Raw genomic sequence first — 54945 nt, 5'->3', positions numbered from 1 at the left:
GGCCATGGAGCGCGCCACGGCGGTAGCGCTGGAAGTCGACCCTGCCGCCGATCCGGCCAGGTCGATGGCCATCATGCGCGAACATGGCCTGTACGCGCCGGGCTCCGGCAGCGCCATGACCGACATCCGTCCCGAATACCGCCCGCGCCTGGAAGGCATGCTGAAGAAACACGGCATCGCGCCGGAAATGGTGGCCTCGATGAAGCCATGGCTGATCGTCATGATGATCACCATCGGCGAATACCGCGCCCTGGGCTACCGTCCGGAACTGGGCATCGACCTGCAACTGGCGCGTACCGCGCATGGCCGCAAGCAGCGCGTGGTGGAGCTGGAATCGGTCGGCGGCCAGGCCGCGCTGTTCGGGCGCATGACGCCGCAGGATCAGGCCCGCTTCCTGGAAGACAGCCTGGATACCTTTGAAGACAGCAAGCAGGGCGTGCAGCCGCGCGACCTGGTCGAGGCCTGGGCGTCCGCCGATGCGGCCAAGTTCGAGGTACTGGCGCGCGAAGTGGAAGAAGACAAGACCTTTTCCGGCAAATTCATGAAACAGGTGTTGCTGGACGAGCGCAATCCCGTGCTGGCCGACGGCATCGTGGAAATGATGAAAAAAGAACAGCACAGTTTTGCCGCTATTGGCACTCTGCATCTGGTCGGCACGGGGAATGTTGCGGAACTGCTGCGCCAGCGTGGCGTGAAAGTAGAGCGTATCTACTAAGGAGAATGGTGCCCTTGACGTGGATTGAACACGTGGCCTCTCCCTTACCAAGGGAGTGCTCTACCACTGAGCTACAAGGGCATTCACGTTTTCGGCGGCTGTTGAATGCCGCCAAAAATTTTAGTGAGACCGGATCATAGTGCCAAAAGCCTGTTCGGTCAAGACTTCCAGCAACAGGCTGTGTTCAATTCGCCCGTCAATGATGTGTACCGTGTTCACGCCCGACTTGGCGGCGTCCAGTGCGGACGAGATTTTCGGCAGCATGCCGCCCGAAATCGTACCGTCCGCGAACATTTCGTCGATTTCGCGCGCCGACAGGTCGGTCACCAGGTTGCCGTTCTTGTCCTGCACGCCGGCGATGTTGGTCATCATGATCAGCTTTTCAGCTTTCAGGATCTCGGCGATCTTGCCGGCGACAACGTCGGCGTTGATGTTGTAAGCCTGGCCATCCTTGCCGAAGCCGATCGGGGAAATAATTGGGATAAAGGCATCATCCTGCAGGGCTTTCACCACGGCCGGGTTGATTGCCTCGATCTCGCCGACGAAGCCGATGTCCAGGAATTCGCCTGGTTTTTCCTTGTCCGGCATGGCCATCTTGCGGGCGCGGATCAGGCCACCGTCCTTGCCGGTCAGGCCAACCGCCTGGCCGCCGTAGTGGTTGATCAACATGACGATGTCCTGCTGCACTTCGCCGCCCAGCACCCATTCCACCACTTCCATGGTTTCCTCGTCGGTGATGCGCATGCCCTGCACGAAGGTACCTTGCTTGCCGATCTTCTTCAGCGCATTGTCGATCTGCGGGCCGCCACCGTGCACCACGACCGGGTTCATGCCCACCAGTTTCAGCAGGATCAGGTCGCGCGCGAAGCCGTGCTTCAGGCGCTCTTCGGTCATGGCATTGCCACCGTATTTGATGACGATGGTTTTGCCGTGGTAATTGCGGATATACGGCAGCGCCTCGGCCAGGATCTGGGCCTTGACTTGGGGCGTTACGCCGCTCAGGTCAGTGGACATATCCGGGTCGTGGACAGGCAGGTTGGTCATGGCGGGGGTTCCAGAAAATAAGATTTAAGGTCAATGCTGCGCATTATAGGGCCAATCGAGTTGTAATTTACGGTTTGATCCGCTAGTCTGGCCATCTCCCATACGCATGATTGCATTGATGATATGAGCACCTGTGAGCGCTGCGGCGCCGCGTTCCACTGCGCGATGGCCGATGCGCCAGCCGGGCAGAAACCGACCGGAGCGCCGGGCGAGACACCGTGCTGGTGCACCTTCCTGCCGCCGGCGATTCCGGTGCCCGGAACCGAGGCGGTGGGATGCTGGTGCCCGGCATGCCTGCGAGCCCATATCGCCACCCTGGAAACGCCACCCGATGTTGCTTGAACCTGACCTGCTCGGCTTTATCGCCGCCTTCTGCACCACTTTCGCTTTTGTACCCCAAGTCCTGCTGGTCTGGCGCCAGCGTCACGCCGACGGCATTTCCACCGGCATGTACCTGATCTTCAGCTTCGGCGTGCTTCTGTGGCTGTTGTATGGCCTGCAAACCAATGCCTGGCCGATCATCATCGCCAACGGCATCACCCTGGTGCTGGCCCTGTGCGTGCTGGCGATGAAACTGCACTTTTCGCGGCGCTGAAAAAGCGCATCATCTCGCGGCTGGCATCCGGCCCGCGCGGATCGGTGTAGCTGCCTGCCGCGCTGCCGCCCGACCAGGCATGGCCGGCGCCATGGATCACCCAATGTTCGCCCAGCGGCGAGCCGTCTTCCAGCCAGTGTGCTTTCAGCGTGAAGGCGTGGCCGTCGGGTACCTGGCCCGCCAGCGTGGCAGGACTGGCCTGTTCGCCCCGCGGATGGCTGCGCAAGCCCTGCGCCAGTACCGCCTCGCCATTTGCCGGGTGCACGGTGCGGTCCTGGTCCCCATGGAACACGATGACCGGCTGGCCCGCCGTCAGGGCCGCCTGCGCGCGGGCCGCGCCGCGCCGCATCGCCAGCAGCGCCGACGGCAGGTCGCGCGCGGCGGCGAACGGCAGGCCGGAATGCACGCCGACGGCGGCAAACAGGTCCGGATAAAGGGTGCCGACGATGACCGCCATGGCGCCGCCCGCCGACAGCCCGGCGACGTACACCTCGCTTTGCAGTACCGGGTAGCGTGCCATGACGTCGCGCGCCATGGCCGCGATGATGGCGGGTTCGCCCTGGCCACGCTCCTGGTCCAGGGCACTGAACCAGTTCCAACATCGGGTGTGATTGGCGTCCGGCGTTTGCGCCGGATATAGCACCAGGCAGCCGCGCTCCTCGGCCACCGCGTTCATTTGCGTGCCGGCGGCGAAATCGTCGGGGTCTTGCAGGCAGCCGTGCAGCATCACCAGCAAGGGCATGGGCTGGCCGTCGTAACAGGATGGCACGTACAGCTTGTAACTGCGGCTGCCGGCGCGGCAATCGAAATCGCCGCCGATGAACTGCGCTTGCCCAGGGTCGGGACGCCCAGGCCGGCGCCGCGCGAATTGGTCCAGCGCGCGGGAAAACCAATGGCGATCGAGCTTCATCAGCACCTCGGAGGCTGGTTGGTCAGGTGGTCTCCTCGCATTCTTTATTGTTCTGGTGCCCCATCAGTATATGGCCATTCCGGGCTTTTTTGCCGCACTGCGGTAAAATGTCGGCCATGAGTACTGAACTGCCGCCAGGCGCGCCGGAACTGGCCACGCCCGTGCCATCCCCCTGCATCAGCCTGTGCAAGATGAACCAGGACACCGGTTTCTGCGAAGGCTGCCTGCGCACCATCGACGAAATCGTCGCCTGGTCGCGTGCCGACGACGCTTACAAGCGCGCCGTGTGGGCTGAGCTGCGCCGCCGTGAGCAACTGATCGACTTTGACTGACGCAATGAAGCTACACCCATCCATCCACGTTTTCGAACGCGGCTGGCTTTCCTCCAATAATGTCCTGCTGTTGGGCCGCCACGACGCGGCCATGATCGACAGCGGCTACGTCGCGCACAAGCAGCAGACGCTGGACCTGGTGCGGCACGCCTTGCACGGGCGCCGCCTGGACCGCCTGTACACCACCCACCTGCACTCCGACCACTGCGGCGGCAACGCTGCGCTGCAGGCGCATTTCGGCTGCGACACATATATCCCCGAGCCGGAAGCGGAGAAAGTGCGGCACTGGGACGAGGATGCGCTCAGTTTCAAGGCCACCGGCCAGCAATGCGAACGCTTTTCCATCGACGGCGTGATCAGCGCCGGCGAAACGCTGACGCTGGGCGACCTGGAATGGCAAGTGCTCGGCGCACCGGGCCACCACGCCCATTCCGTGATCTTCTACTGCCCATCGGAGAAGGTGCTGGTATCGGCCGACGCACTGTGGCAGAACGGTTTCGGCGTGATCTTCCCCGAGCTGGAAGGCGATGAAGGATTTGCCGAAGCAGCGGCCACCCTGGACGTGATCGCCGGACTGGATGCAAAGCTTGTCATCCCCGGCCATGGCGCCGTATTCGAGGACGTCGACGCCGCACTGTCGCGCGCCCGCCGCCGCCTGGACTTCCTGTCGGCCGATCCCAAGCGCAATGCGGAATACGCTGTCAAAGTCCTGCTCAAATTCCTGCTGCTGGAACGCCAAAGCATGCCGGTAGCCGAGGTCGTGCCGCTGTTCGCCTCCATCCCGCTGATGCAAGCCATCGCCAGCCGCCACCTCGGCATGAGCACCGAGCAACTGGCCGCCTGGGCCATCAAGCAACTGGTACGCGCCTGCAGCGCCCGCGTCGAAAACGAGCTCCTCCTGAACGACGGCTGACCCCGTGTCCCACCATGGGGTCACACCCGAATCGGGACACGAGCCCATCTGCTACTTGTAGAGGCCGTGTCTCATTTCGGGTGTGACCCCAGGGTGGGACACGGGCTCGGCTATACTGGCTGCATGAGCGCCCACTCCCCGCATGTCCAGCATGTACGGCAGGTTCTTTTATGGCCATTGCGGTTGATGCCGCCGGATGGGGCGGAGCGTGCGCATGCGCGGCCTTGGGAATTGCTCGGGGCTGATTCGCCGTGGCGCGAGGTCACTTCGGCGCGCGATGCCAGCGCTGCTTTCCAGGAACGCTATTACACCGAGTTCGTCAGCTTCTTGCCGTATGTGCAGCGCTTCCTGTTTGGCGCCGGTCAGCGCCGTATCTTTCGCCGCAAGGATATTGCCGGGGTTCGCGTGACGGCCTGTCCCGGCGCCGCGCCGCGCGTGCTGGATGTGCACAATCTCTGCCTGCATTTCTTCTTCGACGTCGATATCGTGCTGCTGGTGATGGAGGTCGGCGCCAGCGACCTGCCGTTTGATGAGGCGCAGGATCTGCTGTACCGCTTCGGGCGAGCCTATCCGGCCGGCTGGGATGATGCGGGCAACGCGCTGCATTGCATGCATGGTGTCGAATGGCTCGACGCCGGCGGGCGCTTGCTGGTGCAATCCGATGCGCAGGAGCGGCAGGCCTTCATCGACCAGGTGGTGCGCCACCTGGCGCCGCGCATCGCCTCGCATTGGCGCTACCTGCTGGAGCCGATGGAGCCCGATGCGCCTGGCGCCACGGCCGCGCTGCGTTACCGCCAGGTCGAGTATTACCGCATGCCGATGATGGCTTACCTCGCCGTCGACCGGCCAAGCGCGCTGTCGCCGGCCGATTTCGCGGCCTTGGGCACGATGGCGGGCACCTCCTCCGCGCCTGCCGATGCGCAGCGCACGCAGTCGGACGGCGTCGACCGCCGCTATTTCTACGACCGCTTCTGGTGCAATGGCGGGGCCGCACCCTACACACGCTACGTCTGCAGCGGCTACGCGCTGGTTGTCGTCGGCGACGCTGCTTCGCAATTCTTCTGTTGCAAGGAGCGCGGCGTCCTGTCGCAGTTCCGCCACCAGCACTTCCTGCTGTTCATGATCGCACACCTGCAGAAGTCATCGCTGCTGATGTTCTCCGACCGGCTGGCGGAAGCGCTGACGGAGCTGCAGGTGGCCGATGCCGACAGCGTGCGTTCCTTCAAACGCCGCATTCGTTACGCCTTCGAGAGCTTCCTGCGTTTCACGCACCGCTATTGGTTCACCGAAATCTCGGACCAGCAACAGATCCGCGCCCTGTTCCGGATGTGCGGCCAGCATCTCGACATCGAACGCGCCTACGCCGAAGTGAAAACCCGCGTGGCCGATATGAACGGCTACCTGGAAGCGGATAGCTTGCGGCGCCAGGCCAATACTGTCGTGCGCCTGACGGTGGTCACCATCTTCGGCATGATCGGCACCATTACTACCGGCTTCCTCGGCATGAATCTGCTGGCGGAAGCCGATGCGCCAACGTCGCGCCGGGTGTGGATCTTCGGCTCGGTATTCGTCATCACCACCGCACTGACGGTGTACACCATGGCGAAATCCAAGCGCCTGTCCGATTTCCTTGATGCGCTGTCGGACGAGCGCCTCTCCGTCTGGACCAAGATGAAGGCCTTGGCCGCCGTGTGGCGTTCCTAAATTGACAATATTTGGCGGGCGCTGCAAGATCAGGTTTTCCTTCGCCTGTGACACCCTCATGAAGCCAAGCCGCATCGCTACCGCAGTAGCCCTTTGTTTCTCCGTGCAGGGTTTTGCCTGCGCCGCCAATGCGCCGATCACGCGCGTGACCCTGTATTCGGGGATCGCCACCGTGGAGCGCAGCGCCCAGGTTTCCCCTGGCATGAGGGAACTCGAAATTACCGGCCTGCCGGCGAATTTCGATGCGCAGACCCTGCGCATCCAGGCTTCACCAGGGGTGCAGGTGGGCCAGGTGGTGACGCGCGATGTGGGGCAGGCGGAAGCGGTCAGCCCGCGCGAGGCGGAGCTGGAGGCGAAGTTGCAGGCGTTGGAAGACAGCCGCGAATTGCTGAACGTGGAAATCGAATCGTCCGTCCTGGTGAAAAACTACCTGTCCAAACTGAATGGCGGCGAGGGCGTCCCGAGCCAGGTTGATGGCAAGTCGCTTGCTGCTGCTGTCGACACGATCAAGCGCGGCGGCCGCGAGGCGCTGGCGCAGATCCAGCGCACCCAGGTTCAATTGCGCGAGATCGACAAGAAAATCAAGACGGTGCAGCGCGAATTGGAAAAGACGCGCAGCGGGGCGCGCGACCAGCGCAGCATTACCATTGCCGTCGCGGCGCAGCAGGCTGGCAGTATCCAGTTGTCCTACCAGGTGAACCGAGCGGGCTGGAAGCCTGCTTACCGCGCGTCGCTGAACTCCACCACGTCGACCATTGAGCTGGAGCGCATGGCGGTGGTGGCGCAGAAGTCGGGCGAGGATTGGAATGGTGTCGACATGCGCTTGTCCACCGGTCAACCGCGCCTGTCACCGCAGGCACCGGAACCCGTGCCGCAGCGTCTGACCTACCACCCGCCAAGGCCGCCGCAGCAATACGATTATGCGGCAGCGGCCGCACCCGTGCCGGTAGCGGCGCCCGCCGCGCCGGCGCCGATGGCGTCGCGCGGCGTGGCCGACAATTTCATCCCGCCCGTGCTGGAGACGCAAGGCACCTTCGATTCGGAATTCGCGGTGCCGAACCGGGTCACACTGGCCTCCGATGGGCGCGAGATTACGCTGCCGCTGGCGACCTTGAAGCTCGCTGCCAAGCAGCGCGTGCGCGTGGTTCCCCGCCAGGAGAAATTCGCCGTGATCACCGCGGAAGCGGAGCGTCCCTCCGGCGTCTGGTTGAGCGGGAACATCCAGCTGTTCCGCGATGGCGGCTATGTTGGCGCGACTTACTGGAATACCCAGGGCTCGGACAAGCTGGCGCTGTCCTTCGGCCGCGATGAATTGGTGCGCGTGACGGTTGACCGTGCGGACCAGCAGTCGGGCAGCCGCGGCTTCCTGTCGCAGCGCGGCGAGCAACAGGTGGCCGATGTGTTTACGATCAGCAGCTTCCACAAGGCGCCGGTCGAACTGCTGGTGCTGGAATCCACGCCGGTCAGCGCGTCGGAAGAGATCAAGGTGAAGCAGGCGTTCTCGCCGCAGCCGGGCATAGCGGCGTGGGAGCAGCGCCAGGGCATCGTCGGTTGGGAGAAAATCCTGGCGCCGAATGAGACCATGAAGATCAACGTCGGCTACACCATCAGCTATCCCAAAGAAGGTACAGTAAGCGGCATGCAAAATTTCTAAGGACAGGTCCATGACATTACCCGCCGTATTGCAGAATCTGACGCTTCCGGTCATTGCTTCGCCAATGTTCATCGCCAGCGGTCCCGCGCTGGTGGCAGCCCAGTGCAAGGCGGGCATTGTCGGTTCTTTCCCGGCGCTGAACGCGCGGCCGAAGGAACTGCTCGATACCTGGCTGACCGACCTGCAGAAGGAACTTGCGGACTACCAGGACGGGAATCCCGGCGTGCGCGTGGGCCCGATTGCGGTCAACCAGATCGTCCACCATTCGAACGAGCGGCTGGAGCACGACGTGGACGTGTGCGTCCGTCACAAGGTTCCGATCATCATCTCCTCGCTGCGCGCGCCGCCTGTGGAAATGTTGGATGCTATCCACAGCTACGGCGGCATTGTGCTGCATGACGTGGTCAATATCCGCCATGCGCAAAAGGCGCTGGAGGCGGGCGTCGATGGCTTGATCCTGGTTGCCAGCGGCGCTGGCGGCCATGCCGGCACCTTGTCGCCATTCGCGCTGGTGGGCGAGGTGCGGCGCTTCTTCGACGGGCCGCTGGCGCTGTCCGGATCGATCGCCACCGGCGATGCGGTGCTGGCCGCGCAAGCGATGGGCGCCGACTTTGCCTATATCGGCTCGCGTTTCCTGGCGACGCGGGAATCCAACGTCACGGAAGACTACCGCGAGGCCATCATCGAATCGTCGGCTGCCGACGTGGTCTACACCAACCTGTTCACGGGGGTGCATGGCAACTACCTGAAGAAGTCCATCGTGGCGGCCGGCCTCGATCCGGAGAACCTGCCGGAATCGGACAAGACGAAAATGAGCTTCAACAGCGGCACGGCCAAGGCCTGGCGCGATATCTGGGGCGCGGGCCAGGGCGTCGGTTTGATGCATGACGTGCCGACAACCGCCGAACTGGTGGAGCGACTGCAGACGGAATACAACGCTGCGCGCGCTCGCCTGCAGCTTCGCACGTAATAAATGCGCGCGTTTCGTAATGTTTTGTAAGCGCTGATTGCGAGGCGTGAACGCAACCGCCGGGCTGCGGCCGCTGCTCTGTAAAGTTTTGTAAGCGCCGCTACAGTCCTTCTGCAAAATCCTCATAAGAATCAACGATTTGCGCTGGCGCTTCGCACGCCAGGGCGGCGCTGGTGTCACATTTTTCACGGTGTTAGCATGAATTTACTGATCGACAACACCCCGTGGAGAAGCCGCCGTGCCAACCAGCCGTATCCTGCGAGCCGCAATCATCCTGGCGCTGACCTGCACCAGCGCCGCACGGGCAGGCACCCTGGTGCTGGAGAGCTGGCGGGTTGACGACAAGGCCCTGTGGGAGACCGTGCTGCTGCCTGCGTTCGAACGCAAATACCCCGGCATCTCGGTAAAGTTTTCGCCTACCGCCCCCACCGAATACGACACCAGCCTGGCCGCACGCCTTGGCAACGGCACCGCGGGCGATATGCTGGCCTGCCGTCCCTTCGATACTTCGCTGCTGCTGTATCGCCGCGGCTACTTCGAGAAGCTGAATGGCAAGGCAGGCATGGAAAACTTCGCGCCTGGCGCGCTGGTCGCCTGGCAGACCGACGATGGCAAGGATATCTTCTGCATGCCGGTCGCCTCGGTGATCCACGGCTTCCTGTACAACAAGAAGATCTTCCGCAAGCTTGGCCTGCAGCCGCCGGCGACGGAAGCGGAGTTCTTCGGCGTGCTGGATGCGGTCCGTAAAAGCCAGTACGCGCCGCTGGCGCTGGGCACAGCTGACGAATGGCTGTCCAGCCAGACCGTCTTTACCAATATCGGCCCGAATTACTGGGGCGGGGAGCAAGGCCGGCGCGCGCTGATTGCCGGCAAAGCGAAATTCACCGATGCGCCTTTCGTCGCCGCTTTCGATTTCGAGGCACGCCTGGCCGCGTACCTGCCGAAGTCGGCCCCGGTGCAGACCTACCGCGATACGCAGCTGCTTTTCGCCCAGGGCGGGGCGGCGATCTACCCGGCCGGTTCCTGGGACATCTCTTACTTCAACCAGTTCCCTGAGCTTGAGCTGGGCGTCTTCGCGCCGCCGCTGCAGCAGGCGGGTGACCGCTGCCAGATTTCCGACCATATGGACATCGGCATCGGCATCAATCGCAAATCGCGCAACAAGGCTGACGCCTACAAATTCCTGGCCTGGCTCGGCTCGCAGGAGTTCGCCGACTTGTACACCAATCGCGTGATCGGCTTCTTCACCCTATCGAACCACCTGATCGCCGTACGCGACCCGCTGGCCAAGCAGATGGCCGCCTGGCGCACGACATGCGATTCGAACTTCCGCCTCAACGCGCTGATCATGAACCGCGGCTTGCCCAATATGGAGAGTGAGCTGTGGTCGGTGAATGCGCAGGTCTTGAACGGGAAGCTGGGCGCACGCGAAGCGGCGGCCCGCATACAGAACGGTTTTGCCAAGTGGTATTTGCCACAGCAGGAATGATCACACTCCCCCAAGCAGTGTGTTGGCCCCGGCATGGGGAGTATGCCGGGGAATTTTTTGCAGCGCTTTAGAGACGATAAGGAAAAAGAAATGAACGGAGCACCGCTAGGAAGGAAGAAACTACCGCAGTTGATCGCGCTGATGTTCGGCACGCTGGCACTGCATCATGTGCAGGCACAGACAGCAGACGGCAACGAGGCCCTGCAATCGGTGGAGGTTCGCGGCATTCGCGAAACGCTGAAGCGCAACCTGGCCGAGAAGCGCGACGCGCTGAATGTGGTGGATTCCGTCACGGCGGAGGACCTGGGCAAGTTCCCCGACAAGAACGTGGCCGATTCCCTGCAGCGCATCCCCGGCATTTCGGTCGACCGCACCTGGGGTGAAGGCCGCGACATCTTCGTGCGCGGTACCGACAAGAACCTGAACATGACGCAGTTGAATGGCCAGTCGGTCGCCTCGGCCTATTGGTGGAAGAACGATGCGCAAAGCCGCGGCTTCAACTACGATATCCTGCCGTCCGAGCTGGTTGGCAGCCTCGATGTCTTCAAGAGCCCTTCGGCCGATCTGGACGAGGGCAGCATCGGCGGCCTGGTGATCGTGCGCACCCGCAAGCCCCTGCAGTTCAAGAAACCATTCACCGCGCAAGCCTCGGCGGAAGCAACCTATAGCGACCTGCCGAAGAAAACCGACCCGCAGTTCTCCGGGCTGGTGAATTGGGTCAACGAAGCCAAGACTTTCGGCGTGCTGGTGGCCCTGAGCCGCCAGGAGCGCACCATGCGCCGCGACGGCCTGGAGAACTTTACCGACGCGACCAAGTACAACATCGTCGACCAGAATGGCACGGTCACCCCGAACGCTTACGCCTCCTGGGGCGGCGGCACGCCGATCTTCCGCCAGGACCGCGAACGCACCACCGGCAACATCACCCTGCAACTGCGCCCGACCCCGCAATCCGACATATCGCTGAATTACCTCAATTCCGATATGAAGATGGATAACAGCAACCAGAACTACCTGTGGCAGATTGGCGGCCTGGCCGATGCGAACAATAATATCCGTGTGGATAACCCGCGCTTTATCAACAACTCGGACGGCGGCAAGTCCGTGGTGGGCGGCACCGTGGGCCCGGTGAACGGCGTATCGTTCGAACCGATCTATCGCGAAGCCTATGTGAAGTCGAAAGTGGTGGACCTGGAAGGCAGCTACGACGGGGACAACTGGCGGCTACATGCGCAGGCCGGCACGACTTCCGGTTCCGGCGGCAGCAAGCATGACCGTAACTTCTGGTTCACCGGGAACACCCGCGCCACCATCAATATCGCGCCGGATACCTATGAGGTGAAGTATCTCGACATGAGCCCCCTCGATCCGACCAAGCTGACGCTGCAAAGTGCGCGCGACTGGATCCGCCGCATGGAGAGCAAGGAAAACTATGGCCAGGCCGACCTGACCTTCGACCTGGAAAATCCCTACATCAAGTCGATCAAGGCCGGTTTGAAGTACCGCGACAACAAGGTGCAGAATCGCCGCACGATCGGCACCGTCGGCCCGGGCAGCGTTGGCTGGATTCCTTACACGCTGGCGGATCTATCCACCGGCGCTTCGCCGATGATCAGCAAGGAGGCCGCCACCCCCGGCTCACTGACCCAGTTCGCCTGGGTGGATGACGGCCTGGCCGCGAGCAAGGGCTTTGCCATGTACGACAAAGGCATGGTCTACAAGGAAGCCAAAGGCGAGTACTACCGCATCCAGGAAAAAATTTCGGCGGCCTATGTGCGTGCCGATTACGCCTTCGACAAGTGGCGCGGCGACTTCGGTGTGCGCCTGGTGCGGACCAGGCAGACTTCGGACGCCTACCAGGACCTGGACGGCACCGGCAACTATGTGCTGGGCAGCGTGGGCCGCAGCTACACCGATGCACTGCCGAACATCAACGTCGTGTATGACTTCCGCAAAGACCTGCTGCTGCGTGCCGCCGCTTCGCGCGTCATGGCCCGCAACACCTTCAGCGACCTGAGTGCCAGCACGGAGGTGAGCGGCACCACCAATGCCGCGACGGCGGGCAATCCGCTGCTGAAGCCCTACCACGCCAACCAGTTCGAGATCGGCGCGGAATGGTACTTTGCCGATGCCTCGCTGCTGTCGGCCACCGCCTTCTCGAAACAGCTCGATACCTTCATCTATACCTCGACAGCGATGGAGAATGTGGCAGGTGTGCAGCGCCCGGTGACCCGTCCGCATAACGCCGACAACGGCGCCAAGGTGAACGGCCTGGAAGTCCAGTGGCAGCAGGCGTTTGGCAGCAGCGGCTTCGGCACCGTGGTCAACTTCACCTACACCGATGCCAAGACCGGGGCGGTAGCGGGCGGCCGCAAGCTGAACGTGATCGGCAATTCGAAGAACCAGATGAATGCCAGCGTGTTCTACGAGAAAAACAGCTACAGCGTGCGCCTGTCGTACAACTACCGATCGAAGTCCTACGGTGGGCTGGACCAGGGCGGCCAGGATGTGACCAGCGCTTACGGCCAGTGGGACGCCACCGCCAACTGGGACATCACGCCGCAGTTGAGCATTTTCGCAAGCGCCGTCAATATCGGCAATGAGCTGATCCGCACCAACACCACCGACGGCTTGCCGGTCGGCGTGTACGAGAATGGCGCGCGCTACAGCGTCGGCCTGCGCGGCAAGTTCTGATTTGCTGCAACGCCTCCTCCCGCCCGGGAGGAGGTTTACCCATCTTCGCCCTTCGGATTCACATGCACAAAGAACAGACCCTCGAGATGGGCGGTACCCAAGCCGTCCCTGGTGCCAGCGTGGCCGTGGCCATGACCTTCATTGGCCTGATGTTTTTCATTCTTGGTTGCGCAACCTGGCTGAATGGGTCGCTGATCCCATTTCTCAAGATCGCCTGCGACCTGAATAACTTCCAGTCCCTGTGGGTCACGTTCGCCTTCTACATTGCGTACACCCTGATGGCATTGCCGTCGGCCGCGGTGCTGCGCCGCACCGGCTACCGGGCGGGCATGTCGATCGGCCTGGCCGTGATGGCGTTTGGCGCGGTGCTGTTCATTCCTGCAGCGCGCGCGGCGTCCTATCCGCTATTCCTGTTGGCGCTGTTCACGCTGGCCAGCGGCATGACCTTGATGCAGACCGCGATCAACCCCTACATTGTCTGCATTGGCGCGCGCGAGAGCGCAGCCATGCGCATCAGCGTCATGGGGCTGTTCAACAAGACTGCCGGCGTACTGGTGCCGCTGGTGTTCAGCGGCATGATGCTGTCCGATTTCGGCCAGTACTCGGACGCGTCGCTGGCTGCCATGAGTGCGACCGATGGGGCGCTGCTGCGCAGCCAACTGGCACAGCGCCTGGTGTTGCCATATGGCCTGATGGCGGCGGGCTTGCTGGCGATGGCGGTTATCGTGCGTTTTGCGCCGCTGAGCGAGATTCCCGGCCAGCAAGCCGGCAGCGACGAAGGCACTTCGCGCTGGGGCGTGCTGCAGTTCCCGCAACTGGTGCTGGGCGCGCTGGCGCTGTTCGTCTACGTGGGCGTGGAGGTGATCGCGGGCGACACCATTGGCTTGTACGGACATAGCCTGCATGTGGACAAATTCGGCATTCTCACGTCTTACACCATGGGCTTCATGGTGGCGGGCTATATCGTCGGCATCGTGGCGATTCCGCGCTGGCTGTCGCAGAAGCAGGCGCTGTTGCTGTCCGCCGTGTGCGGCATCGTGTTCTCGTTCGGGGTGATCCAGGGCTCGGCGACCGGCAGCGGCCTGTCGCAAGCGATGCTGGGCCCGTTCGGCGTGCCGGCGGTGCCGGACACGGTGATGTTTCTCGCCATGCTGGGCTTCGCCAACGCGCTCGTATGGCCGGCCATCTGGCCGCTGGCGCTGGAGGGCCTGGGGCGCTACACCGCCAGCGGTTCGGCGCTGCTGATCATGGGAATCGCGGGCGGCGCGCTGCTGCCAATGCTGTACGGGCACCTGTCCGACGTCTCCGGTTCGCAGGCGGCATACTGGCTGCTGCTGCCGTGCTACGCCCTGATCCTGTTCTATGCCGTAAAAGGACACAAAATGACTTCATGGAGATAGAATTGCCGGATCGTTATCTGCTGGAGTAGTAGGTGCACAAGTCCCACCGGCGTTTGCAGATTGCGCGCCTGGCGCGCCTGCTCTCACTTCCCCTGATGCTGATGTCTTTGCCCGCCCAGGCGGCAGCACCTTCCTTGCAGGTGCTGCACTGGTGGACTTCCGCTGGGGAACGCCACGCCGCCAATGTGCTGGCGGCGCGCCTGGGGGATGAAGGGATTGCCTGGCAGGATGCGGCAATTCCGGGCGGGGCAGGTCTCGGCGCGGGCAAGGTCCTGCGCAGCCGGGTCCTAGCGGGCAATGCGCCGGATGCTACGCAGATCATCGGCGTTTCCATCGGCGAGTGGGCGGAACTTGGCCTGCTGCTTGAACTGGATGGCGTCGCCAACACCGGCAATTGGAACAAGGCCTTGTTTCCCACTGTGCGCGAGCTGGTCCGTCATCGCGGCCATGTGGTGGCGGCGCCGCTGGGAATTCATCGCATCAACACCCTGTTTTACAACCGCAAACTGTTCGAGCGCCTCAACCTGGCGCCGCCCGCCACGTGGCACGAATTCGAGAAAGCGGCGCGGCAGCTGCGCACCGCCGGAATTGCCCCGCTGGTGCAGAGTAGCGAACCGTGGCAGGTCGCCACCTTGTTCGAAAACCTGCTGCTGGCGACCGGGGGGCCTGAGTACTATCGCGAGCTGTTCGTGCGTCAAAGCCCGCAGGCTGCCGCCGATCCGCGCCTGGCGCAGGCCTTGCTACGGCTGCGTGCCATGAAAACCTGGATGCTTAACCCGGCGGAAGAGCAGCCCTGGACCGAGGCCGTCAAACGATTCGCACGCGGCGAGGCGGCCATGTTCGTGATGGGCGACTGGGCCAAGGCTGAACTCAACGAATTGGGCCAGGCTATCGACGCCGATTTCTCCTGCGTTGCGCTGCCCGGCACCGACAACTACCACCTCTACAGCGTGGACACGCTGGCCATGTTCGTCAACGATTACACCCACCAGGCGGCGCAGGAGAAACTGGCGAAAACCGTGATGTCGCCACTCGCGCAGCAGCAATACAGCGCCGCCAAGGGCTCGGTGCCGGTCCGCCGCGATGCCAATCCCGCGACGATGGATAGCTGTGCGCGATCCTCCTGGCGCGGTTTCGCGCGCGGCGCCGCGGTCCAGGCGCCAAGCCTGGTGCACCGCATGGCCGCCGACGAGGAAAGCCGCGACGCCATCATCGCCGAGCTGCACCGATTCTACGTGGATGACGGCGTGACGGCTGCGGAAACGCAGCGCCGCCTGGCCGGCCTCCTGCGCACCCTGAACCTCCGCTCACATAAACAGCAAGGAAGCCAACATGGCACGCAAGATACTGATCGTCGATGACGACCAAAAAACCCGGCTGCTGCTCAAGACTTACCTGGAGAAGAACCAGTATGAGGTGATTCTTGCCCATAACGGCGAGAGCTTCCTGGCCGAGCTGCACGCGCATGCCGATCACTTGTCGCTGGTGATCCTTGACGTGATGCTGCCTGATACCGACGGTTTCGCACTGTGCCGCATCGTGCGCCAACGCTCCAACCTGCCGATCATCATGTTGACCGCCAGCTCGGACGAAACCGACCGCGTGGTCGGCCTGGAACTGGGCGCGGACGACTATATCGCCAAGCCATACAGTCCGCGTGAACTGCTGGCGCGCATCAAGGCGATCCTGCGCCGTGCCGGGGCCGACCCGGCGCCAGCGGTTCGCTCCTACCATTTCAACGGCTTCACGCTGGACCTGGCGGAACGCACGGTGGTCGATAGCGAAGGCGCGCCGCTGGCGCTGACCGGGCTCGATTTCCAGCTCCTCAAATATTTCGTCGAACATCCCGGTACGGTATTGGACCGCAGCCTGCTGTGCGAGGAGACCCGCGGCCGCGACTCGGGTCCGCTGGATCGTTCGCTGGATGTGCAGATCAGCCGCCTGCGGCTGCGCCTCAATGACGACGGCAAGCAACCCATGCTGATCAAGACCGTGCGCGGCGCGGGTTACGTGTTCTCCGCCACAGTGGCGGTGACGCATGCTTAGGCTTTGGCCGCAATCGCTGTTGGCGCGGCTGTCGCTGGTGATGGTGGCGGGGCTGCTCCTGACGCAGGTGGCGGTGAGCATGCTGTGGACGCTGCAGCTGCGCGACAAGACCCAGGCGGACGTGAAGGCCGCCGCGCAATACCTGGGCCAGGGCGCCGCCGGTTCGATCCGCTTTTTCCGCAGCCTGCCGCCGAGCTACCGCAGCCTGCTGATCCAGCAATTCCGCGAAATGGGCGGCACGCGTTTCTATGTTGCGCTGAATCGCGACCAGGTCGAGGTGCAGCAGATCGATCAGAATGCGCTGGCCCGGACGGCGCTTGCAGCCCTGGAGGCCACGCTGCGCAAGGACCTGGCCGGGGACAGTCGCCTGCGGCTGGACTTCGCCTGGCCCGACCAGCTGGCCGTGTCGCCCGACGGCGTGCGCGTCGGTGATTTGCCGGAAGCGTGGGTGCGCCACATCCTGCTGCCCAAGCCCGATCCCGCGCCGATCCTGGTCATCCAGACCGAACTCGAACCGGGCAACTGGCTGTACCTCGCCACGTTGATGCCCAATCCATATTTCCTGAACAGCAACGACCCCCTGTCGCCGGACAAGCTGGTGGTGCAAGGTGTGTCGCTGGCCGTGCTGTTGCTGCTCTCCTTCCTGGTCGTGCGCTCGATCACGCGGCCGCTGGCGACGCTGTCCGATGCGGCCGAGGCGTTCGGCAAGGACGAACATACGCCGGCCTTGCCCGAATCCGGCAGCCGCGAATTCGTCAACACGGCGCGCGCCTTCGGCGCCATGCGTGAACGCATTGCCAAATACATCAAGGACCGCGAACGCCTGTTCATCTCGATCTCGCATGACCTGCGCACGCCGATCACGCGGCTCAAGCTGCGCGCCGAACTCCTGGATGACGATGCCCTGCGCGGCGAATTCGAAGAAGACCTGGATGAGCTGGACATGATGGTCAAGGGCGCGCTGCAATGCGTGAAAGACAGCGACATCCATGAGAACCCCACCGAAGTGAAGCTGGACCCACTGATCCGCCGACTGGTGCGCAGCGCGCAACTGGCGGGGCACAAGGTGGCATACGACGAAAGCGGCATCGCGGTGCGCGGCAAACCGTTGGCCCTGAAGCGCGCCATCGGCAACCTGTTGGATAACGCCTTGTTCTACGGCGAGCGCGCGCAGATCAGCGTGCGTTCAGCGGAAGGATGGACTGAAATCGCGGTGCGCGACCATGGCCCCGGCGTGCCGGAAGAGGCGATATCCAGCCTGCTCGAGCCCTATGTCCGCCTGTCCCATGGCCGCGAACGCAACGACACGGGCATGGGACTCGGCCTTGGCATCGCCAAGGGGATCGTGGATAGCCATGGCGGCCAGCTGCTGCTGGCCAATCACCCGGACGGCGGCCTGAATGCGGTGATCCGGCTGCCGGATTGAGATCAGCCTTTGCTCAGGTCTGCCGGGTTGATCGCCCATAGGCCGGGCAGGTTGCGCCAGTAGCCATACGCGTCCATGCCAAAGCCGACCACGAAACGATTCGGGATGGTGAGGCCGACCAGATCTGCCTTCACAGGCTTGGTCTTGCCGATATCCTTGTCGCAGAAGACGGCGATGATGACTTCCTTGGCGCCCATTTCCAGCAGGCGCTCCTTGACGTGCGCCAGGGTCTCGCCTTCGTCGAGGATGTCATCCAGCACGATCACGGTGCGGCCGGAAACCGTCGGGCGCGGGACAACTTTCCACACCACTTTGCCACCCTGGTCTTCGTCGCCGTAACGGCTGACGTGGATGTAGTCGAATTCGAGCGGGAAGGAGAGCTGAGGCAGGATGTTGCCGGTGAAGACGACAGCGCCGCCCATCACCCCCAGCACCAGCGGGAATTCCTGCCTGGATGGATCACCGAAGCGATCGTTCAGCGTGTCGGCCATGCGGCTTACCGCCACCTGTACCGATTCCTTGTCGAAAAGCTCTTCTGCGTTCTGGAGCAGGGCGCGTGCGCGGTTGTGGTGAAAGTCTTGCATGATGTTTCTGAGGCAGGTCAAGAATGGCTCAATTATCCCGCCATTCCGCCGCCCGCCCTAGAAACAGTTGGATTTACGCCACACGCTGCGACATCTCAACTGTAATCGCGCACATCGTCGATGATCTTGCCGTCATTTGGCAAACTGCCGCGCGGCTCGAAGCGCACTTCGCCGCGCAGTTTGGTGATGTCGCGGATGGTGGCGACGATTTCGGTGGCTTGTGCTTGCAGCTCCGGATCGTCGGTTTCGCAATGCAGCGTCATGATCTCGTCGGCGATCTTGCCGGAAACGACCAGGCGCGCCTTGCCCATGCCGGGATGGCGGCGCGCGATCTCGTGCACCTGGGATGGATGGACGAACATGGCGCGCACCTTGGTGGTCTGGTCGGCGCGTCCCAGCCAGCCCTTGATGCGGGTATTGGTGCGGCCGCAAGCCGATGGCGCCGCATCCGCCAGTACGGCCGACAGGTCGCCGGTGGCAAAGCGGATCAGCGGGTAGTCGGGATTGAACAGGGTGACCACCACCTCGCCTACTTCACCCGGCGCCACGGGTTCGCCGGAGCCGGGACGCACTATTTCCAGCAGCACGTCTTCGTCCAGCACCATGCCAGGATTGAGCTTGCCGTTGCTGCGCGTTTCGTAAGCGATGCTGCCAATGTCGGCGGAGGCGTACGTCGAAATCACTTCCGGCACGCCGTGCTCGGCGAACCACTGCCGCAGCGATTCAGGCAGCGCTTCCGCGCCCATCATGGCGCGCTTGACGCTGCTGATGTCCGCGCCCAGTTCGGCGGCCTTCTCGATGATGATCTTCAGGAAGGATGGCGTGCCGATATAGGTATCGGGGCGCAGTTCCGCCATCGCCTGCACCTGCAATTCGGTCTGGCCGGCGCCGGCGGGAATCACCGTGCAGCCGATGCGCGCGGCGCCGCCTTCCACCATGAAGGCGGCGGGAGTGAAATGGTAGGAGAAGCAGTTCTGCACCAGGCAGCCCGGCCGCACGCCGGTGGCGAACATGGGGCGCGAGAAGCGCCACCAGTCGATCGAGCGGCCTTCCGGGTCGAAGATGGGGCCGGGGGACATGAAGATGCGTCCCAGCTTGCCGGCCGGAGTGCTGTTCAGGCCACCGAAGGGGCGTTGCTGCGCCTGCAGCGCTTTCAGGTCGGATTTGCGCGTGACCGGCAAGGCCGCCAGTGCCGCGCGGCTGTCGATGCGCGAGGCATCGATGCCGGACAGGATGCGCGCCCAGCCAGGCGCCGATTGCGCCTGTGCCACCAATAGTGGCAGGCGCTCCATCAAATCGCGTTCGCGCTCGGCGTGCGGGCGCGTCTCGAGGCTGTCCAGGGTTTCGGCCATCATGCCGCTCCTTCAATCTCGCGTTGCAGCTTCTTGGTCAATTTCGCGAACACCAGCTCGTGCGAGCGCGTGAGGAGCGCCTTCGCCTCCGCGTCCGGCATTTTGGAAAGGTCCTGCACCATCACCCACTTGGCGCGTGCCAGGTAGGGCGCGGGGATGATGCCTTCGCGGTCCGTCAGTTCCAGGAAGCGGTCGTCATCGACCTTGAAGCTGATTGCCTTGGCTTTGTCTTTGGCATCCATTGCAGCGAACATCTTGTCGCCGACCGAGAACACCAGGTTGCATTCCCATTTGATGTCTTCGGTGGCGCCAGGCAGGGTGCGACAGAAGTCTTTTGCTTTGGTTAGATTCATTTTAGTCACCGGAAGCCAGGTGCCAACACGCTGCGCGTGTCAGCCGCTGGCACCCGTCATTAAGAGTTAAGCTAACCAGCGTTTGCGGCGCCGGTAAAATTTCATGTCGCGGAAGCTCTTGCGGCCGGCACCGGACATGCCGAGGTAGAACTCCTTGACGTCTTCGTTGTTGGCCAGTTCGCTGGCTTCGCCTTCCATCACCACCCGGCCATTCTCCAGGATGTAGCCAAAGTCCGCGTAGCGCAGCGCCACGTTGGTGTTCTGTTCCGCCAGCAGGAAAGACACGTTCTCTTTCGCATTCAGGTCTTTGACGATGCCGAAGATCTCTTCGACGATCTGTGGCGCAATCCCCATGGAAGGTTCGTCCAGCAAGATCATGGAGGGCTTGGCCATCAGTGCACGGCCGATGGCGCACATCTGCTGCTCGCCGCCGGAGGTGTAGCCCGCCTGGCTGTTGCGGCGCTCGCGCAGGCGAGGGAAGTAGTGGTAGACCTTTTCCAGCGATTCCTTCATTTCGCCGCGCGACGCACTGCGCGTATAAGCCCCTGTCAGCAAATTCTCCTCGATGGTCAGGTGGCCGAAGCAGTGACGGCCTTCCATCACCTGCGACAGCCCACGCTTGACCAGCTCGTTCGGCGTGAGCTGGTCGATGCGCTCGCCCTTGAACTGCACCTCGCCCTTGGTCACGTCGCCGCGTTCGCCGCGCAACAAGGTCGAAATGGTCTTCAGCGTGGTGGACTTGCCGGCGCCGTTGGCGCCCAGCAGGGCGACGATCTTGCCCTGCGGGACCTGCAATGACACGCCTTTCAGGACCAGGATCACGTGGTCGTAAATGACCTCGATGTTATTTACCGACAGGTAGCTCATAAGCGGCTCATTTCATGCAGGCAGGCGTGATTTTCTTTTCGGCGGCGTATTTTCCGGACGATTCATCCACCAGCTTGCGCAGCAGGACCTTGTCGCCCACCACCCAGTTCGGCGTGACGGCCTTCCAGGCCTTGCCATCCCATTGCTGGACTTTCACGGCGCCCGAGCCCTCGTGGTCATCGCAGGAGGTCTTCACGGTAGGGAACATGTTGTGGACGCCCAGTGCCTTCTGGCGCGTTTCGTCGATGTTCAGGTTTTCAAAGCCCCAGCGCATTTGTTCGCCGGTGACCGCCTTGCCCTTGCCGAACTTGTCCTGCGCGGCGCGCATTGCTTCCACATACATCACGCCTGCGGTCAGGCCGCGCATGTGGTACACCGAGCCGATGCGGGCCTGGTCGGCCAGGTTGCCTTTGCCGCCGGCATAGACCTTCTTGCGCAGTTCATCCAGCAAGGGGTAATTGCCAGGGGTGTTGAACGTCATCGAGGTGTAGCCCTTGGCAGCGTCGCCCGATGGCACGGTATCCTCCTCGGAGCCGGCCCACCACACGCCCAGCATCTTCTCGCGCGGGAAGCCGTTGCGCTGCGCGGTCTTGATCGCGACGGAGTTCATCACGCCCCACCCCCACAGGATCACGTAGTCCGGCTTGGCCTGGCGGATCTGCAGCCATTGCGACTGCTGTTCGCTGCCCGGCGGCGCGACAGGGATCTTGACCAGTTCAAAGCCGTATTGCGCGGACATCGCTTCCAGCACCGGCAGCGGTTCCTTGCCGAAGGCGGAATCGTGGTACAGGTGGACGATCTTCTTGCCTTTCAGCTTATCCATGCCGCCGCTCTTGTCGCCCAGGTACTTCACCATCGCTGCGGCCTGGCTCCAGTAGTTGGAGATCAGCGGGAAGACATACGGGAAGACCTTGCCGTTGGCCGCGTCGGAACGCCCGTAGCCCAGGGTGGTCATCGGAATCTTGTCCTGCGGGATGCGGTCCAGGATGCCGTAGGCAATGCCGGTGGACAGCGGTTCGACGACAGTGGCGCCGCCGTTCTTGGTTTTCAAGCGCTCATAGCATTCAACGCCGCGCGACGGGTTGTATTCGGTCTCGCACTCTTCCCAGCTGATTTTCACGCCGTTGACGCCGCCGTTGGCATTGACCAGGTTGAAGTAGTCGATGATGCCGCCGTAAAAGCCGGAACCACCCGCCGCATAAGGACCGACGCGGTAGGAGGGCAGGGCGACGAATTGATCGGCTGCTTGCGCCCATGCGCTGCTGGCGACGATGCTGCTTGCTACGGCGATGCCAAGTACGAACGATTTCATGTGATGTCTCCAGTTTTATAGTTGCCGCTCAGTGCGGGAATGGCCACAGGCGGAGTTTCTCTTTACCGATTTGCCACAAACGCGCCAGACCGTGGGGTTCCACGATCAGGAAGAAAATGATCAGGGCGCCGAATACCATCAGTTCAAGGTTCGAGGCCACCGTGGTTGGCAGTGCCAGGGTATGGGCCAAGATGTTCAGGAACACCGGCAACAGCACGATGAAGGCCGAGCCGAGGAATGAGCCGAGCACCGAGCCGACGCCGCCGATGATGATCATGAACAGGATGCGGAAGGACAGGTCCAGGTTGTAGGCTTCCGGCTCCACCGTGCCGAGGTAGGCGAAAGCGTACAGGGCGCCGGCCACGCCGCAGTAGAAGGAACTGACCGCGAACGCCAGCAGCTTGGTGCGCATCAGGCGGATGCCGATCACTTCCGCCGCCACGTCCATGTCGCGCACGGCCATCCAGGAGCGGCCCACGTTGGAGCGGATCATGTTCTTGGCCAGCAGGGCCATGATCGCCACCACGGCAAGCACCAGCAGGTATTTGCGTTCCGGCGTGTCGAAGGCATAGCCGAAGATTTCCATTTTCTGCGCGGTGATCACACCGGAGGAGCTGTAATTGGTCAGCCAGCCGATCTTTGTCAGGCACCACACCACGAAGAACTGGGTCGCCAGGGTGGATGCCGCCAGGTAGAAGCCCCGAATGCGCAGCGAAGGCAGGCCAAAAGCCATGCCGACCATCGCGGCACACAGGCCGCCCAGGACGAAGGCCAGCAACACGGGAATGCCGGGGACGCGCAGCACGAAGTTATAGGCCGAGAACGCGCCGACCGCCATGAAGGCTGCGGTACCGAGCGAGAGCTGGCCGGCATAACCGGTCAGGATGTTCAGGCCCAGCGCGGCCAGCGCAAAAATCAGGAAGGGGATGAAGATGGCCGACAGCATGTAAGGCGACGACACCAACGGCAGTACCAGCAGCGCGATCGCCAGCGTGGCGAACAACGCGATGCGGTCCTGGCGGATCGGCAGGATCTGGCCGTCCGCCTCGTAGCTGGTCTTGAATTGTCCTGCTTCGCGGTAGAACATCGCTCAAATCCTCCGGATGATTTTTTCGCCGAACAGCCCTTCCGGGCGCACCAGCAGGAACAACAGGGCCAGAACATAGGGGAACCAGCCCTCGATACCGCCGCCGACGTGCGGTCCGATATAGACTTCAGCCAGTTTTTCCGAGGCGCCGATAATCAGCCCGCCGACAATCGCCCCCGGCACGGAAGTGAAGCCGCCCAGGATCAGCACCGGCAACGCCTTCAGCGCGATGAAGGTCAGCGCGAACTGCACGCCATTGCGTGCGCCCCACAGCAGGCCGGCCACCAGTGCCACCATGCCCGCCACTGCCCACAGGATGCCCCAGATGCGCTGCAGCGGGATGCCGACCGCCTGCGCTGCCTGGTGGTCGTCCGCCACCGCACGCAGCGCGCGGCCTACTTTGGTCTTGGCGAACATTACCGCCAGCAGGGCGACCATCACGCCGCAGATTGCTGCCGCCGTCAGGTCGAACTTGGAAACGATGATGTTGAACTTTTCCATAAGGTATTCGCTGGGCACGTCCTCGATCGGAATGTCCAGCTTGTGCACCTGCGAACCCCAGATAAGCTGCGCCAGGCCCTCGATGAAGAAGGCCAGGCCGATGGTGGCCATGAACAGCGTGATTTCCGGCTGGTTGACCAGGGGCCGCAATACGACACGCTCGATGGCCAGGCCGAGGATGATCATCGCCAGGACCGTCGCCGGAATCGCCAGCCACAGCGAAAGCCCGAACTTGTCCATGAAGCCTACGCAGGTGAGGGCGGCGAAGAACACCATCGCGCCCTGGGCGAAATTGAAAACCCCGGATGCCTTGTAGATCAGCACAAAGCCGATGGCCACCAAGGCGTACATGACGCCGGACAGCAGGCCGCCGATCAGCACTTCGGCAAAGAAATTGATATCCATCAGTGGGCCACTCCAAGGTAAGCGTCGATCACGTCCTGGTTGGTGCGGACCTCATCCGGCGTGCCGTCGCCGATCTTCTTGCCGTAATCCAGCACCACCACACGGTCCGAGATGTCCATCACCACCCCCATATCGTGCTCGATCAGAACGATGGTGGTGCCGAATTGCTCATTCACGTCGAGGATAAAGCGGCACATGTCCTGCTTCTCTTCCACGTTCATGCCCGCCATCGGCTCGTCCAGCAACAGGATTTGCGGTTCGGCGGCCAGTGCGCGGCCCAGCTCCACGCGCTTTTGCAGGCCGTAAGGCAAGCGGCCCACCGGCGTCTTGCGGATATGCTGGATTTCGAGGAAGTCGATCACCTCCTCGCATTTGCGGCGATGCGCGATCTCTTCGCGCCGCGCCGGCCCCCAGTACAGCGCCTGCAGCAGGAAGTTCGACTTCATCTTGAGATTGCGGCCGGTCATGATGTTGTCGAGCACCGTCATGCCTTTGAACAGTGCGATGTTCTGGAAAGTGCGCGCGATGCCCGACTTGGCGGCGGCATAGCAATCCATATTCTTGCGCTGCTGGCCGCGGTAGATGATCTCGCCCTGCTGCGGGCGATAAACGCCGTTGATCACGTTCAGCATCGAGCTCTTGCCAGCCCCGTTCGGGCCGATGATGGCACGGACTTCGTGCTCGCGCACGTCGAAGGAGATATTGGTCAGCGCCTTGACCCCGCCGAACGACAGCGAGATATTGCGCAGGTCCAGGATCACGTCGCCGATCTTGCGGCCAGCCGTGATGGCTTCCGGTTCATTCATTTGCATGGTGGCGTCCCCGCTTATGCTGCCTTGAGGTCCATGATCCGCAGGTCAGCCGCCACCATACCGGTGCGGCCGTCCTCGAATTTGACCTGGGTTTCGATGTATTGCGAAGCCTTGCCGCCGTACAGTGCCTCGATCAGCACCGCGTATTTCTCGGCGATGAACTTGCGGCGCACTTTGCGGGTGCGGGTCAGTTCATCATCGTCAGGGTCAAGCTCCTTATGCAGCACCAGGAACCGGTGGACTTGCGTGTCCGCCATGAGCGCTTCCTGTGCCAGGTCGGCGTTAACCTTTTCCACGCACTCCTTGACCAGCGCGTAGGTCTGTTCGTGTGCCGCCAGGTCGGTATAGCCGGAGTAGGCAATGCCGCGCCGCTCGGCCCAGTTGCCCACAGCCTCCATGTCGATGTTGATGAAGGCGGTCACCTTGTCGCGCTCATGGCCGAAAGCCACGGCTTCCTTGATGAAGGGGAAGAATTTGAGTTTGTTTTCGATGTAGTTCGGCGCGAAGATGGCGCCGTTGTTCATCTTGCCCACGTCGGCCGCGCGGTCGATGATGCGCAGGTGGCCGTCGTTGTCGAAGATGCCGGCGTCGCCGGTGTGGAAGTAGCCTTCGCCGTCAATCGCTTCGGCCGTTGCGTCGGGACGCTTGTAATAACAGTGCATCAGGGTCGGCGACTTGACCAGCACCTCGCCGTTCTGCGCCAGCTTCACTTCGACGCCCGGCGCAGGCTTGCCGACGGAATCGAACTTGATCTCGCCATCCGGCTGTAGGCAGATGTAGGCGCAGGTTTCCGTCGAACCGTAGAACTGCTTCAGGTTGACGCCGATCGAGCGATAGAAGCGGAACAGGTCGGGCCCGATCGCCGCGCCCGCCGTGTAGGCAACACGGATACGCGACATGCCCAGCACGTTGCGCAAAGGCCCATACACCAGCGCGTTGCCGATGGCGTAGCTGATACGGTCGCCCAACGGCACCGGTTTTCCGTCCAGGATGTCCGATCCGACGCGGCGCGCCACGTCCATGAAGTGGTGGAACATCTTGCGCTTGATGGTGCCCGCATCTTCCATGCGGATCATCACTTGCGTCAGCATGTTCTCGAAGATGCGCGGCGGCGCGAAATAGTAAGAAGGGCCGATTTCGCGCAAGTCGGTAGTGATGGTATCCGACGATTCCGGGCAGTTGACGGTAAAGCCGGCGGTCAGCGCCTGCGCAAACGAGAACAGGCAATCGCCCACCCACGCCATCGGCAGGTAGGACAGCACGTTCTCGGAATCGGTCAGCTTGTCGAAGCCGATGCCGCCAACGGCCGCAGACAGCAAAGCCTTATGGGTTTGGCACACGCCTTTGGGTTTGCCGGTGGTGCCGGAGGTGTACAGGATGATGGCGTTGTCGCTCTCCTTGCCCTCGGCGATCGACGCCTCGTAGAAACCTGGGTGCGCCTTGTCGTACTCGCGCCCCAGTTCCTGCAGGCGGGCATAGGACGTCAACTGCTGGTGGGTGTAATTGCGCATGCCCCGCTCGTCTTCGTAGGCGATATGCGCTATCCCCGGACACTGCTCACACAAGTCGAGCAGCTTGTCGACCTGCTCCTGGTCCTCCACGATGGCGTACTGGATTTCCGCGTTCTCCAGCACGAAGGCCAGGTCGGCCGCCGGGGCATCCTGATACATCGGCACCGGCACGCCGCCCAAACATTGCGCCGCCAGCATCGACCAGTACAGGCGCGGGCGGTTGTCGCCGATGATGGCCAGGTTCATGCCGCGCTGGAAGCCGATTGCCGCCAGCCCGCAAGCCAGTGCGCGCACTTCGGCATTCACTTGCTGCCAGTCCCACGTCTGCCAGATGCCCAGGTCCTTTTCGCGGAACGCAGGCTTGTGCGGCCGCTCCTTGCCATGCTGAAGCAGCCTGCGAGGGAAGGTCGTCAGATTATCCTGCACGGTGTCTCCTTGGATTTTTAGGTGCGCTTTTTAGTTGTGATGCGCTTTTTGTGTGATGATATTAGCGTGAGCTATGTCGCAAAGTTGTCATTTCAAAGACAATTCGTCGACTTTTGATGGTGCGACGCAACAATGAAAACAGAACCCAGCTTGATCGAAGCCATACGCAGTTCCACCTGGGCGCCGGTGCTCACAGAGGAACAATTGGCGCGCGTGGAGGCGACCTGCTACGAAGAATTCATCCCCAAGGGCGGCTTCGTTTGCCATAAAGGCGAAATTGTCGATAATTGGATCGGCATTATTTCGGGCATGGTGAAAATGAATAATTTTTCGCCAAACGGAAAAAGCGTCACATTTACTGGGGTGCCGCCAGGCGGCTGGTTCGGCGAAGGCTCATTACTGAAAGACGAATGCCGCCGTTATGACGCCATGACCCTGCGTGACAGCCGCATTGCTCGCATGCCGGCCGTCACCTTCCACTACCTGCTCGAGAATAGCCTACCCTTCACCCGGTTCCTCTTGATGCAGCTCAACGAACGTTTGGGTCAGTTCATCGGCATGGTGGAAAACGAGCGCTTGCTGGATCCGGACACGCGTGTTGCACGCTGCCTGGCATCACTATTTAATTCCCACCTGTATCCCGGAATCGAGCGGCTGGTGCAGATTTCCCAGGAAGAGGTTGGACTGCTGTCGGGCTCCTCGCGCCAACGTGCCAACCAAGCCCTGCAAGTGCTTGAAAAACAGGGCCTGTTGCGCGTGGACTACGGCGGCATCAGGATCCTTGACCTGGACGGCTTGCGCCGCTTCGAAGCCTGAGAGGAAACGGCGCTGCTGGTGGAAGAGTTCGACCCAGCCAGGAGGTTCAGTTTACTAAGTAAGGCGTGTTCCCGAACAGACCAGCCCAGTTTGCCGCGGCATGCTGGGCGCACCTGATCTGTATCGGAGGACATCATGAACTTTCCAATCAGAACTACGCTGGGGGCGCTAATTGCCCTCGTCAGCGCCCAAGCCTTTGCACAACTTACGCTTTATCCGCGCGAGGGTTGGCGCGGCCGTCCGGTCAATGTGACGCGTTCCATCAGCGATTTGCGTTCTGCCGGGTTCGACAACCGCGCATCGTCCGTGGTGGTTGAGCGTGGTCGCTGGGAAGTGTGCTCGCAGCCAAACTTCCAGGGCGAATGCAAGATTTTGCGGCGCGGCAGCTATGCATCGCTGGAGGGCATGGGCCTGGACGACAATATTTCATCGATCCGCACCGTGCCATCACGCCGGCGGGTGGACGAAATGGCTTACGCGCCAGAGCCGGTAGCCCAGCCAAACTATGAATACCGGATGCGGCCGAGCGAACGCACCTATGAGGCGCCGATCACTTCCGCCCGCGCGGTGGTTGGCCCGCCAGAACAGCGCTGCTGGGTGGAACGCCAGCAGGTCGAGGCTTCGGGCGGCAGCGGCACCGCTGGCGCCATTGCCGGCGCCTTGATCGGCGGGGTGCTGGGCCACCAGGTGGGCGGCGGTTCTGGCCGTGACATCGCCACGGTCGGCGGCGCGATTGCCGGTGCGGCGGTCGGTTCCAACGTCGGCCGCAACGCTGGCAACCAGTATGCCCAGAATGTCCAGCGTTGCGAATCGGTTCCTAGCCGCACCCCGCAATACTGGGACGTGACTTACGATTTCCGCGGCACTTCGCACCGCGCCCAGCTCTCGTCGGAACCTGGCCGCACCATCACGGTCAACCGTGAAGGCGTGCCGCGCATGTAGCCGGATTAAGGCTGCTCGCTCAGGACAGAATGGAATAGCTGGTTTAGCCCGGCATTGACATCGCCACGCTGGAAATGGTCAATGTCCGGGCATTCGAGCCGCGCGAGCTCAGATTCTATAAAGCGGTTCAGACAAGGCACCGGCTGGGACAGGCCAGCCTCCGGCGCAGCTTTTTTCTTTTCGAGCAGTACCGCGATCGCGCCGAGTAGTTCTTCTTCGCCCTCCAGCAAATGCAGCAGCTTGTCGAATTCAATCGGTGCGGGAGTGCTATATCTTTCCAGCCAACGCACGCATAGCAGCGGTCGCAAAGCGTAGAAGTATTTCTTCATCCGTACCGCATCGGCCTGCAAATGGTCGCGATAGGTTGTCTTGGCCATATTGCGATAGTGGTAAATCCCACTCTCGAGCGAATAAACGCTTGGGAGGAGCCCACTTGCGCCTTCGGCGAAGCCACCGTGCGAGCGGTAAAGAATTGGTGATTGAAGCCATTCGACGAAAGCAGGGTTCGACTTGCGGAACAGGCGCAGCGCCTTGCGGATGTCCCAGCCATTGATGTCGATCTCGTCGACGATCTTGTATTCGATAACGTCGCGTTTCTCTTCCAGGTCGACCGCGACGTACCAATCACGCGGGTGCGCGTAAATGAAGCGCACGTCGTAATCGCTATTCGGCGAGGCAAAGCCCCAGGCACGGCTTCCGGATTCTACTGCCAGCAGGACGCGCACATTATGTTCGGCTTCCGCAGCCGCGAGCCGGCGCATGATTTCGGCCCGCACATCATCAGGTATCAATTCTCTCTCCATTGCCGCCTGAAAGCAGCGGCAGCCAGGCATTATGACGCAATCGGGGTATGATTGCGCTATGAAAGAATCAATCCGCACCAGACTTGAATCCATGCGCGCGGCGATGCGCCGCCATCAGCTTGATGCCTGCATGGTCCCTTCCTCCGATCCCCATTTGTCCGAGTATTTGCCGGCGCGCTGGCAGGGGCGGGAATGGCTGTCGGATTTTACCGGCTCGGTCGGCACCTTCATCATTACCCAGGATTTCGCGAGCGTTTGGACTGACGGCCGTTATTGGACGCAAGCGGAAGCGGAATTGGCCGGCACCGGCGTGAAGCTGATGAAAATCTCATCGGGCGCCAGCGTGCAGTATGTGGACTGGTTGTCCGAAAACTTGAAGCCCGGCCAGGTGCTGGCAGTGGATGGCGCCGTGTTGGGCCTGTCGATTGCCCGTCTGCTGCAGGCACGCGGCATCGTCATGCGCACCGACCTCGACCTGCTGGAGGAGGTGTGGACTGACCGCCCTAGCCTGCCGGATGCCCCGGTCTACGAACACCAGCGTCCTTTTGCTGACAAGAGCCGTACGGCCAAGCTGGCGGCGCTGCGGGCGGAGATGGCGCGCCAGGGCGCGACCCACCACATCATCTCGACGCTGGACGATATCGCCTATCTGTTCAACCTGCGCGGCTCGGACGTCAACTACAACCCGATCTTCCTGTCGCACGCGCTGGTTGACCTGGAGCGCGCCATGCTCTTCGTCGGCGCCGGCAAGATCGAGCCGGGCCTGGCGGGACTGCTCGCAGCCGACAATGTCTTCGTCGTTCCATATGCGGAAACGGCGCAGGCACTGGCCACGATTCCGCCCGGCAGCACGTTGTTGCTGGACCCGCGCCGCGTCACATTTGGCACGCGCCAGTCCGTGCCTGACAGCGTAACCGTCATTGAAGCGATCAATCCGACCACGTTTGCCAAATCCCGCAAGACGGAGCACGAGGCCGATCATGTGCGAGCGACGATGGAGCAGGATGGCGCCGCCCTGTGCGAGTTCTTTAGCTGGCTCGAGCAAACCCTGGCCGATCCGAAGCGCGAGCCGTTAACCGAGTACACCATCGGCCAGCACCTGTTGGAAGCGCGCCGCCGCCGTCCCGGCTTTGTCAGTCCAAGTTTCGGCACCATTGCAGGCTTTAACGCCAACGGCGCGATCATGCATTACCGCGCTCCGGCACAGGGCAGCGCCGTGGTGGAGGGCAATGGCCTGTTGTTGCTCGATTCCGGCGGCCAGTACACCGGCGGCACCACCGACATCACCCGCGTGGTGCCGGTAGGCGTCATCAGCCAGGAACACAGGCGCGACTTCACGCTGGTCCTGAAAGGCATGATGGCGCTGTCCGTCGCGCGGTTCCCGCGCGGTGTCAAATCGCCGATGCTGGATGCGATTGCACGTGCACCGTTGTGGTCGGCCGGCATCGACTTCGGCCACGGCACCGGCCATGGCGTCGGCTTCTTCCTCAATGTGCATGAAGGGCCGCAGTCGATCTCGCCTTCCACGCCGCCGGATCCGCATACGGCGATGGAACCGGGCATGATCACCTCCAATGAGCCCGGCATCTACCGTCCCGGCAAATGGGGAATCCGCATCGAAAACCTGGTGCTGAACGTGCCCGCGCCGGATTCGGAATTTGGCGAATTCCTGCGCTTTGAAACCCTGACCCTGTGCCCGATCGACACGCGCTGCATCGACAAGTCCCTGCTGCGCGAAGACGAGGTGCACTGGCTGAACGAATACCACGCCACCGTGCGCCAACGGCTCGCCAGGCATGTCAGCGGCGATGCGCTACGCTGGCTGAACGAAAGGACGGAGGCAATATGAGCCGCTCCACCAGAGCATCCAACGCGCTGGCGCGCCTGAAAGAGCGCTCCGGCAACCAGGCCTATTCGATGACGATGACCGGCAGCGGCCACTTCTTCCTGACGGAAGGACCCGGCCAGCCGCCACTTTGCCCGCCAATGGAACTGGACGATTTTGTGGCCTTCGTCAATGCGCAAGGCCCGCAAAAAGTAAAACGCGTCAGCAAACTCGATGTAGCATTCGAAAAGCAGCTCGCAGCCAAGAAAACACCAAAACCATAAAGGGAGGCAGCTATGCCCAGCATAGAGTTCCTGCGTGCCTACTGGTCGTCCGGCGAACTGGCGACCAACCTCGTGATCCTGATGAATATCGGCGGTGCGCTCCTGCTTGGCCTGCTGGTCGGCTATGAGCGCTCCTACCACGGGCGAGCGGCGGGCATGCGCACCTATGGGCTGGTGTGCATGGCTTCGGCGGCGCTGACCGTGGTATGCGGCTACCCGTCGCTATGGTTCGGCGGCCATATGTCCGAGCTGGTGGGCACCGATCCGACCCGTGTGGTGCAGGGCATTGTGACCGGCATCGGTTTCCTCGGCGCGGGCGTGATCATGCGCGAGGGCTTCAATATTTCCGGCCTGACGACGGCGGCGTCGATCTGGGCCTCGTCGGTGATCGGCGTGGCGGTGGGCCTGGGCTTCTACCTTGGCGCCATGGGGCTGGCCTTCCTTTGCGCGATGTCGATGATCTTCCTGTCCAAGGTCGAGGCATGGTTGCCGTCACGGCATGCGATCGCCATCACCATGCGCTTCAAGCCGGGTTTTGAGCCGAAGGAAGATCAGCTACGCGCGATGGCGCTGGAGCGCGGCTACCAGATCGCCGGCGGCTCGCTGACCATCGGCATGGACCAGGGCAAGCTCGAGTGGCGTTTCGTCGCACTGGCATTGAGCAAGCGCAGCGGTTCGCCGCTGTCGCGTATCGCGGAAGAGATGACCCATTACGAAGGCATCGATAGCTTCCAGGTCACCCACGCACGCAATTAGGAGGCAGGTTTGGTCATTCATTCACAAGACGTTCTCGATTTCTGGTTCCTTCCGATCGGTGCCAGAGGCCACAATATGCAGCGCCCCGAGTGGTGGCGCAAGGACGATGCATTCGATCGCGCTATCTTCCAGCAGTTCGGCGACGTGATCGAAGATGGCCTGCTGGGCGGGCTGCGGCAATGGGACGATGAGGGGACGCAGGGTACGCTGGCACGCATCATCGTGCTGGACCAATTCACGCGCAATGTTTACCGGGGCACGCCGAAGGCCTTTGCCGGCGATGAGCTGGCGCTGGAGGCCGCAAAAGCCCTGGACGATACCGGTGCCAACCAGACCTTGCCGCCTGCGCAGCGTGCGTTCTCCTACATGCCGCTCGAGCATTCGGAAAACCTGTCGATGCAGATGCGCTGCGTGGATCTGTTCGAGATGCTGGCTGCCGATTCTCCCGGCTATGCGGGCATGCTGGATTTCGCCAAGAAGCATTACGACGTGGTTCGCCGCTTCGGTCGCTTCCCGCATCGCAATGCCATCCTTGGCCGGGAGTCGACGCCGGAGGAGATCGAATTCCTCAAGCAGCCGGGATCGAGTTTCTGATGCGTGGATTGTCTGTCGTTGGAGGCGGCCACGTTGGCCGCGTGCTGGGCCGGCTGTTTTCCTCAAAAGGCGCATTTGCGGTGCAGGATGTGCTGGCACGTTCGGCCGATAGCGCCGCGCAAGCAGTGGCCTTCATCGGCGCCGGTACACCCATTGCCAGCGGAGGGGCCGTGCGGCCTGCCGACGTCTTCATGTTGACGGTCACCGACGACCAGATCGTGCCGGCATGCGAAGCATTGGCGGAGGCAGTGCCTTTGCAGGATGCGGTGGTATTCCATTGCAGCGGCGCGCTGGCCTCCGACCGGCTGCAAGCTGCACGCGCGGCGGGCGCTTACGTCGCCAGTGTGCATCCGATCCGCAGCTTTGCCGACGTTGACGCGGTGGTTGCGGGATTTGCCGGGACATTTTGCGGCGTGGAGGGCGACCAGCAGGCGCTGGATGTGTTGCTGCCTGCCCTGGCCGCAATTGGCGCGAGGGCGGTGCAGATCGACCCTGCGGCCAAGACTGTTTATCACGCAGCAGCTGTGTTCGCGAGCAATTACCTGGTGACGGTAATCGATGCAGCCTTGCGCGCGTACCAGGCGGCCGGTATTCCGGAAGCCGTGGCGCGCGAACTGGCGCGGCCGCTGGCGCTGGAGTCGATGGAGAATGCCTTCCGCCTTGGTGCGGCGCCGGCACTCACCGGACCGGTTGCGCGCGGCGATATGACCACGGTGCTGCGGCAACAGGACGCCGTGATGGCATGGGATGCGGAAACGGGCCAGTTGTACCGTGCCCTCGTCCCGCCAACGATCGCGCTGGCCGCACGCAAGCGGGCCGGCAAGCCCTGACGGGCGCGACGCATCGTCCGCCGCGCACCGCAGGCCTGCCTGTTCGCTAGCCGGGCAGGGCGCAGCCGCCAGCGTCGCAGGACGGGCTGTCGCCGTGCCCTTCGGCCAGCAAGCGCCCGATCACCCCTCCCAGCACCATGTCGTCGATGCTTCCGAAATGGTTCAGCCGCAAGCGCCCTTCGCTGTCGAACAGCAGCAGGCTGGGCGTGCCGCGCAAGGCATAGTGCTGCATCGTGGCCGGCACCGGCGATCCGGTAACCTGCCTGTCGACCGCTACCGGAAACGGCAGGCGGTATTCGTGGATGAACACCTGCAACGCGCGCGGCGTCATCACCTCATGATGCTCGAACACGCTGTGCAGGCCGATCACCACCAGTTCGGGAAACGCCTGCTGCATCTTCACCGCCTGCGGGATGCCATGCGCCACACAGCCAGGGCACAGCATCTGGAAAGCGTGTAGCGCCACCACCTTGCCTTCAGTGGCAGGCGCAGCTCCGTTGAGCCACGCGGAAGCATCGAGCCGCATCATTTTGCGCGCAGCTTCACGCCGGGGAAATCAACCGGCACCTTGAATGCCACGTTCACGTAATTGGTGAACAAGTTCAGCGCCACATGGGCCATGATCTCCACGATTTCCTCATCATCGAAGCCGGCTGCACGCAGCTCCTGCACCTGCTCGTCATCGATCTTGGCGCGGTTGCTGACCACGGCCACCGCGAAGCGCAGTGCGGCAGCGGTTTTCGGATCGCTCGACTGGCCGGCCTGCGCCGCGCTCATTTCCTCAGCCGAGGCGCCAGCCTTGCGGCCCAGCGCGGTGTGGGCTGCCAGGCAGTACTCGCAATCGTTGCGGTCTGCGATCGCCACGGCAATCTGCTCGCCCAGCTTGGCGCCGAGTTTGCCGCTGCCGAGGGCGCCGAAGCTGCCCCACATGCTCTTCAATGCAGCCGGGGAATTGGAAACCGCCTTGAACATATTCGGCGTCACGCCGAAAGCCTGGTGGATTTGTGCCAGCAGGCCGGTGGCATCGTTGGTGTTGAGTGGAATGCGCGACATGGTGAAGCTCCTTTCATTAAAATAGGAGTCCTAACTAAATAGGAGCAAAAAAAGGCCGCCCTTACACCAGGGCCTGCCAATTCGTTACCTGCTGTACAGGATCGGTCGGTTGATGATCAGGACAATCGATGCGCAGCATCGCCACCGGCAGCGGCGCGTCGACCAGCCCGCAATGGTGCGGGGCGGCGGCGTCCTGGTGCCGGTTGGGCTGGAAATGTTTGCAGGACAGGCAGGCGCGCAGCTCCGGGAAGCGTTCCGCCTTCTGCAACTGCCCGATTACCTGCAGCAAGCCGCCCAGCAACTGTTCCTGCGCCTGGGGCGACAGCTTGGCCACCGCCTCGTCGGCAAAGCCGGTAGCGCCCGCAATGCGTTGCGCCATCTGCCGACCTTCCTCGGTAAGATGCAGGTCAGTGGCGCGGCCATCATCCAGTGCACGTGCTTTGCGGACCAAGCCTTTGGCGGCCAGGGCCGACACCGAATCGCTGGCGCTGGCTGCGGAAATCGAGAGTTGCCGGGCAACCCAGGACAAGCGTACGCCCTGCACCCTGCTGTGCAGCAATTGCAGGATCTCGGCCTGCGCGGGATTCAGGTTTTCGCCGGTCGCAAATTCCCACATGCCCGAGCGCAGCACGCTGCCGATGCGGGAAATGGCGGAAATAATGCGGGTTGAAGTGCTGTCCATGCGCCAAGTATATGGGCGAAAAATAATATGTCAAGGACTCCTAACTAATCTTCTGTCTTGTAAATCAGCAGTGCAAAAGTATAGTTGAAGAGCCGGTAATGATTTTTGCTCTGGCTTCTGTTGTGGGGGAGCAAAAAGATAGACCCGGCGAGTGACAAAATTGGCCGTTAGCAATAAGCTTGTCCACCTAAGCCACATACACAGTTCTAGGGGAACGCTATGTTATTTTTGAAATCCACGTCTGTCACCAAGGCGCCCGGCATTTACGAAGTGGATATTGCCGCCAAGCCGCCTGGAAAGACTTTCGGCGTGTACATGGCCACCGACCCGGATAATCCGCCGGCTTCCGTGCTCGAAGCACTGGCTGCCGGCGGCTTCAAGCAAGTGCACAGCTCCGGCTATACCCACAAGGACCGTGGCAAGGTGCTGGACCTGCACTTCCAGAAAGATGGCACCGACCTGTTCAACGGCTGGAAGGCGGAAGAAGCCGAAGCCAATATGGCCATCATCAACAAGATCTTCGGCGATGTCGGCGTCGCGATCACGCCGCGCGTCATGTCGCTGGCTGAAGCTTACGCCTGAACCTCGATGTGATACAGGGCCCAAGGGCAGGTAGCGAAGCGCTCGCCGACGGGCCTGCTTGCCATTTCCGGCACGCGATCCGCATCGTAAATCGCCCATAGGGGACCCAATCCACCCAACGCCATCGGCGCGCCATCCAGGTGGGTGGCAACGATGTAGCGCTGCGCCTTGGCGCGTGCCAGCGCCACTGCCACCGCATAACCGTCCACTGCACGCAGGATCAGGTTGCTGCTGTCGCCAGTTTGCGCGCCGGCCGCTTTCAGCACGTCTACCAACAGCGGGCCGGACAGGGTGTGCGGCCGGCCATCGTATTCCAGCGTCGGCTTGATCGTGATCGCCGGCAGCGCGGCCAGTGCGGCAAAATCGAAGGTGAAGGCCTTGTCGAATGTCAGGCGTTGGCGATGCATCATCTGGTCAGCGACACGGTCGAAACCGCCGCGGTTTGGCTTGGCAATGGCGCCGGTCACGGTCAGCAGCGCCGGCCCGCGCTCAGCCTTGGGATGCGCGGCGCCCAACGAGGGGAGGGCGCCTGCCGCTGCCACGGCGCCGAGGAATTGACGTTTGTTCATTGCTATATGATAACGCTTATGGACCTGTTTTCTGCTGAAGCCGAGTTGTTGCCCATTCCAATCGACGACGGCGAGCTGTATTTCATGCAGCAGCTGGTGCTGCCTGTGGATAACGCACAAGTTATGCAGCGCCTGTTGGATGAAACGGCGTGGAAGGCGGAAACCATTTTCCTGTTCGGCCGCGAAGTGGCGCAACCGCGTCTCAGTGCCTGGTATGGCGAGCGGCGTTATACTTACTCGGGCCGCACTTTCGAACCGTTGCCGTTCACGCCCTGGCAGCTCGAAATCAAGCGCGCTGTCGAGGCCGCCAGCGGCAAGCGCTTCAACAGCCTGCTGTTGAACTATTACCGCAACGAGCAGGACAGCATGGGCTTCCACAGCGACGATGAACCGGAGCTGGGCCTGCAGCCGGCCATTGCTTCGGTCAGCTTCGGCGCCACCCGCACCTTTATCCTGAAGCACAAGACGCAGCCCAAAACCGTCAAGATCGACCTCGCCGACGGCAGCCTGTTGTTGATGGCCGGAAAACTCCAGCATTGCTGGCGGCATGGCATCAATAAGCAGCGAAAACCCTGCGGTCCGCGCATCAACCTGACATTTAGGCTTATCTGATGCCAAGTTCGCTCATTTTGGGTTGAATATTGGTAATTCAAGACCGCTTACAAATGCACACAATTCTTACCGCTTCGACTCCCCCTTGAACTTTTGGCAGTGTTATCGTGCTTTCCATCGCACTTCCACAGACGAAGCGCGATCCCAAGCAAGTCCGACTTACTTTTGCTGAAAGATCACGAACATGAAAAAATTCGCATTCGCACTTATCACTTCCGCCGTTGCCCTGGGCGCGGCATCGGTCCAGGCCCAAGAGCTGAAGCCGTACATCGGCGCGGGCGTCGTGGCGAACTCCAACAAGTACACCCTGCCGAATGACACCAGCGACGGCGACAAGAAAACCACCGAGTATGGCGGCAAGATCTTCGGTGGTGTGCAGATCGACAAGACCTGGGGCGTGGAAGCCGGTTATGTGGACTTCGGCAAGCAGTCGTATAACTACACGACTGGCGCCGGCGCCGGCAGCATCGAAGGCAAGGCCAAGTCCTTCTACCTGGCTGGCAAGGGCACCTTCCCGATCAACCAGCAGGTTGCCCTGACCGGCAAGCTGGGCCTGGCTCACAACAAGAATGATGTGAATGCTACCGGCCTGGCTTCCGCGTACAACGGCGACAGCAGCCGTAACGCGCTGTACGCCTCGGTTGGTGCCGAATACGCCTTCACGGAGAAAGTGTCGGGCGTGCTGGAGTATGAACACTTCGGCAAGAACGACATCGACCAGGGTCGCCGCAAAGGCGCGGTCAACCTGGGTGTGAAGGCCAGCTTCTGAGTCGAGGGGGAGGGCAGTTCAGCTGCTTCCCCCCGCAAAGTCCCGATCGAGGCCGGGTGCGACAACGGCAGCCTGGCGCTGCCAATGTCCTTGTGCCCGCCTCACCCGCCATTCGGACATTGGGTCCGCTGCATCGGGTAGTCGAAGGCTTTTTCCTTGCCCTTCGAGACACCTTCGATCCGCGCCTTGATGCCGTCGGCACCATCGCGCTTGTAAATGATCCGTTGCGGGAAGTCGTGCTGCGGATTTTCAAATATCACTTCGCCCTCGCCGATCGATTTGATCGGGAAAGCTGCTTCCAGTTGCCGGCTCGGCTTGGCCACATAGGCCCAGATGCCCGGCTCGGTTTCGCGGATCATGGTGTGTTCCCACTCGACCGTTTTACCGTTCTTCACGGTTCGGGCGACGCCGAGCATGGTGCCGCCGGCCGGCAGGGTCCACATTTCCACTGAACCTTTTTCGGCACCGGTGTGCGACCAGCAACCGGCCAGCCAGGTCAGCTTGTCGATCGGGGCCTCGTGCGCAATGGCGCCTGCGCTGGCGAGGACCAGTCCACATAGAAATTGCTTGCGCATTTGGGGGCTCCTTTTTTGAGAACCGGTAAACCGGTGTCAGGCACAAGTGCCTGACACCTGATGAACTTGCGGCTAGCAGCCTCGGTTCTTCTTAGCCGTGCAGCGGCTTGTAGCGGATACGCTTCGGCTTGGCGCCTTCTTCACCCAGGCGTTTCTTCTTGTCGGCTTCGTATTCCTGGTAGTTACCCGCAAAGAAGGTCACCTGGGAATCGCCTTCGAAGGCCAGGATGTGGGTCGCGATACGGTCCAGGAACCAGCGGTCGTGGGAGATCACCATCACGGAACCGGCGAACTCCAGCAGTGCATCTTCCAGCGCGCGCAAGGTCTCCACGTCCAGGTCGTTGGACGGTTCGTCCAGCAGCAGGACGTTGCCGCCCATCAGCAGGGTCTTGGCCAGGTGCAGGCGGCCACGCTCACCGCCGGACAGGTTGCCAACGATCTTCTGCTGGTCCGAGCCCTTGAAGTTGAAGCGGCCCACATAGGCGCGCGACGGCATTTCGAAACGGCCCACGCTCAGGATGTCGGCACCGCCGGACACTGCTTCGAACACGGTCTTCTCGTTGTCCAGCTTGTCGCGGCTCTGGTCCACCAGCGAAATCTTGGCGGTCTTGCCGATTGCCACTTCACCGCTGTCCGGCTGCTCGATACCGGCGATCATCTTGAACAGGGTCGACTTACCGGCACCGTTCGGGCCGATGATGCCGACGATCGCGCCCGGCGGAATGGTGAACGACAGGTTGTCGATCAGCAGGCGGTCGCCGAACGATTTGGTGACGTTCTTGAACTCGATCACGTCGTTACCCAGGCGCTCGGCCACAGGGATGAAAATCTCCTGGGTCTCGTTGCGTTTCTGGTATTCGTATTCGCTCAGCTCATTGAAGCGCGCCATACGGGCCTTGGACTTGGCCTGGCGCGCCTTCGGATTCTGGCGCGACCATTCCAATTCCTTTTGCAGCGCCTTCTGGCGCGCGGACTCGGTGGCTTCTTCCTGCTTCAGGCGGTCCTGCTTTTGGTCCAGCCATGAAGAGTAGTTGCCCTTCCACGGAATGCCGTGGCCGCGGTCCAGTTCCAGGATCCATTCGGCAGCGTTGTCGAGGAAGTAGCGATCGTGGGTGATGCCGACCACGGTGCCCGGGAAGCGTACCAGGAACTGCTCCAGCCATTCCACGGATTCCGCATCCAAGTGGTTGGTCGGCTCGTCGAGCAGCAGCATGTCCGGCTTCGACAGCAGCAGCTTGCACAGCGCCACGCGGCGCTTTTCACCACCGGACAGCACGCCGATCTTCTGGTCCCATGGCGGCAGGCGCAGCGCGTCGGCCGCCATTTCCAGTTGCAGGTTCAGGTTGCCGCCGTCGGCAGCAGCGATGATCGACTCCAGGCGTTCCTGCTCTTTGGCCAGCGCGTCGAAGTCAGCGTCTTCTTCGGCGTAGGCGGCGTAGACGGCTTCCAGCAGCGCTTGCGCATTGAAGGCCTCTCCCAGGCCGGACTCGACTTCCTGGCGCACGGTTTTTTCAGGATCGAGCTGCGGTTCCTGCGGCAGGTAGCCGATGTTCAGGCCCGGCATCGGGCGCGCTTCGCCCTGGATATCGGTGTCGATGCCCGCCATGATTTTCAGCAGGGACGATTTGCCGGAGCCATTCAGGCCCAGCACGCCGATCTTGGCGCCCGGGAAGAAGGACAGCGAAATGTCCTTCAGAATCTGGCGTTTCGGTGGGACGATTTTGCCCACGCGGTTCATGGTATAGACGTAATTGGCCACGGTATGTGTTCTTGTCGGTTCGTAAAGGCGCTAGTTTAGCGCATTGTGGTGGCGCATAAAAAAAGACCCGGCAATTGCCGGGTCCTTTCAGGCGCGCGTGCGTCCGCTTATGCTTTGCGGCGGCGCACCGTGGCCAGTGCGATCAGGCCCAGGCCGGTCAGCAGCAGGCTGGTCGGCACAGGAACATCGGCTGGCGGGACGGCCTCCTGTGCCACGAAATCCAGGCGCACGTCGGTGATATTGAACTGGCCCAGCAAGGACTTGATGGTCAGGTTCAGGATACCGTCGGCGACCAGGTCGTTCAGGGCCAGTGCATCCAGGGTCAACTCCACCGACAGGTCGCCGCGGTAGGCGTCGTATTGGTTGATGTCCTGGTTAAAGAAGTAGTTGTAGCCGCCGTTTTCGGAGCCGGTCCGCTTTTTCTTGTCTTCGATCTGTCCGCTGTCCGTGTTCGAGACAATGTGTTCGTCGACGCTGTCGGAGCCGGAAGCGGCGCCGGTGCGGACTTCCATCTGGTCCACCACGTTGTCGCTGTACTTCGCGTTGAACTGCTTGACGTGGAAGTTGTCCTTCACCACCTTGCACTTGCCCTGCTTGTTGCAATCCGTGGTGGTGCGGTCCACTGAATAGTTCAATTGCTTGACCGAGGAACTCAGGCCATAGTCGGCGGCGGAATAGCCGAACACGGTCAGGGAACCTGACATGATCGAAGCGCGCGACAGGCCGCTGCCGGCCAGCAGGCTGTTGACGTCGACTTGCAGGTTCTGGCTCAGGCCAGTCGTCAGGTAATTGTCCAGCGAGAGCGAGGATGAAAGAGCGACTGGGGCCGCGTGCACCGATGCTGCACAGAAAACGGCGGCGATGCCTGCCAGAAACTTTTTGCTTACCATTATGCTCTCCCGAAGTGATACCGAGAATTAAGCAATTGTCATGCCTGGATGCAACCAATTTTCCCTAGATCATTGATTCAATTGCGGAAAACTCAATTGGGCAAAGGAAACTTGGCTTATCATAGTGGTAACGGTGTAAAATTTTCCGACACTCAACTCGCCTTTCTGCTGGTCAACCAGCCCTCCAGCATATAGATCGCCAAGGCGCTCCAGATGAACACAAAACCGACCAGCCTGGTCGAGGAAAACGCTTCGTGGAAGACCCACACGCCCAGCAACATTTGCAGCGAGGGCGACATGTACTGCAGCATTCCCAGCACCGACATTGGAATGCGGCGCGCGCCTGCCGCAAACAGCAGCAATGGAATCGCCGTGGTCGGGCCGGCGGCCGCCAGCAGCCAGCGCGTGCTGTTCGACTCGGCATTCAGGAATACGCTCTGGCCGTGGTATACCAGCCAGCCGAGGTAAGCCACCGCCAGCGGGAACAGGATCAGGGTTTCAAAAGACAGCCCTTCCAGCGCCGCCAGCGCCGCAGTTTTGCGCAACAGGCCGTAGGCGCCAAAACTCAGGGCCAACACCAGGGCGATGTAGGGGATTTGGCCAGCCTGCCAGGTCAGCCAGGCCACGCCCGTGGCTGCAATGCCGATCGCCAGCCACTGGCCGCGGCGCAGCTTTTCCTTCAGCACCAGCATGCCCAGCAACACGTTTACCAGCGGGTTGATGAAGTAGCCGAGGCTGGCATCCACCACATGGCCGTTGTTGACCGCCCAGATATACACAAACCAGTTCGCGCTCAGCAGGAAAGCGCTGGCCAGGAAGCTGGCCACCACCTTCGGCTGGCGCAGCACTTGCGGCAGCCATTTCCACTGGCGCCGCACCGCCAGCACCAGCATCAGGAACAGCAGCGACCACGCCATGCGATGCGCCAGGATTTCGGACGCCGGCACATTCTTAATTGCGTGAAAATACAGTGGGAAGAGTCCCCAGGACAGGAAAGCGCCTGCGGCGTACAGCATGCCGGTATTCATGAGAGCGATGATTTTCTATGCGTAAAGGTGGAAAATAGCATATCCGCCAGGTTTTCACCGGCGGCTGAAAAACTTGCAAAAGGCCTATAGTTGGCCTATTGTGCGATGCACCAAAACCATTTTTGGGTGAAATCTTGTCAGAACATAAGAAAAGCAGCGTTGCCGCGCTGACGCTGGCCGCCATTGGCATTGTCTACGGCGATATCGGTACCAGCCCCCTCTATACCCTCAAAACAGTCTTCGACCCCACCCACGGACTGGCCCTCAACCAGGCCAACCTGCTGGGCATTATTTCCCTGATCTTCTGGAGCCTGACACTGATCGTGTCGCTGAAATACGTGCTCCTGGTACTGCGCGCCGACAACCGCGGCGAGGGCGGGATCATGGCCCTGATGGCGCTGGCACTGAACTCGGTGCACAAGGCCGCGCCGAAGTGGCATTTCCCGCTGCTGCTGATCGGTACTTTCGGCGCCACCATGTTCTACGGCGACTCGGTGATCACGCCGGCCATTTCCGTGCTGGGTGCGATCGAGGGGCTGGAAGTGGCAGCCCCGGGACTGAAGCAGTACGTGGTGCCGCTGACCATTATCGTGCTGGTCACCCTGTACTCGGTGCAGCGTCACGGCACGGCCGGCATTGGCCGCTTCTTCGGCCCGGTCATGATGATCTGGTTCGCTGCGCTGGCGGTCATGGGCGCCATCAATATTGTTGAAACCCCGGCCATCCTGCATGCGCTGTGGCCGTCCCATGCACTGGCATTCATGCGCGACAACGGCTTCATCGCCTTCGTGGCACTGGGCGCGGTGGTGCTGGCTATTACCGGCGCCGAGGCGCTGTATGCCGACATGGGCCACTTCGGCAAGAAACCGATCCGCATGGCCTGGTTCTGGGTCTGCTTCCCCTCGCTGATATTGAACTACCTGGGCCAGGGCGCGCTGTTGATCCGCAATCCCGATGCGATTGCCAACCCATTTTTCAACCAGTTGGGCGCGTGGAGCGTGTACCCACTGGTGATGCTGTCCACCGCCGCTGCGGTGATCGCGTCGCAGGCCACGATTTCCGGTTCCTTCTCGATGACCAAGCAGGCCATTGCGCTCGGCATGCTGCCGCGCATGCGCGTGCAGCACACCTCGGCCAGCGAAATCGGCCAGATCTACATCCCGGTGGTGAACTGGCTGCAGTTGATCGTGGTGCTGATTGCAGTGATTGGCTTCCAGAGCTCGGACAACCTGGCCAGCGCCTACGGTATCGCGGTGACCGCAACCATGTTCGCGACCACCATCCTGACCTTCTTCGTGATCCGCTACCGCTGGCACCTGCCGCTGCTGGTGTGCTTTGCCGCGACCGGCTTCTTCATCGTGATGGACGTGATGCTGTTCTCGTCCTCCGCGCTGAAGCTGTTCCATGGCGGCTGGTTCCCGCTGCTGCTCGGTACCGCGCTGTTCACGGTCATGCTGACCTGGCGCACCGGCCGCGAGCTGGTGTTCAAGAACCTGGAAAAGCATGCGATCCCGCTGGAAGACTTCCTGAGCTCGCTGTTCATGGCGCCACCGACCCGCGTGCCGGGTACCGCGGTGTTCCTGCGCGGCGAGAGCGACGGCGTGCCGCACGCCTTGCTGCACAACCTGTCGCACAACAAGGTGCTGCATGAGCGCGTGGTGTTCTTCACCGTGCACATCGTGGAAGAGCCTTATGTGCCGCCAGCGGAGCAGGTACGCGTCACCCCCCTGGGCCACGAGTGCTTCCAGCTGAGTATCAATTACGGCTTCAAGGACGAGCCGGACGTGCCGGCCATCATGGCCCTGTGCGCAGAACAAGGCCTGAAGTTCGAGATGATGGAAACCTCGTTCTTCATCGCGCGCCAGACCGTGATCTCGTCGCCGGGCGCCGGCATGGCGCCATGGCGCGAGCACCTGTTCGTGGCCATGTCGCGCAATGCGCGCGCCGCGGCGGACTACTACCAAATCCCGCCCAACCGCGTCATCGAACTCGGCACACAAGTGGAAATTTAATTTGTAACGGAAGTTGCGTCATATGGAGGGGGGATTAACGGTCTGCTAAACTTCTGCTCCGTTACCCCGACTCATTTGACGAATAGGCAAGATTGAAATGAAGAACTCGATGTTCAAGGCAATCGCCACCCTGGCTTGCGCCGCGGCGCTGACCGCCTGCGGTGGTGGTGCCAACAATGACGACACCACGCCCCTGCCACCGCAGCCCGCCTACACTATGGCGGCAGGTGAAGTCGTGGGAACCAGCCCCACTGCCGTGGCAAGCGGCGACCTGGTGTCCTACTATGCCACGGGTTACGTGTACGACGAGACCAAGGCGGACAAAAAAGGCGGCAAGCCGTTCATCACGCCGCGTGTCGGCGCACCGCAAGTGGTGACCGTTGGCGTCGGAGCCGTTATTCCCGGCATCGACCAAGGCCTGGTCGGCATGAAAGTGGGCGGCAAGCGCACCTGGCTGATCCCGGCAAACATGGCATTCGGCCCGGCCGGCTACACGGACGCCGCCGGAACACTTCAAGTGCCGGCCAATACCGCCGTGGTCTTCGATCTCGAGGTGGTTTCCTTCACAACGCTGTCGCTGATTCCGAAGACCGACACCGTGATCGGCACCGGCGCAACTGCTGCTACCAGGAACCTGGTGACCATCAACTACACCGGCTACCTGCGGGACAACAACAAGGCTGACAAGAAGGGCACGAAATTTGAATCCTCCAGCGCGCCGTTCTCTTTCCTGTTGAACGTCGATAGCCGTATTCAGGGATGGGACCTCGGCATTCTTGGCATGAAGGTGGGCGGCAAGCGCACGCTGGAAGTTCCTGCCAATATGGCATGGGGCAAGGACGGTCGCAAAGATAACGCTGGTAACGTCATCGTGCCGGCCAACACCGACGTGGTGTACGACATCGAACTGACCGCGGTCAATGCCACGCCACCAGCCCAAACCACGCAGCCGCCCTTCCAGATCATCGACGACGTGATTGGCACCGGCACCCTGGCAGCGGCCAAAGGCCACACCCTGTCCGTGCAATACTCCGGCTATCTGTACAACGGCAGCGTGACCGACAAGAAAGGCCTGCGCTTCGATACCTCGCGTATTACTGGCACGCCATTCTCCGTCAAGCTGGGCGACAATAAAGTCATCCAGGGTTGGGAAAATGGCTTGCTTGGCGTGAAAGCGGGCGGCAAGCGTACCCTGATCATCCCGGCCGACCAGGCCTACGGCGCCAACGCGCAGGGCAGCATCCCGGCAAACGCCCCGTTGATCTTCGAGATCGAGGTGGTTTCCGTTACCGCTCCTTGAGCGGGTGCTAGCCTGACCAAAAAGAAACGGCCCTGCGGGCCGTTTTTTTTTTGCTCAGCGCAGCATCTCCAGGTGCGGAATACCGTCCTCGTCATAGGGCTCGCCCACCGCCTTGAAGCCGAAGCTGCCGTAGAACTTTTCCAGGTGGGCCTGCGCGCCGATGCGGATGCGATGGCCGGGATGCAGCGCTTCCGCATTGCGGATGCCTTCCGCGATCAACTGGCGGCCAGCGCCGCTGCCGCGTGCCGCTTGCGTGGTCAGCACACGGCCCAGCGACATTTCAGGATATTTGATGCCGGGCGCGATGCAGCGCAGGTAGGCTGCCAGGGTGCGCTTGCCGTCGACCGATTGCCAGCCCAAGAGGTGGTGGGCGGCCTGGTCGCAGCCGTCCATATCCGGGTAAAAGCACTGCTGTTCGAGCACGAAGACCTCTTGCCGCTGCCGCAGCATTTCGTAGAGGTCGGCGTTGGGAATGCTGTTGAAGTCCAGCCACTGCCATTCAGTCATTGGTCACCTCGCTTGGTGGGAGGCGACCATTTTATGCCAGCTTATTGCTCGATGCGGATCTCGCCATTGCGGATGGCCAGGGCCAGCTCGGCTTTCACCTGGGCGCGGGTCTTGCCGCGGATCGGCGAGGCAAAATCCAGCGGATACAGTTCGCCGGTCAGGATGTCGCCACGGCGCAGGGCGGCGATGGTCTCAGCCTTTACTTCCGCGCGGGTCTTGGTCGATACGAAACTGATGTCGGCCTGGTAGCCTTCACCGCTGATGGTGTCGGGCGGCGCTGCCTGGGCGGCAGTGGAGAGGGCCAGGGCGGCGGAAGCGATGATGGTTGCAAATGCTTTCATGATATTTCTCCTTGAAGGTGGGCCCGGCCGCCTGTGCTGCCGGGCCCTTGCTTGCTTATACGATGGTCAGGGTGACGTCGATGTTGCCGCGCGTCGCATTCGAGTACGGGCAGACGATGTGGGCGGCGTTCACCAGTTTTTCCGCGGTGGCGCGGTCTACGCCTGGCAGTGAAATCTTCAATTCCACTTCGATGCCGAAGCCGGTCTCGATCGGGCCGATGCCGACGGTGGCGTTGATCGAAGCGTCAGCCGGTACGGCGATCTTGTCGCGGCCGCCAACAAACTTCAGGGCACCGATGAAGCAGGCCGAATAGCCGGCTGCGAACAGTTGCTCCGGGTTGGTGCCGAACGCGCCGTTGCCGCCCAGTTCTTTGGGCGTGGTCAGCTTGACGTCCAGTGCATTGTCGCTGGAGGTGGATTTGCCTTCGCGGCCGCCGGTGGAGGTGGCGTTGGCGCGGTACAGGATGTTGGAGATCTTTGCCATGATGATGTTTCCTTTTTGTGAGTTGTGAGCGATTAACTAGCGTGCTATTTGTTTCCAGCTTCCGGGGCGGTGTGTGCTGCCCATGTCCACACTATAAATAGTGTGCGATTCAATTGCAAGCTATTTTTCAAGAATTTTTCGCTCATCTTGAACTCACTCGGTTTGAGCCAGCAGTTGCTGGATCCGCGCTTCGGTTTGCTGGTACTGGCCTTCCCCGAAGTGGGTGTACACCACCTGGCCCTTCTTGTTGACCAAATAGAAAGCTGGCCAGTAGCGGTTGTTGTACGCGTTCCAGGTGGCGTAGCGGTTGTCCTGGGCGACTGGATAGCGTATGTCAAAGCGCTTCAGCGCGGTGCGCACATTCTCGGTCTTGCGCTCGAAAGCGTACTCCGGCGTATGGACGCCGACCACGACCAAGCCCTTGTCTTTGTACTTGTCGTGCCACTGCACGACATGGGACAGGGTGTTGATACAGTTTATGCAGTCATAGGTCCAGAAATCAACCAGTATCACCTTGCCACGCAGTTGCTTGATCGTGAGCGGCTCACTGTTGAGCCAATGGGTGATGCCGCTGAATTCAGGGGCTTCGAACGGCGCCGTGGCCGCTCTGGCGCCGGCGCTGGCACCGAGCAGGGTTGCCGCGGCAGCCAGGAATTTCAGGGTGTTCTTCATGTTCACAGTCCTTTCAGGGTGGGGAGGTGTTGGGCGGCCCAGGAATAGGCCAGGGTGTCGTATTGCAGGTAGATCGCGATGGCGGTGGCCACTACCAGCACGCCGAACACTTGTTGCAGGCGCTGGGCATGGCGGGCAACGGAACGCACGCGCTGGGTGGCGTACTGGCCGCCGTAAATAATCCCGAGCATGGGCACGGCCGCGCCGATGGCATACAAGGTGAGCAGCAGGGCCGACCAGGCCGGGTCTTGCGCCTTCACCACCAGCACCAGGATGGAGGCCAGCACCGGCCCGGCGCACGGCGTCCAGACGGCTCCCAGCGATACGCCGAGCAGGAAGGCGCCGCCGTTGCTGCCGTCGTCTTCGCGCGGCGCGGCGCTGGCGCTGCGGCCCGGCAGGCGGGCGACCAGCCACGCATATGGCGCCGGCCACAGGCGGAACAGGCCGGACAGGGCCAGCAGGGCGATGGCGGTATTGCGCAGCACTTCCTGCGCCACGTCGATGGTGGCCGACACCACGCCGAGCAGCATGGCAAAGCTGGCAAAGCTCAGGATGAAGCCGGCCACGATGAAGAGCGGTCGGCGGCGGTTGCGCTGGTTGACGCCGGAGCCCAGCAGGATGGGCAGCATCGGCAGCACGCAAGGCGAAGCGATGGTCAGCAGGCCGGCCAGGAAGGCCAGCGGTGTGTCGAGCGGGTTGGTCATGGTCGGCTCCGTGTGGTGGAATGACTCCATTGGAACGCTCGCAGGTATCCGGCATATTTCGCCGCCCCCCTGGCTGTGCAATGTTTTGTGTACCTGGTCCGGCTGTACACACTGGGATACAAATCTCTCCCAGGCATTGGGTATCATGGCTCCATGGAAAACCAAGACCACATCCTGATCGTTGACGATGACCGCGATATCCGCGAGTTGATCGGCGCCTATTTGCAGAAGAACGGCTTGCGCACCTCGCTGGCAGCCAACGGCCGCCAGATGCGCGCCGTGATCGAGGAAGACACGCCCGACCTGGTCGTGCTGGACCTGATGCTGCCCGGCGAAGACGGCCTGGCGCTGTGCCGCGACCTGCGGGCCGGCAAGCACAAAGCCATTCCGGTACTGATGCTGACCGCGCGCAATGACGAAACCGATCGCATCATCGGACTAGAAATGGGCGCCGACGATTACCTGCCCAAGCCCTTCGCCGTGCGCGAACTGCTGGCGCGCATCAACGCGGTGCTGCGCCGCACGCGCATGCTGCCGCCGAATATGCAGGTCAATGAATCGGTACCGATGCTGGCCTTCGGCGACTGGCGCCTCGACACGGTGGCGCGCCACCTGATCGATGCCGACGGCACGCAAGTCGCGTTGAGCGGCGCCGAATATCGCCTGCTGCGCGTGTTCCTCGATCATCCGCAGCGCGTGCTGACGCGCGACCAGCTGCTGAACCTGACCCAGGGCCGCAATGCCGACCAGTTCGACCGCTCGATCGACCTGCTGGTGAGCCGCGTGCGCCAGCGCCTGCGCGACACGGCGCGCGAGCCGCGCTACATCAAGACCCTGCGCAGCGAGGGTTACGTCTTCTCGTCGGCGGTCACGCTGGCGGCTGGTGAGCCATGATGCGCCTGCGTTGGCCGCGCAGCCTGTTCGCGCGCCTCGGCCTGCTGCTTTGCCTTGGCGTGGCTGTGGCGCAGGGCTTGTCGTTCTGGCTCACCATGCGCGAGCGGAACGAGGCGACCACCAATATGATGATGGGCTATATCGAGCGCGAGGTCACCACTTCGGTAGCCCTGCTCGACGCCCTGCCTGCCCCGCAACGTGCGGAGTGGTTGCCGCGCCTGGCGCGCCGCAGCTACGAATTCAGGCTGGAGGAATGTGACGAAGCTTTGCCGCACCTGGACGTGCTGGAAGCCAACGCAGTGCGCTCGTTCGAGGAAGGCGTCGGCAAGAAATACAAGCTGACCGTGCATCAGATTCTCGGCGAACATGAACGCTATCAAGTCCACTTGCGATTGAACGATGGCATGCCGCTGACCATCGATTTCCGTCCGATGCGCGACGTGCCGATGTCGCCCTGGTTTGGCGCTCTGATGGTGGCGCAGCTTGCGGTGTTTGCCTTGTGCTGCTGGCTGGCGGTGCGTCTGGCCACCCGCCCGCTGGAGCAGCTGGCGCTGGCGGCCGATGCGCTCGGCCCCGACATGCAGGGCGCCCACCTGGCGGAAAGCGGACCGTCGGAAGTGGCGCGTGCGGCGCGCGCCTTCAACGCCATGCAGCAGCGTATCGCCGGCTATATGGCGGAGCGCATCCAGATACTGGCATCGATTTCGCATGACTTGCAGACGCCGATCACGCGCATGCGCCTGCGGGTCGACATGATGGATGACGAAACGCAGCAGGCCAAGCTGCGCCAGGACTTGCAGGCGATGGAGCAGTTGGTGAAGGAAGGCGTGGCGTATGCGCGCACCCTGCACGGCACTGCCGAAGCGCCCACGCGCATCGATCCGGACGCGCTGCTCGACAGCATGGTGCACGATTACACCGATGCGGGCCAGGACGTCACGCTGCATGGCGCAGTTGGCCATGCGATGGAGTTGCGCCCGCAGGCGCTGCGCCGGGTGCTGGGCAACCTGATCGACAACGCGCTCAAATTCGGCGGCAGCGCCGAGGTGCACGTTGCGCGGCCGGACGGCGCGGGCGCCGATCGCGGCGGCATCGTGATCAAGGTGCTGGATCGCGGCCCGGGCATTCCGGAGGAATCGCTGCAGGCGGTCTTTGAACCCTTCGTGCGGCTGGAATCCTCACGCAGCCGCGAAACCGGCGGCACCGGCCTGGGACTGGCGATTGCCCGCCAATTGGCCACCGCGATGGGCGGCAGCCTGGCGCTGAGCCAGCGCGCAGGCGGCGGCCTGGAAGCGCGGCTGGCGCTGCCCGGCTAGCCTAGACCATGGCGCAATCGAAGCCTTCCAGCACGTTGACGATATTGGTGCCCAGTTCGCGCCGCATCGTCCCGCCTTCCAGCTGGAAAGTGGTGGGAATGCCTAGCCAGGCCAGGCGCTCGCCCAGGCGCAGGAAGTCGGCGGGCGCCAGCCCAAAGCCGCCATGCTGCTCGCCGTGGAAGATGTTGCCGCCCAATGCCACGACCAGCGCCTCCGGGCGGTACATCGACAAGCGTACGCAAGCCGTTTCCAGCGCGGCGAACCAGGCCGCTGCATTGGAGCCCGGCGCCAGCGGGATGTTGACGTTGTAGCCCACTCCGGCACCGGCGCCGGTCTCGTCGGCGTGGCCGCAATAGTAGGGAAAAGTCTGGCGCGGCTCGCCATGGATCGACAGGCACAGCACGTCGGCCCGCTCGTAGAATATGCCTTGGGCGCCGTTGCCGTGCTGGTAGTCGAGGTCGAGGATGGCAACCTTGGCCAGTCCGTCGTCCAGCAAGTGCTGGGCGGCCAGCGCCGCATTATTCAGGTAGCTGTAGCCGCCGCAAAAATCGGCCCCCGCGTGGTGGCCTTGCGGCTGCGTCAGCACAAAGGTACCGCGCTCGCCGACCCGCAAGGCATGGGCGGCGTTGACCGCGCAGTCGGCGCCGCCCTTGGCCGCACTCCAGGTGCCGGCACCGATCCCCGTGAAGGTGTCCATTGAATACAGCCCAAAACGGGCGAGGAAGTCTTCCGGCTCGATATCGGTGCGCATGGTGCGTATCGCCATCTGGTTGGCGGTGATGATCGGCCAGCCCGTGAATTTCGGCTGCGCTTGCGATTCGCTCCATGCATTGCGCAGGAAAGCCAGGTAGCGCGGGCTGTGCGTGCGCTCAAGCGCGGTGAGCGGAACGCTCTGCGGCGTCACGATCTGGCCCAGCCCGCGCCGCTCCAGTTCTGCCTGCACGGACCTGACCAGATGCTCCGTGCCGCCGAACTGTTGCGCGTGCTGTTCGTTAAAGAAAGTGAGCAAGGGTCAAGTGCAGTGGTTCGGGCACAGGTTGCTGGCGCGGTAGGCCTTGACGTAATCGTCGAAGCTGCCGGTCTGGGTACGTTCCAGTTCTTCCTGCTCCGCAAGGGAGACGCGCGCCATGTCGTCGAAGCGCGCCACGTCTTCCGCGCTCGGCGGATGGCTGCGGAAGTAGGCCGCATGCTTTTCGCTCTGGTGCAGGCCGAAAGCGGTGAACGACTTGCCGTTCGCGCGCAGCGCCTGCAGCACGCGTGCCGAAGGCGTGGTTTCCGGGTCGTGCAGCTTGGCCGCCTGCGCTTCCAGCGCCGCCATGTGTTCGCGTCCGCCGTGTTCGCGGTCCAGCAGTTCCGCCACAGGCTTGAAGCGCTCCAGCAGGTCCAGGCCCCATTGCTTCAGCATGACTTGTTCGCCGTCGCGGGTCAAGGTCAGGCCGGGACGGCGGCCTTCCTTCACCGTGCGCGCAAAATTACGCGCCAGCAGTGCGCCGTGTTCCGGCGTGATCAGCGGGCTTTCCTCCAGCGCGGTGAACAGCAGGAACACGTCGAGGAAGCGGCCGGTTTGCACATTGATGCCGACCGGCTCGAACGGGTCCACGTCCATGCAGCGCACTTCGATGTACTGCACGCCGCGGTTGCACAGCGCCTGGATCGGACGCTCGCCGGTATTGATCACGCGTTTCGGACGGATCGTCGAGTAGTACTCGTTTTCGATCTGGATCACATTGGTCGACAGCTGGACCCACTCGTCATTGACCTTGGTGCCGATCCGGGCATACGGCTCGTAAGGCTGGTTGACCGCCTTGGTCAGCGTGGCCACATACGAATCCAGGCTGTTCTCGTGCGGATGCAGGCCGGATTGCGCCTCGTTCTGGTAACCCAGGTCGCTCATGCGCAGGCTGGTCGCATACGGCAGGTACAGCGTGTCGCCGGACAGTTTTTCGAGCTTGTGCGGACGGCCGCGCAGGAAGCCTTCGGCCAGCGCCGGCGAAGCGCCGAACAGGTACATTAACAGCCAGCTGTAGCGGCGGAAGTTGCGGATGGTCGCCAGGTAGGCTTCCGACTGGTAGGCCTTGGGCGTAACGTGGGTCGCGCCTTCGTTCTCGGCCAGGATGCGCCACAGGCGCTCGTCCATCGAGTAGTTGTAGTGGATGCCGGCGATGCACTGCATCGCCTTACCGTAGCGCAGCGCCAGGCCGCGGCGGTACACGTGCTTCAGCATGCCCAGGTTGGACTTGCCGTACCACGCGATCTCGATGTCTTCTTCGCCCGGCAGTTCGCAAGGCATGGACTGGCTCCAGATCAGCTCATTGCCCAATTTGGTGTAGCTGAAGCGGTGGATCGCATCGAGCTTTTCCAGCGTGGTCTTGATGTCATGCTCCGCCGGGGTGATGAACTCCAGCAGGGTCTCAGCGTAATCGGTGGTGATGTGCGGATGCGTCAGGGCCGAGCCCAGTGGCAGGGGATGTGGCGTGTGCGCCAGGTGGCCATCCGCTTGTACCCGCAAGGTTTCTCGCTCAATGCCGCGCAGGCCGCCGCGCAGCACCGCACGGTGCTTTTCATCGGCCAACAAGGCCAGGCGGCGAGTCAATAGATTGGACAATTTACTTCCTTTCCGATGCAGCAAATCAAATTGGTGCGAGATTAACCGAAAACCGAAAAGCGCGTACGATGGGGCCCAAAAACCGCCCGGAAGCCGCATGTTGCCGTATTTTACCCGGGCCGGCGGCCGCCGCTGACCCGTTCGATGCCGGCCAGATCTTGCCAGCTTTGCACATCTGCATAACCGGATGACAACAGCAGCTCGCGCACCGCGGCCGACTGGTCGTAGCCATGTTCCATCAGCAGCCAACTGCCCGGCGCCAGTTTGGCCTGGGCGCCGGAAATGATGATGCGCAGGGCGCTCAGGCCATCCGCAAAATCGGTCAGTGCGCCGCTCGGTTCGAAGCGCAGGTCGCCCTCCGACAGGTGGCGGTCGCCATCGGCGATATAGGGCGGGTTGGAGACGATCAGGTCGAACCGTTCGCCTTCCACCGCGGCGTACCAGTCGCTGTGCAGGAAACGCACGTTGGCGCCATTGCGTTGCGCATTGCGCGCGGCCACGGCCAGGGCGTCCAGACTCACGTCCAACGCGGTCACGCCGGCGTCCGGCCGGCTGTGGGCGATGGCCACGGCGATGGCGCCGCTGCCGGTACCCATGTCCAGCACCTTGCCGCGCGGCGGCAGGCGCACCAGTGCCAGCTCCACCAGCAGTTCCGTATCGGGACGCGGGATCAACACCGCCGGGGTGGTTTCAAAATCGAGGCCGTAGAATTCGCGCTGGCCGACGATATAAGCCACCGGCTCGCCATCGTGGCGGCGCAGCAGCAGCGCCGATATGCGTGCCGCTTCCTCCGCGCTCAGCACGCGCTCCGATTGGGTGATCAGCGCCGTGCGGCTGATGCCCAGCGCATGGCAAACGAGAATACGCTGGTCGACCGGATCGAGCAGCGGCTTGCGCTGCAAGGCGCCAAGCGTGATGCCGGCCGTGACCTGGTCTTTCACGCGCGCTTGCGCAGCAATAGCCACGCAGTAACGATGGCGAAAATGCCGAACCAGATGCAGGACCACATCGGGATCACCAGGCCCAGGAACTTCTCATTCGCGTCCTGGCACAGGCCTTCGGCGTAGAACAGCCATGGCAGGTATTCCGAAGTGGGGATCTTGTTCAGCAGCGTTTCCATTGGATCGATGCCACAGGACAGGCCAGGGTGGGCCAGGATCCACAACTGCTTGATCGCCACGCCGAGGCCGCCCAGCGCGGCCAGCAGGCCCACGCCAGCCGCCACTTTCGGCCTGGACGACAAGGCGCCGATCAAGGCCGCGACGCCGAGCGCGATGAACAGGTAACGCTGGATCACGCACAGCGGACAAGGCATCAGGTACAGCACATGCTGCAGATACATCGCTGCGCCGATCATGCCAAAGCTCACAAAGGCGATCGCCAGCAGTACGTTACGATTGCTCATCATCATCAAGTTATCAAGGTTAAAAGTCCGGCCAATTCTCGCACAAAGCGCTGAAGGCTACCTTAAACTAAGTCGGGGTCAGCTCTGGCAATCCGCCATTTGTGTCGCAACTTCGTCGCGACGAAACAAATGGCGGATTGCCAGAGCTCGTATATTGAATCTGCACCTTTAGAAAAAGATATTAGGATTCTGAAGGCGGCGGGGCAAGGTCTCACCGAACAGAGTGGAAGCCAT

Annotated in this window: 57 protein-coding genes and 1 tRNA gene (1 of these 58 only partly in view); 28 read left to right on the top strand and 30 right to left on the bottom strand. The window is 62.2% G+C overall.

All coding sequences use genetic code 11. The features are described 5' to 3' along the window. On the top strand, positions 1–715 hold the 3' portion of the coding sequence (locus BM269_RS03390; RefSeq protein WP_090435642.1) for a TraB/GumN family protein. 182 nt of this gene lie to the left of the window's left edge; the window shows 715 of its 897 coding nt (coding positions 183–897); its start codon lies off the left edge, out of view; it ends in the stop codon at positions 713–715. Between the two features lie 6 nt (positions 716–721). Here the strand turns inward: BM269_RS03390 and BM269_RS03385 are convergent. Both BM269_RS03385 and argB read right to left on the bottom strand, forming a co-directional pair. Next, positions 722–796: transfer RNA gene (locus BM269_RS03385), tRNA-Thr, on the bottom strand. Between the two features lie 39 nt (positions 797–835). Continuing rightward, a complete protein-coding gene (gene argB / locus BM269_RS03380; RefSeq protein WP_090435962.1) occupies positions 836–1729 on the bottom strand; it encodes an acetylglutamate kinase in 894 nt (297 codons plus the stop codon). A gap of 153 nt (positions 1730–1882) precedes the next feature. Here argB and BM269_RS03375 point away from each other — a divergent pair, with 153 nt between their 5' ends. Both BM269_RS03375 and BM269_RS03370 read left to right on the top strand, forming a co-directional pair. After that, the gene (locus BM269_RS03375) at positions 1883–2101 is read left to right on the top strand and encodes a hypothetical protein (RefSeq protein ID WP_090435641.1); all 219 of its coding nucleotides are present in this window, start codon (positions 1883–1885) and stop codon (positions 2099–2101) included. Beyond that, a complete protein-coding gene (locus tag BM269_RS03370; RefSeq protein ID WP_090435640.1) occupies positions 2091–2354 on the top strand; it encodes a SemiSWEET transporter in 264 nt (87 codons plus the stop codon). The genes BM269_RS03375 and BM269_RS03370 overlap by 11 nt, the downstream gene beginning before the upstream one ends. Here BM269_RS03370 and BM269_RS03365 read toward each other — a convergent pair. After that, on the bottom strand, positions 2296–3264 hold the full coding sequence (locus tag BM269_RS03365) for an extracellular catalytic domain type 1 short-chain-length polyhydroxyalkanoate depolymerase (protein ID WP_090435639.1): 969 nt from the start codon (positions 3262–3264) through the stop codon (positions 2296–2298). The genes BM269_RS03370 and BM269_RS03365 overlap by 59 nt on opposite strands. 107 nt (positions 3265–3371) lie before the next feature. Between BM269_RS03365 and BM269_RS03360 the strand changes: the two genes are divergently transcribed. From BM269_RS03360 to BM269_RS03310, 11 genes are all read left to right on the top strand, one after another. Continuing rightward, entirely contained in the window at positions 3372–3596 is a 225-nt protein-coding gene (locus BM269_RS03360) for a DUF1289 domain-containing protein (protein ID WP_055927230.1), read from the top strand. A gap of 4 nt (positions 3597–3600) precedes the next feature. Next, positions 3601–4509 (top strand): MBL fold metallo-hydrolase, encoded by a 909-nt coding sequence (locus tag BM269_RS03355; RefSeq protein ID WP_090435638.1) that lies wholly within the window; start codon positions 3601–3603, stop codon positions 4507–4509. A 123-nt stretch (positions 4510–4632) separates the two neighbouring features. After that, entirely contained in the window at positions 4633–6213 is a 1581-nt protein-coding gene (locus tag BM269_RS03350) for a magnesium transporter CorA family protein (protein WP_090435637.1), read from the top strand. A 58-nt stretch (positions 6214–6271) separates the two neighbouring features. Beyond that, positions 6272–7867 (top strand): DUF4139 domain-containing protein, encoded by a 1596-nt coding sequence (locus tag BM269_RS03345; protein WP_090435636.1) that lies wholly within the window; start codon positions 6272–6274, stop codon positions 7865–7867. 10 nt (positions 7868–7877) lie between these two features. Next, positions 7878–8837 carry an NAD(P)H-dependent flavin oxidoreductase gene (locus tag BM269_RS03340; protein ID WP_090435635.1) on the top strand — a complete coding sequence of 320 codons (960 nt, stop codon included), beginning with the start codon at positions 7878–7880 and terminating at the stop codon, positions 8835–8837. A gap of 238 nt (positions 8838–9075) precedes the next feature. Beyond that, positions 9076–10326, top strand: coding sequence for an ABC transporter substrate-binding protein (locus BM269_RS03335; RefSeq protein WP_090435634.1), 1251 nt, complete (start codon positions 9076–9078; stop codon positions 10324–10326). 90 nt (positions 10327–10416) lie between these two features. Next, complete coding sequence (locus tag BM269_RS03330; RefSeq protein WP_229204486.1) at positions 10417–13020, top strand: TonB-dependent receptor; 2604 nt, start codon at positions 10417–10419, stop codon at positions 13018–13020. A 62-nt stretch (positions 13021–13082) separates the two neighbouring features. Next, the gene (locus BM269_RS03325; protein ID WP_211482659.1) at positions 13083–14420 is read left to right on the top strand and encodes a sugar MFS transporter; all 1338 of its coding nucleotides are present in this window, start codon (positions 13083–13085) and stop codon (positions 14418–14420) included. 32 nt (positions 14421–14452) lie between these two features. Continuing rightward, positions 14453–15781: an ABC transporter substrate-binding protein gene (locus tag BM269_RS03320; RefSeq protein ID WP_229204485.1), complete on the top strand. Its 1329-nt coding sequence runs from the start codon at positions 14453–14455 to the stop codon at positions 15779–15781. Next, positions 15753–16466 (top strand): response regulator, encoded by a 714-nt coding sequence (locus BM269_RS03315; RefSeq protein WP_090435633.1) that lies wholly within the window; start codon positions 15753–15755, stop codon positions 16464–16466. The genes BM269_RS03320 and BM269_RS03315 overlap by 29 nt, the downstream gene beginning before the upstream one ends. After that, entirely contained in the window at positions 16459–17892 is a 1434-nt protein-coding gene (locus BM269_RS03310) for an ATP-binding protein (protein WP_090435632.1), read from the top strand. The genes BM269_RS03315 and BM269_RS03310 overlap by 8 nt, the downstream gene beginning before the upstream one ends. 2 nt (positions 17893–17894) lie before the next feature. Here BM269_RS03310 and BM269_RS03305 read toward each other — a convergent pair whose 3' ends face one another. From BM269_RS03305 to BM269_RS03265, 9 genes are all read right to left on the bottom strand, one after another. Then, positions 17895–18476, bottom strand: coding sequence for a hypoxanthine-guanine phosphoribosyltransferase (locus tag BM269_RS03305; RefSeq protein ID WP_090435631.1), 582 nt, complete (start codon positions 18474–18476; stop codon positions 17895–17897). A 95-nt stretch (positions 18477–18571) separates the two neighbouring features. Beyond that, positions 18572–19828 (bottom strand): phenylacetate--CoA ligase family protein, encoded by a 1257-nt coding sequence (locus BM269_RS03300; protein WP_090435630.1) that lies wholly within the window; start codon positions 19826–19828, stop codon positions 18572–18574. Then, positions 19828–20181 carry an MmcQ/YjbR family DNA-binding protein gene (locus BM269_RS03295; protein WP_090435629.1) on the bottom strand — a complete coding sequence of 118 codons (354 nt, stop codon included), beginning with the start codon at positions 20179–20181 and terminating at the stop codon, positions 19828–19830. The genes BM269_RS03300 and BM269_RS03295 overlap by 1 nt, the downstream gene beginning before the upstream one ends. 66 nt (positions 20182–20247) lie before the next feature. Then, entirely contained in the window at positions 20248–21048 is an 801-nt protein-coding gene (locus tag BM269_RS03290; RefSeq protein WP_028103337.1) for an ABC transporter ATP-binding protein, read from the bottom strand. A 7-nt stretch (positions 21049–21055) separates the two neighbouring features. Beyond that, complete coding sequence (locus BM269_RS03285; protein WP_090435628.1) at positions 21056–22360, bottom strand: ABC transporter substrate-binding protein; 1305 nt, start codon at positions 22358–22360, stop codon at positions 21056–21058. 28 nt (positions 22361–22388) lie between these two features. Then, positions 22389–23447 carry a branched-chain amino acid ABC transporter permease gene (locus BM269_RS03280; protein WP_090435627.1) on the bottom strand — a complete coding sequence of 353 codons (1059 nt, stop codon included), beginning with the start codon at positions 23445–23447 and terminating at the stop codon, positions 22389–22391. A gap of 3 nt (positions 23448–23450) precedes the next feature. Then, the gene (locus tag BM269_RS03275; RefSeq protein WP_170860285.1) at positions 23451–24347 is read right to left on the bottom strand and encodes a branched-chain amino acid ABC transporter permease; all 897 of its coding nucleotides are present in this window, start codon (positions 24345–24347) and stop codon (positions 23451–23453) included. A 5-nt stretch (positions 24348–24352) separates the two neighbouring features. Continuing rightward, positions 24353–25165 carry an ABC transporter ATP-binding protein gene (locus BM269_RS03270; protein ID WP_090435625.1) on the bottom strand — a complete coding sequence of 271 codons (813 nt, stop codon included), beginning with the start codon at positions 25163–25165 and terminating at the stop codon, positions 24353–24355. A 14-nt stretch (positions 25166–25179) separates the two neighbouring features. Beyond that, complete coding sequence (locus BM269_RS03265) at positions 25180–27102, bottom strand: AMP-dependent synthetase/ligase (protein WP_211482658.1); 1923 nt, start codon at positions 27100–27102, stop codon at positions 25180–25182. Between the two features lie 132 nt (positions 27103–27234). Here BM269_RS03265 and BM269_RS03260 point away from each other — a divergent pair, with 132 nt between their 5' ends. Continuing rightward, on the top strand, positions 27235–27918 hold the full coding sequence (locus BM269_RS03260) for a Crp/Fnr family transcriptional regulator (protein ID WP_090435624.1): 684 nt from the start codon (positions 27235–27237) through the stop codon (positions 27916–27918). Positions 27919–28053: 135 nt separating this feature from the next. Then, complete coding sequence (locus tag BM269_RS30030) at positions 28054–28860, top strand: beta/gamma crystallin-related protein (RefSeq protein ID WP_090435623.1); 807 nt, start codon at positions 28054–28056, stop codon at positions 28858–28860. A gap of 5 nt (positions 28861–28865) precedes the next feature. On the opposite strand, the gene BM269_RS03250 is transcribed toward BM269_RS30030, so the two are convergent. Beyond that, positions 28866–29663, bottom strand: coding sequence for a nucleotidyltransferase domain-containing protein (locus tag BM269_RS03250; protein WP_229204484.1), 798 nt, complete (start codon positions 29661–29663; stop codon positions 28866–28868). A 58-nt stretch (positions 29664–29721) separates the two neighbouring features. On the opposite strand from BM269_RS03250, the gene BM269_RS03245 reads away from it, so the two are divergent. From BM269_RS03245 to BM269_RS03225, 5 genes are read left to right on the top strand one after another with little or no spacing between them, the layout of a single operon-like run. Then, a complete protein-coding gene (locus BM269_RS03245; protein WP_170860272.1) occupies positions 29722–31512 on the top strand; it encodes an aminopeptidase P family protein in 1791 nt (596 codons plus the stop codon). Next, positions 31509–31772: a hypothetical protein gene (locus BM269_RS03240; protein ID WP_090435621.1), complete on the top strand. Its 264-nt coding sequence runs from the start codon at positions 31509–31511 to the stop codon at positions 31770–31772. Before BM269_RS03245 ends, BM269_RS03240 begins: the two co-directional genes overlap by 4 nt. Before the next feature lie 12 nt (positions 31773–31784). Beyond that, positions 31785–32528 (top strand): MgtC/SapB family protein, encoded by a 744-nt coding sequence (locus tag BM269_RS03235; RefSeq protein WP_090435620.1) that lies wholly within the window; start codon positions 31785–31787, stop codon positions 32526–32528. Positions 32529–32537: 9 nt separating this feature from the next. Next, the gene (locus BM269_RS03230; RefSeq protein WP_307152470.1) at positions 32538–33122 is read left to right on the top strand and encodes a DUF924 family protein; all 585 of its coding nucleotides are present in this window, start codon (positions 32538–32540) and stop codon (positions 33120–33122) included. Continuing rightward, the gene (locus tag BM269_RS03225; RefSeq protein WP_090435619.1) at positions 33122–33952 is read left to right on the top strand and encodes a Rossmann-like and DUF2520 domain-containing protein; all 831 of its coding nucleotides are present in this window, start codon (positions 33122–33124) and stop codon (positions 33950–33952) included. The genes BM269_RS03230 and BM269_RS03225 overlap by 1 nt, the downstream gene beginning before the upstream one ends. A 46-nt stretch (positions 33953–33998) precedes the next feature. On the opposite strand, the gene BM269_RS03220 is transcribed toward BM269_RS03225, so the two are convergent. The 3 genes from BM269_RS03220 to BM269_RS03210 all read right to left on the bottom strand — a co-directional run bounded on the left by BM269_RS03220 (position 33999) and on the right by BM269_RS03210 (position 35687). Then, positions 33999–34481: a peroxiredoxin family protein gene (locus tag BM269_RS03220; RefSeq protein ID WP_090435618.1), complete on the bottom strand. Its 483-nt coding sequence runs from the start codon at positions 34479–34481 to the stop codon at positions 33999–34001. Beyond that, a complete protein-coding gene (locus BM269_RS03215; protein ID WP_090435617.1) occupies positions 34478–35005 on the bottom strand; it encodes a carboxymuconolactone decarboxylase family protein in 528 nt (175 codons plus the stop codon). Before BM269_RS03215 ends, BM269_RS03220 begins: the two co-directional genes overlap by 4 nt. Positions 35006–35066: 61 nt before the next feature. After that, positions 35067–35687: a MarR family winged helix-turn-helix transcriptional regulator gene (locus tag BM269_RS03210; RefSeq protein ID WP_090435616.1), complete on the bottom strand. Its 621-nt coding sequence runs from the start codon at positions 35685–35687 to the stop codon at positions 35067–35069. A gap of 219 nt (positions 35688–35906) precedes the next feature. Here BM269_RS03210 and BM269_RS03205 point away from each other — a divergent pair, with 219 nt between their 5' ends. After that, positions 35907–36269 carry a hypothetical protein gene (locus BM269_RS03205; protein WP_090435615.1) on the top strand — a complete coding sequence of 121 codons (363 nt, stop codon included), beginning with the start codon at positions 35907–35909 and terminating at the stop codon, positions 36267–36269. On the opposite strand, the gene BM269_RS03200 is transcribed toward BM269_RS03205, so the two are convergent. Beyond that, positions 36260–36838 (bottom strand): putative pterin-binding protein, encoded by a 579-nt coding sequence (locus BM269_RS03200; protein WP_090435614.1) that lies wholly within the window; start codon positions 36836–36838, stop codon positions 36260–36262. The genes BM269_RS03205 and BM269_RS03200 overlap by 10 nt on opposite strands. Positions 36839–36856: 18 nt before the next feature. Here BM269_RS03200 and BM269_RS03195 point away from each other — a divergent pair, with 18 nt between their 5' ends. Together BM269_RS03195 and BM269_RS03190 are read left to right on the top strand one after the other, a co-directional pair. Continuing rightward, the gene (locus BM269_RS03195) at positions 36857–37450 is read left to right on the top strand and encodes an alpha-ketoglutarate-dependent dioxygenase AlkB family protein (protein ID WP_090435613.1); all 594 of its coding nucleotides are present in this window, start codon (positions 36857–36859) and stop codon (positions 37448–37450) included. A 184-nt stretch (positions 37451–37634) separates the two neighbouring features. Continuing rightward, on the top strand, positions 37635–38219 hold the full coding sequence (locus tag BM269_RS03190) for a porin family protein (protein ID WP_090435612.1): 585 nt from the start codon (positions 37635–37637) through the stop codon (positions 38217–38219). Positions 38220–38320: 101 nt separating this feature from the next. Here the strand turns inward: BM269_RS03190 and BM269_RS03185 are convergent, their stop codons facing one another. The 4 genes from BM269_RS03185 to rarD form a co-directional block, all read right to left on the bottom strand. Beyond that, complete coding sequence (locus BM269_RS03185; RefSeq protein ID WP_090435611.1) at positions 38321–38794, bottom strand: DUF6265 family protein; 474 nt, start codon at positions 38792–38794, stop codon at positions 38321–38323. A gap of 91 nt (positions 38795–38885) precedes the next feature. Then, positions 38886–40553, bottom strand: coding sequence for an energy-dependent translational throttle protein EttA (ettA, locus tag BM269_RS03180; RefSeq protein ID WP_090435610.1), 1668 nt, complete (start codon positions 40551–40553; stop codon positions 38886–38888). 107 nt (positions 40554–40660) lie between these two features. Then, on the bottom strand, positions 40661–41443 hold the full coding sequence (locus tag BM269_RS03175; protein ID WP_090435609.1) for a PEP-CTERM sorting domain-containing protein: 783 nt from the start codon (positions 41441–41443) through the stop codon (positions 40661–40663). Between the two features lie 152 nt (positions 41444–41595). Then, the gene (gene rarD / locus BM269_RS03170) at positions 41596–42471 is read right to left on the bottom strand and encodes an EamA family transporter RarD (protein ID WP_090435608.1); all 876 of its coding nucleotides are present in this window, start codon (positions 42469–42471) and stop codon (positions 41596–41598) included. A 131-nt stretch (positions 42472–42602) separates the two neighbouring features. Between rarD and BM269_RS03165 the strand changes: the two genes are divergently transcribed. Then, positions 42603–44483, top strand: a complete 1881-nt coding sequence (locus BM269_RS03165; RefSeq protein WP_090435955.1) for a potassium transporter Kup — start codon at positions 42603–42605, stop codon at positions 44481–44483. Between the two features lie 97 nt (positions 44484–44580). Beyond that, positions 44581–45783, top strand: coding sequence for an FKBP-type peptidyl-prolyl cis-trans isomerase (locus BM269_RS03160; protein WP_090435607.1), 1203 nt, complete (start codon positions 44581–44583; stop codon positions 45781–45783). A gap of 54 nt (positions 45784–45837) precedes the next feature. Here BM269_RS03160 and BM269_RS03155 read toward each other — a convergent pair whose 3' ends face one another. The 5 genes from BM269_RS03155 to BM269_RS03135 all read right to left on the bottom strand — a co-directional run bounded on the left by BM269_RS03155 (position 45838) and on the right by BM269_RS03135 (position 48491). Then, positions 45838–46290, bottom strand: a complete 453-nt coding sequence (locus tag BM269_RS03155; RefSeq protein ID WP_090435606.1) for a GNAT family N-acetyltransferase — start codon at positions 46288–46290, stop codon at positions 45838–45840. Positions 46291–46331: 41 nt separating this feature from the next. Beyond that, complete coding sequence (locus tag BM269_RS03150) at positions 46332–46631, bottom strand: DUF4148 domain-containing protein (RefSeq protein ID WP_090435605.1); 300 nt, start codon at positions 46629–46631, stop codon at positions 46332–46334. Positions 46632–46686: 55 nt separating this feature from the next. After that, positions 46687–47115, bottom strand: coding sequence for an organic hydroperoxide resistance protein (locus BM269_RS03145; RefSeq protein WP_090435604.1), 429 nt, complete (start codon positions 47113–47115; stop codon positions 46687–46689). A 153-nt stretch (positions 47116–47268) separates the two neighbouring features. Continuing rightward, positions 47269–47787, bottom strand: a complete 519-nt coding sequence (locus tag BM269_RS03140; protein WP_090435603.1) for a thioredoxin family protein — start codon at positions 47785–47787, stop codon at positions 47269–47271. 2 nt (positions 47788–47789) lie between these two features. Then, positions 47790–48491 (bottom strand): cytochrome c biogenesis CcdA family protein, encoded by a 702-nt coding sequence (locus BM269_RS03135; protein ID WP_090435602.1) that lies wholly within the window; start codon positions 48489–48491, stop codon positions 47790–47792. A 153-nt stretch (positions 48492–48644) separates the two neighbouring features. On the opposite strand from BM269_RS03135, the gene BM269_RS03130 reads away from it, so the two are divergent. Together BM269_RS03130 and BM269_RS03125 are read left to right on the top strand one after the other, a co-directional pair. Continuing rightward, positions 48645–49385, top strand: a complete 741-nt coding sequence (locus BM269_RS03130; RefSeq protein ID WP_090435601.1) for a response regulator — start codon at positions 48645–48647, stop codon at positions 49383–49385. Further along, positions 49382–50701 (top strand): ATP-binding protein, encoded by a 1320-nt coding sequence (locus BM269_RS03125; RefSeq protein ID WP_090435600.1) that lies wholly within the window; start codon positions 49382–49384, stop codon positions 50699–50701. The genes BM269_RS03130 and BM269_RS03125 overlap by 4 nt, the downstream gene beginning before the upstream one ends. Position 50702: 1 nt before the next feature. Here BM269_RS03125 and BM269_RS03120 read toward each other — a convergent pair whose 3' ends face one another. The 4 genes from BM269_RS03120 to BM269_RS03105 all read right to left on the bottom strand — a co-directional run bounded on the left by BM269_RS03120 (position 50703) and on the right by BM269_RS03105 (position 54714). Next, positions 50703–51710, bottom strand: coding sequence for a histone deacetylase family protein (locus BM269_RS03120; protein ID WP_090435599.1), 1008 nt, complete (start codon positions 51708–51710; stop codon positions 50703–50705). A gap of 3 nt (positions 51711–51713) precedes the next feature. After that, positions 51714–53306, bottom strand: a complete 1593-nt coding sequence (gene gshA, locus BM269_RS03115) for a glutamate--cysteine ligase (RefSeq protein ID WP_090435598.1) — start codon at positions 53304–53306, stop codon at positions 51714–51716. 110 nt (positions 53307–53416) lie between these two features. Then, positions 53417–54247 (bottom strand): peptide chain release factor N(5)-glutamine methyltransferase, encoded by an 831-nt coding sequence (prmC, locus tag BM269_RS03110; protein ID WP_090435597.1) that lies wholly within the window; start codon positions 54245–54247, stop codon positions 53417–53419. Next, the gene (locus BM269_RS03105; protein WP_090435954.1) at positions 54244–54714 is read right to left on the bottom strand and encodes a disulfide bond formation protein B; all 471 of its coding nucleotides are present in this window, start codon (positions 54712–54714) and stop codon (positions 54244–54246) included. Before BM269_RS03105 ends, prmC begins: the two co-directional genes overlap by 4 nt. Positions 54715–54945 lie beyond the last annotated feature (231 nt).

It is taken from the genome of Duganella sp. CF458 (assembly GCF_900113115.1).
Lineage (GTDB): Bacteria > Pseudomonadota > Gammaproteobacteria > Burkholderiales > Burkholderiaceae_D > Rugamonas.
The sequence above is the reverse complement of the archived record's forward strand: the minus strand, read 5'-3'. Positions and strand labels throughout refer to the sequence as shown.

What these genes read in the sequence shown, in the direction of transcription:
- BM269_RS03280 (WP_090435627.1), bottom strand. Translation starts at nt 23,447, where the DNA reads ATGTTCTACCGCGAAGCAGGACAATTCAAGACCAGCTACGAGGCGGAC.
- BM269_RS03295 (WP_090435629.1), bottom strand. Translation starts at nt 20,181, where the DNA reads ATGAATCTAACCAAAGCAAAAGACTTCTGTCGCACCCTGCCTGGCGCC.
- BM269_RS03345 (WP_090435636.1), top strand. Translation starts at nt 6,272, where the DNA reads ATGAAGCCAAGCCGCATCGCTACCGCAGTAGCCCTTTGTTTCTCCGTG.
- BM269_RS03220 (WP_090435618.1), bottom strand. Translation starts at nt 34,481, where the DNA reads ATGATGCGGCTCGATGCTTCCGCGTGGCTCAACGGAGCTGCGCCTGCC.
- BM269_RS03105 (WP_090435954.1), bottom strand. Translation starts at nt 54,714, where the DNA reads ATGATGAGCAATCGTAACGTACTGCTGGCGATCGCCTTTGTGAGCTTT.
- BM269_RS03355 (WP_090435638.1), top strand. Translation starts at nt 3,601, where the DNA reads ATGAAGCTACACCCATCCATCCACGTTTTCGAACGCGGCTGGCTTTCC.
- BM269_RS03140 (WP_090435603.1), bottom strand. Translation starts at nt 47,787, where the DNA reads ATGAAGAACACCCTGAAATTCCTGGCTGCCGCGGCAACCCTGCTCGGT.
- argB (WP_090435962.1), bottom strand. Translation starts at nt 1,729, where the DNA reads ATGTCCACTGACCTGAGCGGCGTAACGCCCCAAGTCAAGGCCCAGATC.
- BM269_RS03175 (WP_090435609.1), bottom strand. Translation starts at nt 41,443, where the DNA reads ATGGTAAGCAAAAAGTTTCTGGCAGGCATCGCCGCCGTTTTCTGTGCA.
- BM269_RS03200 (WP_090435614.1), bottom strand. Translation starts at nt 36,838, where the DNA reads ATGAACAAACGTCAATTCCTCGGCGCCGTGGCAGCGGCAGGCGCCCTC.
- BM269_RS03305 (WP_090435631.1), bottom strand. Translation starts at nt 18,476, where the DNA reads ATGCAAGACTTTCACCACAACCGCGCACGCGCCCTGCTCCAGAACGCA.
- BM269_RS03235 (WP_090435620.1), top strand. Translation starts at nt 31,785, where the DNA reads ATGCCCAGCATAGAGTTCCTGCGTGCCTACTGGTCGTCCGGCGAACTG.
- BM269_RS03215 (WP_090435617.1), bottom strand. Translation starts at nt 35,005, where the DNA reads ATGTCGCGCATTCCACTCAACACCAACGATGCCACCGGCCTGCTGGCA.
- BM269_RS03270 (WP_090435625.1), bottom strand. Translation starts at nt 25,165, where the DNA reads ATGCAAATGAATGAACCGGAAGCCATCACGGCTGGCCGCAAGATCGGC.
- BM269_RS03300 (WP_090435630.1), bottom strand. Translation starts at nt 19,828, where the DNA reads ATGGCCGAAACCCTGGACAGCCTCGAGACGCGCCCGCACGCCGAGCGC.
- BM269_RS03195 (WP_090435613.1), top strand. Translation starts at nt 36,857, where the DNA reads ATGGACCTGTTTTCTGCTGAAGCCGAGTTGTTGCCCATTCCAATCGAC.
- BM269_RS03205 (WP_090435615.1), top strand. Translation starts at nt 35,907, where the DNA reads ATGTTATTTTTGAAATCCACGTCTGTCACCAAGGCGCCCGGCATTTAC.
- BM269_RS03375 (WP_090435641.1), top strand. Translation starts at nt 1,883, where the DNA reads ATGAGCACCTGTGAGCGCTGCGGCGCCGCGTTCCACTGCGCGATGGCC.
- BM269_RS03310 (WP_090435632.1), top strand. Translation starts at nt 16,459, where the DNA reads ATGCTTAGGCTTTGGCCGCAATCGCTGTTGGCGCGGCTGTCGCTGGTG.
- BM269_RS03245 (WP_170860272.1), top strand. Translation starts at nt 29,722, where the DNA reads ATGAAAGAATCAATCCGCACCAGACTTGAATCCATGCGCGCGGCGATG.
- BM269_RS03125 (WP_090435600.1), top strand. Translation starts at nt 49,382, where the DNA reads ATGATGCGCCTGCGTTGGCCGCGCAGCCTGTTCGCGCGCCTCGGCCTG.
- BM269_RS03240 (WP_090435621.1), top strand. Translation starts at nt 31,509, where the DNA reads ATGAGCCGCTCCACCAGAGCATCCAACGCGCTGGCGCGCCTGAAAGAG.
- rarD (WP_090435608.1), bottom strand. Translation starts at nt 42,471, where the DNA reads ATGAATACCGGCATGCTGTACGCCGCAGGCGCTTTCCTGTCCTGGGGA.
- BM269_RS30030 (WP_090435623.1), top strand. Translation starts at nt 28,054, where the DNA reads ATGAACTTTCCAATCAGAACTACGCTGGGGGCGCTAATTGCCCTCGTC.
- BM269_RS03185 (WP_090435611.1), bottom strand. Translation starts at nt 38,794, where the DNA reads ATGCGCAAGCAATTTCTATGTGGACTGGTCCTCGCCAGCGCAGGCGCC.
- BM269_RS03210 (WP_090435616.1), bottom strand. Translation starts at nt 35,687, where the DNA reads ATGGACAGCACTTCAACCCGCATTATTTCCGCCATTTCCCGCATCGGC.
- BM269_RS03340 (WP_090435635.1), top strand. Translation starts at nt 7,878, where the DNA reads ATGACATTACCCGCCGTATTGCAGAATCTGACGCTTCCGGTCATTGCT.
- BM269_RS03285 (WP_090435628.1), bottom strand. Translation starts at nt 22,360, where the DNA reads ATGAAATCGTTCGTACTTGGCATCGCCGTAGCAAGCAGCATCGTCGCC.
- BM269_RS03150 (WP_090435605.1), bottom strand. Translation starts at nt 46,631, where the DNA reads ATGAAAGCATTTGCAACCATCATCGCTTCCGCCGCCCTGGCCCTCTCC.
- BM269_RS03260 (WP_090435624.1), top strand. Translation starts at nt 27,235, where the DNA reads ATGAAAACAGAACCCAGCTTGATCGAAGCCATACGCAGTTCCACCTGG.
- BM269_RS03370 (WP_090435640.1), top strand. Translation starts at nt 2,091, where the DNA reads ATGTTGCTTGAACCTGACCTGCTCGGCTTTATCGCCGCCTTCTGCACC.
- BM269_RS03325 (WP_211482659.1), top strand. Translation starts at nt 13,083, where the DNA reads ATGCACAAAGAACAGACCCTCGAGATGGGCGGTACCCAAGCCGTCCCT.
- BM269_RS03315 (WP_090435633.1), top strand. Translation starts at nt 15,753, where the DNA reads ATGGCACGCAAGATACTGATCGTCGATGACGACCAAAAAACCCGGCTG.
- BM269_RS03330 (WP_229204486.1), top strand. Translation starts at nt 10,417, where the DNA reads ATGAACGGAGCACCGCTAGGAAGGAAGAAACTACCGCAGTTGATCGCG.
- BM269_RS03155 (WP_090435606.1), bottom strand. Translation starts at nt 46,290, where the DNA reads ATGACTGAATGGCAGTGGCTGGACTTCAACAGCATTCCCAACGCCGAC.
- BM269_RS03365 (WP_090435639.1), bottom strand. Translation starts at nt 3,264, where the DNA reads ATGAAGCTCGATCGCCATTGGTTTTCCCGCGCGCTGGACCAATTCGCG.
- BM269_RS03145 (WP_090435604.1), bottom strand. Translation starts at nt 47,115, where the DNA reads ATGGCAAAGATCTCCAACATCCTGTACCGCGCCAACGCCACCTCCACC.
- BM269_RS03350 (WP_090435637.1), top strand. Translation starts at nt 4,633, where the DNA reads ATGAGCGCCCACTCCCCGCATGTCCAGCATGTACGGCAGGTTCTTTTA.
- BM269_RS03225 (WP_090435619.1), top strand. Translation starts at nt 33,122, where the DNA reads ATGCGTGGATTGTCTGTCGTTGGAGGCGGCCACGTTGGCCGCGTGCTG.
- BM269_RS03130 (WP_090435601.1), top strand. Translation starts at nt 48,645, where the DNA reads ATGGAAAACCAAGACCACATCCTGATCGTTGACGATGACCGCGATATC.
- BM269_RS03290 (WP_028103337.1), bottom strand. Translation starts at nt 21,048, where the DNA reads ATGAGCTACCTGTCGGTAAATAACATCGAGGTCATTTACGACCACGTG.
- BM269_RS03360 (WP_055927230.1), top strand. Translation starts at nt 3,372, where the DNA reads ATGTCGGCCATGAGTACTGAACTGCCGCCAGGCGCGCCGGAACTGGCC.
- BM269_RS03135 (WP_090435602.1), bottom strand. Translation starts at nt 48,491, where the DNA reads ATGACCAACCCGCTCGACACACCGCTGGCCTTCCTGGCCGGCCTGCTG.
- BM269_RS03190 (WP_090435612.1), top strand. Translation starts at nt 37,635, where the DNA reads ATGAAAAAATTCGCATTCGCACTTATCACTTCCGCCGTTGCCCTGGGC.
- BM269_RS03250 (WP_229204484.1), bottom strand. Translation starts at nt 29,663, where the DNA reads ATGGAGAGAGAATTGATACCTGATGATGTGCGGGCCGAAATCATGCGC.
- BM269_RS03160 (WP_090435607.1), top strand. Translation starts at nt 44,581, where the DNA reads ATGAAGAACTCGATGTTCAAGGCAATCGCCACCCTGGCTTGCGCCGCG.